Source organism: Flavobacterium gelatinilyticum (assembly GCF_027111295.1).
Lineage (GTDB): Bacteria > Bacteroidota > Bacteroidia > Flavobacteriales > Flavobacteriaceae > Flavobacterium > Flavobacterium gelatinilyticum.
In genome coordinates, this window is sequence record NZ_CP114287.1 from 4266907 (window position 1) to 4324577 (window position 57671).

The 57671-nt window shown below is 34.5% G+C and carries 54 protein-coding genes (2 of these 54 only partly in view); 25 read left to right on the forward strand and 29 right to left on the reverse strand.

Annotated features, from left to right (window positions below; genetic code table 11):
• A protein-coding gene (locus tag OZP11_RS18300) for a RagB/SusD family nutrient uptake outer membrane protein (protein WP_281231952.1) crosses the window boundary here: on the forward strand, nucleotides 1-772 show its 3' portion. It extends 668 nt beyond the left edge of the window; the window shows 772 of its 1440 coding nt (coding positions 669-1440); its start codon lies off the left edge, out of view; it ends in the stop codon at nucleotides 770-772.
• A gap of 193 nt (nucleotides 773-965) precedes the next feature.
• On the opposite strand, the gene OZP11_RS18305 is transcribed toward OZP11_RS18300, so the two are convergent.
• The gene (locus OZP11_RS18305) at nucleotides 966-1868 is read right to left on the reverse strand and encodes a DUF6607 family protein (RefSeq protein WP_281231953.1); all 903 of its coding nucleotides are present in this window, start codon (nucleotides 1866-1868) and stop codon (nucleotides 966-968) included.
• A gap of 104 nt (nucleotides 1869-1972) precedes the next feature.
• On the opposite strand from OZP11_RS18305, the gene OZP11_RS18310 reads away from it, so the two are divergent.
• The 13 genes from OZP11_RS18310 to OZP11_RS18370 all read left to right on the forward strand — a co-directional run bounded on the left by OZP11_RS18310 (nucleotide 1973) and on the right by OZP11_RS18370 (nucleotide 20788).
• Nucleotides 1973-4039 (forward strand): TonB-dependent receptor plug domain-containing protein, encoded by a 2067-nt coding sequence (locus OZP11_RS18310; RefSeq protein WP_281231954.1) that lies wholly within the window; start codon nucleotides 1973-1975, stop codon nucleotides 4037-4039.
• Nucleotides 4040-4066: 27 nt separating this feature from the next.
• On the forward strand, nucleotides 4067-4702 hold the full coding sequence (locus OZP11_RS18315) for an HmuY family protein (protein ID WP_281231955.1): 636 nt from the start codon (nucleotides 4067-4069) through the stop codon (nucleotides 4700-4702).
• A gap of 194 nt (nucleotides 4703-4896) precedes the next feature.
• Complete coding sequence (locus OZP11_RS18320) at nucleotides 4897-6417, forward strand: DUF8696 domain-containing protein (protein ID WP_281231956.1); 1521 nt, start codon at nucleotides 4897-4899, stop codon at nucleotides 6415-6417.
• 224 nt (nucleotides 6418-6641) lie between these two features.
• On the forward strand, nucleotides 6642-8123 hold the full coding sequence (locus OZP11_RS18325; RefSeq protein ID WP_281231957.1) for an SGNH/GDSL hydrolase family protein: 1482 nt from the start codon (nucleotides 6642-6644) through the stop codon (nucleotides 8121-8123).
• 82 nt (nucleotides 8124-8205) lie between these two features.
• Nucleotides 8206-9534 (forward strand): GDSL-type esterase/lipase family protein, encoded by a 1329-nt coding sequence (locus OZP11_RS18330; protein WP_281231958.1) that lies wholly within the window; start codon nucleotides 8206-8208, stop codon nucleotides 9532-9534.
• Nucleotide 9535: 1 nt separating this feature from the next.
• Nucleotides 9536-11215, forward strand: coding sequence for an MBOAT family O-acyltransferase (locus OZP11_RS18335; RefSeq protein ID WP_281231959.1), 1680 nt, complete (start codon nucleotides 9536-9538; stop codon nucleotides 11213-11215).
• Between the two features lie 283 nt (nucleotides 11216-11498).
• A complete protein-coding gene (gene ffh / locus OZP11_RS18340) occupies nucleotides 11499-12851 on the forward strand; it encodes a signal recognition particle protein (protein WP_026727748.1) in 1353 nt (450 codons plus the stop codon).
• Between the two features lie 152 nt (nucleotides 12852-13003).
• The gene (locus tag OZP11_RS18345) at nucleotides 13004-13891 is read left to right on the forward strand and encodes a bifunctional 5,10-methylenetetrahydrofolate dehydrogenase/5,10-methenyltetrahydrofolate cyclohydrolase (RefSeq protein WP_091496404.1); all 888 of its coding nucleotides are present in this window, start codon (nucleotides 13004-13006) and stop codon (nucleotides 13889-13891) included.
• A 249-nt stretch (nucleotides 13892-14140) separates the two neighbouring features.
• Nucleotides 14141-15067: a magnesium transporter CorA family protein gene (locus OZP11_RS18350; RefSeq protein ID WP_281231960.1), complete on the forward strand. Its 927-nt coding sequence runs from the start codon at nucleotides 14141-14143 to the stop codon at nucleotides 15065-15067.
• A gap of 495 nt (nucleotides 15068-15562) precedes the next feature.
• Nucleotides 15563-18271, forward strand: a complete 2709-nt coding sequence (locus tag OZP11_RS18355; RefSeq protein ID WP_281235547.1) for a TonB-dependent receptor — start codon at nucleotides 15563-15565, stop codon at nucleotides 18269-18271.
• A gap of 87 nt (nucleotides 18272-18358) precedes the next feature.
• Entirely contained in the window at nucleotides 18359-18973 is a 615-nt protein-coding gene (locus tag OZP11_RS18360) for a hypothetical protein (protein WP_281231961.1), read from the forward strand.
• A 4-nt stretch (nucleotides 18974-18977) separates the two neighbouring features.
• Nucleotides 18978-19268 carry a winged helix-turn-helix domain-containing protein gene (locus OZP11_RS18365; protein ID WP_281231962.1) on the forward strand — a complete coding sequence of 97 codons (291 nt, stop codon included), beginning with the start codon at nucleotides 18978-18980 and terminating at the stop codon, nucleotides 19266-19268.
• Nucleotides 19269-19387: 119 nt separating this feature from the next.
• Nucleotides 19388-20788 carry a DUF4153 domain-containing protein gene (locus tag OZP11_RS18370; RefSeq protein WP_281231963.1) on the forward strand — a complete coding sequence of 467 codons (1401 nt, stop codon included), beginning with the start codon at nucleotides 19388-19390 and terminating at the stop codon, nucleotides 20786-20788.
• Between the two features lie 146 nt (nucleotides 20789-20934).
• Here OZP11_RS18370 and rluF read toward each other — a convergent pair whose 3' ends face one another.
• From rluF to OZP11_RS18385, 3 genes are all read right to left on the reverse strand, one after another.
• Nucleotides 20935-21747: a 23S rRNA pseudouridine(2604) synthase RluF gene (rluF, locus tag OZP11_RS18375; protein WP_281231964.1), complete on the reverse strand. Its 813-nt coding sequence runs from the start codon at nucleotides 21745-21747 to the stop codon at nucleotides 20935-20937.
• A gap of 92 nt (nucleotides 21748-21839) precedes the next feature.
• Nucleotides 21840-22187 carry an antibiotic biosynthesis monooxygenase family protein gene (locus tag OZP11_RS18380; protein ID WP_281231965.1) on the reverse strand — a complete coding sequence of 116 codons (348 nt, stop codon included), beginning with the start codon at nucleotides 22185-22187 and terminating at the stop codon, nucleotides 21840-21842.
• Between the two features lie 11 nt (nucleotides 22188-22198).
• Nucleotides 22199-23347, reverse strand: coding sequence for a cytochrome P450 (locus OZP11_RS18385; protein WP_281231966.1), 1149 nt, complete (start codon nucleotides 23345-23347; stop codon nucleotides 22199-22201).
• Between the two features lie 77 nt (nucleotides 23348-23424).
• Here OZP11_RS18385 and OZP11_RS18390 point away from each other — a divergent pair, with 77 nt between their 5' ends.
• Nucleotides 23425-24102 (forward strand): ArsR/SmtB family transcription factor, encoded by a 678-nt coding sequence (locus OZP11_RS18390; RefSeq protein WP_281231967.1) that lies wholly within the window; start codon nucleotides 23425-23427, stop codon nucleotides 24100-24102.
• A 49-nt stretch (nucleotides 24103-24151) separates the two neighbouring features.
• On the opposite strand, the gene OZP11_RS18395 is transcribed toward OZP11_RS18390, so the two are convergent.
• The 3 genes from OZP11_RS18395 to OZP11_RS18405 all read right to left on the reverse strand — a co-directional run bounded on the left by OZP11_RS18395 (nucleotide 24152) and on the right by OZP11_RS18405 (nucleotide 27052).
• Nucleotides 24152-25012: an alpha/beta fold hydrolase gene (locus OZP11_RS18395; RefSeq protein WP_281231968.1), complete on the reverse strand. Its 861-nt coding sequence runs from the start codon at nucleotides 25010-25012 to the stop codon at nucleotides 24152-24154.
• 162 nt (nucleotides 25013-25174) lie between these two features.
• Complete coding sequence (locus OZP11_RS18400) at nucleotides 25175-25954, reverse strand: zinc ribbon domain-containing protein (RefSeq protein ID WP_281231969.1); 780 nt, start codon at nucleotides 25952-25954, stop codon at nucleotides 25175-25177.
• 3 nt (nucleotides 25955-25957) lie between these two features.
• Entirely contained in the window at nucleotides 25958-27052 is a 1095-nt protein-coding gene (locus tag OZP11_RS18405) for a Nif3-like dinuclear metal center hexameric protein (RefSeq protein WP_281231970.1), read from the reverse strand.
• A 189-nt stretch (nucleotides 27053-27241) separates the two neighbouring features.
• On the opposite strand from OZP11_RS18405, the gene OZP11_RS18410 reads away from it, so the two are divergent.
• The 3 genes from OZP11_RS18410 to lpxK all read left to right on the forward strand — a co-directional run bounded on the left by OZP11_RS18410 (nucleotide 27242) and on the right by lpxK (nucleotide 28766).
• Nucleotides 27242-27481, forward strand: coding sequence for a DUF2683 family protein (locus OZP11_RS18410; RefSeq protein ID WP_281231971.1), 240 nt, complete (start codon nucleotides 27242-27244; stop codon nucleotides 27479-27481).
• Nucleotides 27482-27556: 75 nt separating this feature from the next.
• Nucleotides 27557-27739 carry a Txe/YoeB family addiction module toxin gene (locus tag OZP11_RS18415; RefSeq protein ID WP_281235548.1) on the forward strand — a complete coding sequence of 61 codons (183 nt, stop codon included), beginning with the start codon at nucleotides 27557-27559 and terminating at the stop codon, nucleotides 27737-27739.
• Nucleotides 27740-27743: 4 nt separating this feature from the next.
• On the forward strand, nucleotides 27744-28766 hold the full coding sequence (gene lpxK / locus OZP11_RS18420) for a tetraacyldisaccharide 4'-kinase (protein WP_281231972.1): 1023 nt from the start codon (nucleotides 27744-27746) through the stop codon (nucleotides 28764-28766).
• 28 nt (nucleotides 28767-28794) lie between these two features.
• Here lpxK and OZP11_RS18425 read toward each other — a convergent pair whose 3' ends face one another.
• The 3 genes from OZP11_RS18425 to lipA all read right to left on the reverse strand — a co-directional run bounded on the left by OZP11_RS18425 (nucleotide 28795) and on the right by lipA (nucleotide 32956).
• Nucleotides 28795-30963, reverse strand: a complete 2169-nt coding sequence (locus tag OZP11_RS18425; protein ID WP_281231973.1) for a tetratricopeptide repeat-containing hybrid sensor histidine kinase/response regulator — start codon at nucleotides 30961-30963, stop codon at nucleotides 28795-28797.
• A 25-nt stretch (nucleotides 30964-30988) separates the two neighbouring features.
• Entirely contained in the window at nucleotides 30989-31987 is a 999-nt protein-coding gene (gene gap / locus OZP11_RS18430; RefSeq protein ID WP_281231974.1) for a type I glyceraldehyde-3-phosphate dehydrogenase, read from the reverse strand.
• A 102-nt stretch (nucleotides 31988-32089) separates the two neighbouring features.
• Nucleotides 32090-32956 (reverse strand): lipoyl synthase, encoded by an 867-nt coding sequence (lipA, locus tag OZP11_RS18435; RefSeq protein ID WP_281231975.1) that lies wholly within the window; start codon nucleotides 32954-32956, stop codon nucleotides 32090-32092.
• A 332-nt stretch (nucleotides 32957-33288) separates the two neighbouring features.
• Between lipA and OZP11_RS18440 the strand changes: the two genes are divergently transcribed.
• Entirely contained in the window at nucleotides 33289-34173 is an 885-nt protein-coding gene (locus OZP11_RS18440) for a M48 family metalloprotease (RefSeq protein ID WP_281231976.1), read from the forward strand.
• 54 nt (nucleotides 34174-34227) lie between these two features.
• On the opposite strand, the gene OZP11_RS18445 is transcribed toward OZP11_RS18440, so the two are convergent.
• The 11 genes from OZP11_RS18445 to recF form a co-directional block, all read right to left on the reverse strand.
• Nucleotides 34228-34608 carry a PH domain-containing protein gene (locus tag OZP11_RS18445; RefSeq protein ID WP_281231977.1) on the reverse strand — a complete coding sequence of 127 codons (381 nt, stop codon included), beginning with the start codon at nucleotides 34606-34608 and terminating at the stop codon, nucleotides 34228-34230.
• A 177-nt stretch (nucleotides 34609-34785) separates the two neighbouring features.
• A complete protein-coding gene (locus tag OZP11_RS18450) occupies nucleotides 34786-35616 on the reverse strand; it encodes an energy transducer TonB (RefSeq protein WP_281231978.1) in 831 nt (276 codons plus the stop codon).
• A 155-nt stretch (nucleotides 35617-35771) separates the two neighbouring features.
• Nucleotides 35772-36323, reverse strand: coding sequence for an RNA polymerase sigma factor (locus OZP11_RS18455; protein ID WP_281231979.1), 552 nt, complete (start codon nucleotides 36321-36323; stop codon nucleotides 35772-35774).
• Nucleotides 36314-37420 carry a glycosyltransferase gene (locus OZP11_RS18460; protein ID WP_281231980.1) on the reverse strand — a complete coding sequence of 369 codons (1107 nt, stop codon included), beginning with the start codon at nucleotides 37418-37420 and terminating at the stop codon, nucleotides 36314-36316. The genes OZP11_RS18455 and OZP11_RS18460 overlap by 10 nt, the downstream gene beginning before the upstream one ends.
• Nucleotides 37421-37504: 84 nt before the next feature.
• On the reverse strand, nucleotides 37505-38119 hold the full coding sequence (locus OZP11_RS18465) for an FMN-binding negative transcriptional regulator (protein ID WP_281231981.1): 615 nt from the start codon (nucleotides 38117-38119) through the stop codon (nucleotides 37505-37507).
• Between the two features lie 12 nt (nucleotides 38120-38131).
• Entirely contained in the window at nucleotides 38132-38590 is a 459-nt protein-coding gene (locus OZP11_RS18470; protein WP_281231982.1) for a GNAT family N-acetyltransferase, read from the reverse strand.
• Complete coding sequence (locus tag OZP11_RS18475; RefSeq protein ID WP_281231983.1) at nucleotides 38590-39099, reverse strand: OPA3 family protein; 510 nt, start codon at nucleotides 39097-39099, stop codon at nucleotides 38590-38592. The genes OZP11_RS18470 and OZP11_RS18475 overlap by 1 nt, the downstream gene beginning before the upstream one ends.
• A 30-nt stretch (nucleotides 39100-39129) precedes the next feature.
• Nucleotides 39130-40143 (reverse strand): UDP-N-acetylmuramate dehydrogenase, encoded by a 1014-nt coding sequence (murB, locus tag OZP11_RS18480; protein WP_281231984.1) that lies wholly within the window; start codon nucleotides 40141-40143, stop codon nucleotides 39130-39132.
• 718 nt (nucleotides 40144-40861) lie between these two features.
• On the reverse strand, nucleotides 40862-41914 hold the full coding sequence (locus OZP11_RS18485) for a glycosyltransferase (protein WP_281231985.1): 1053 nt from the start codon (nucleotides 41912-41914) through the stop codon (nucleotides 40862-40864).
• A gap of 74 nt (nucleotides 41915-41988) precedes the next feature.
• Nucleotides 41989-42666, reverse strand: coding sequence for a DUF2461 domain-containing protein (locus tag OZP11_RS18490; protein ID WP_281231986.1), 678 nt, complete (start codon nucleotides 42664-42666; stop codon nucleotides 41989-41991).
• A gap of 125 nt (nucleotides 42667-42791) precedes the next feature.
• Nucleotides 42792-43871, reverse strand: a complete 1080-nt coding sequence (gene recF, locus OZP11_RS18495; RefSeq protein WP_281231987.1) for a DNA replication/repair protein RecF — start codon at nucleotides 43869-43871, stop codon at nucleotides 42792-42794.
• 242 nt (nucleotides 43872-44113) lie between these two features.
• On the opposite strand from recF, the gene OZP11_RS18500 reads away from it, so the two are divergent.
• The 6 genes from OZP11_RS18500 to OZP11_RS18525 all read left to right on the forward strand — a co-directional run bounded on the left by OZP11_RS18500 (nucleotide 44114) and on the right by OZP11_RS18525 (nucleotide 50368).
• Nucleotides 44114-44893, forward strand: a complete 780-nt coding sequence (locus OZP11_RS18500) for a tetratricopeptide repeat protein (protein WP_281231988.1) — start codon at nucleotides 44114-44116, stop codon at nucleotides 44891-44893.
• A gap of 82 nt (nucleotides 44894-44975) precedes the next feature.
• Nucleotides 44976-45548, forward strand: a complete 573-nt coding sequence (gene ribH / locus OZP11_RS18505) for a 6,7-dimethyl-8-ribityllumazine synthase (protein ID WP_281231989.1) — start codon at nucleotides 44976-44978, stop codon at nucleotides 45546-45548.
• A 164-nt stretch (nucleotides 45549-45712) separates the two neighbouring features.
• Nucleotides 45713-47650 (forward strand): DNA mismatch repair endonuclease MutL, encoded by a 1938-nt coding sequence (gene mutL, locus OZP11_RS18510; protein ID WP_281231990.1) that lies wholly within the window; start codon nucleotides 45713-45715, stop codon nucleotides 47648-47650.
• Nucleotides 47647-48396, forward strand: a complete 750-nt coding sequence (locus OZP11_RS18515) for a rhomboid family intramembrane serine protease (RefSeq protein WP_281231991.1) — start codon at nucleotides 47647-47649, stop codon at nucleotides 48394-48396. Before mutL ends, OZP11_RS18515 begins: the two co-directional genes overlap by 4 nt.
• Before the next feature lie 45 nt (nucleotides 48397-48441).
• Complete coding sequence (locus tag OZP11_RS18520; protein WP_281231992.1) at nucleotides 48442-49305, forward strand: rhomboid family intramembrane serine protease; 864 nt, start codon at nucleotides 48442-48444, stop codon at nucleotides 49303-49305.
• 16 nt (nucleotides 49306-49321) lie between these two features.
• Nucleotides 49322-50368: an endonuclease/exonuclease/phosphatase family protein gene (locus OZP11_RS18525; RefSeq protein ID WP_281231993.1), complete on the forward strand. Its 1047-nt coding sequence runs from the start codon at nucleotides 49322-49324 to the stop codon at nucleotides 50366-50368.
• 3 nt (nucleotides 50369-50371) lie between these two features.
• Here OZP11_RS18525 and OZP11_RS18530 read toward each other — a convergent pair whose 3' ends face one another.
• From OZP11_RS18530 to OZP11_RS18565, 8 genes are all read right to left on the reverse strand, one after another.
• Nucleotides 50372-50986: a WbqC family protein gene (locus OZP11_RS18530; RefSeq protein WP_281231994.1), complete on the reverse strand. Its 615-nt coding sequence runs from the start codon at nucleotides 50984-50986 to the stop codon at nucleotides 50372-50374.
• Between the two features lie 89 nt (nucleotides 50987-51075).
• Complete coding sequence (gene lepB, locus OZP11_RS18535) at nucleotides 51076-52629, reverse strand: signal peptidase I (protein WP_281231995.1); 1554 nt, start codon at nucleotides 52627-52629, stop codon at nucleotides 51076-51078.
• A 54-nt stretch (nucleotides 52630-52683) separates the two neighbouring features.
• Nucleotides 52684-53385, reverse strand: a complete 702-nt coding sequence (dapB, locus tag OZP11_RS18540) for a 4-hydroxy-tetrahydrodipicolinate reductase (RefSeq protein ID WP_281231996.1) — start codon at nucleotides 53383-53385, stop codon at nucleotides 52684-52686.
• Nucleotides 53386-53432: 47 nt separating this feature from the next.
• Nucleotides 53433-53993 (reverse strand): DUF5683 domain-containing protein, encoded by a 561-nt coding sequence (locus tag OZP11_RS18545; protein WP_281231997.1) that lies wholly within the window; start codon nucleotides 53991-53993, stop codon nucleotides 53433-53435.
• On the reverse strand, nucleotides 53993-54895 hold the full coding sequence (locus tag OZP11_RS18550; protein ID WP_281231998.1) for a ParB/RepB/Spo0J family partition protein: 903 nt from the start codon (nucleotides 54893-54895) through the stop codon (nucleotides 53993-53995). Before OZP11_RS18550 ends, OZP11_RS18545 begins: the two co-directional genes overlap by 1 nt.
• Before the next feature lie 5 nt (nucleotides 54896-54900).
• Entirely contained in the window at nucleotides 54901-55668 is a 768-nt protein-coding gene (locus OZP11_RS18555; RefSeq protein WP_281231999.1) for a ParA family protein, read from the reverse strand.
• Between the two features lie 244 nt (nucleotides 55669-55912).
• Nucleotides 55913-57139 (reverse strand): DUF3999 family protein, encoded by a 1227-nt coding sequence (locus OZP11_RS18560; RefSeq protein ID WP_281232000.1) that lies wholly within the window; start codon nucleotides 57137-57139, stop codon nucleotides 55913-55915.
• On the reverse strand, nucleotides 57126-57671 hold the 3' end of the coding sequence (locus OZP11_RS18565; RefSeq protein WP_281232001.1) for a DUF2339 domain-containing protein. It continues 1941 nt past the right edge of the window; 546 of the gene's 2487 nt are visible here — the last part of the coding sequence; its start codon lies beyond the right edge, outside the window; the stop codon is at nucleotides 57126-57128. The genes OZP11_RS18560 and OZP11_RS18565 overlap by 14 nt, the downstream gene beginning before the upstream one ends.

Here is a 57671-nt window from a genome sequence, read left to right on the forward strand (position 1 = left end):
ATTTTTAGCAGATGTTTATTTGGAAACAGGTAAATATTCTCAGGCTGCGAAATTAGCCAGTGAAGCTAGAGCAGCTTATCCGTTATTAACAGAAGCAGAGTGGAATAATGGCTTTTATGATGTGTCAAATAAAGACACTATGTGGGGCGCTTCTATTACATCGGCACAAAGTAGTTTTGTAGCTAACTTTTTTGGACATTTTGATAATACAAATGATTCAGGATACGCTGGAGGACTTGGTGTTTTTAAAAATATAGATAAAAGATTGTATAATAATATCTCCAATACGGATTACAGAAAAAAAGCATTTGTTGGAAATGGAGGTAATTCAACATATCCATCATTACCAGTTTATGCAAATATTAAATTTAGAGACCCTACAATTGATGCTGGTGATTATATTTATTTAAGGGCAGCTTCAATGTATTATATAGAAGCCGAGGCACTTGCAAGATCCGGAAATGAAACTGCGGCACAAAAGGTTTTATACGATATAACTATCACAAGAGACCCATCGTATGTTTTATCTACCAATACAGGTAAAACATTAATAGATGAAATCATTTTGCAAAAAAGAATTGAATTATGGGGAGAAGGTTATGCTTGGTTTGATATGAAACGATTAGGTGTTGCCCTTACGAGAGATTATGATGGTTCTAATCATCCTGCGTTTGGTAAGTTTAATATTCCTGCCGGAGATAACAAATTCATCTTTCAGATTCCACAAGCAGAAATAGATGCCAATCCGTTAATTAAACAAAATGAATTATAATTTCTAATATCCTGGAAATAACTATATGAAAAATATTTCCTTATATTCATTTTTAACTATTTTGAATTAGTAACCCTTTTAGTGAAAATAATACTAGGATAAACCGTCTAAAATATTAGACGGTTTTTATAAAATAGAAAAAGCCGGTAACCTTTTAAAGATTACCGGCTTTTATCGTAATTAACACAACTAATTATTTTACAAATTTGTCGATAATAGCATCAGATTCTGCTTTTGTTGCTGTTGGTTTTAAGTCAAACAAAAGAGAATAAAGTGCTTTTCTATCTACTTTAGCTTCTAAGTTAAGATCTTTATGTCTGTCAAAAAGAGTCTGCCATTTGTCGCGGACATTTTTCCAAAGAGCATTGTTTGCAGCCCACCATTTTTGACCTGCGATACATTTGCTGTCAGCAACTTTAGTGTAAACATCAAAACCTTTTTCCTGAGCTAAAAGTACATCTTTACCGCTGTCATCTCTGATTAGCTTATCATTATCCTGCTCATGATTCCATCCAGAAGCTGTAATCTCGTGAATGTTTCTTCTTTTTAAAACATTGTAATCATTACGTTTTGTCTGCTCTCTTCTTGGCAGTGGAGCATCAGCAACGTTTGCCCAGTAATCTTGTCCGTCAACGTGTACCCATGTCGAAGAACCTTCATAGCGCGGACTATCATCTACCTGATATACTTTTTGAGTCCACTGACCTTTAACAGCTTTCTTGTCCAGTTTTTTATATTTCCAGGAATTTCCTTTATCAAATGTATATAAGTCTGTGTTTTCAAATAACCAATCTTGTCTCCAGTGTTTGATAATCATATCGTCACTTACAATTAATAAGTGCTGCATAACAATCTTGTTAGGTGTATCCTCTAACAATTCTACCCATTCCAACGCAGATTCGTGTTTTGTCTGAGAAGGTTTGTACGATGCTGAATCTTTTGCATACTGAAAAGTTTCAGCAAAATTGAATTTTACTTCATAACAACCACACATAGATTTAATAGATTTTATGTCTTGTTGTTTTTTGTCCTGACTATAACCAAGACTACAGCTTAAAGCCACAACGGCCGAAAATAAAAGACTTTTTGAAATCATAACTTAATTGGTTTTTTAAAATTTTTTGCAAATATATAAATTTAATTTAGAACAATTAAAAATAGTTATATATTTGCCATGATTATTAAGATTGAATAAAAATAATGAAATTTAAAATTACTCTTTTTGCAGTTGTGCTTTTTTGTCAGATTTCTGTTTCTCAGGAGATTCAAAAAGATAGTGTTGAAACAAATGAATTATCGGAAGTTAAAGTTACCACTGGAACAAGAACAGAAAGAGTGCTTTCGTCATTGCCATTACCAATGACTATTGTAACCTCTGATGCGATTATAAAAACAGGAGTTACGAGATTAAATGAGATATTAAATGAGCAGACAGGAATTATTTTAATTCCGGATCAAAGTGGTTTCGAAGGTATTCAGATGCAGGGTTTAGATGCTGCGTATACCATGATTCTAATTGATGGACTTCCATTAGTAGGAAGGAGCTCTGGAGTTTTGGATTTGTCCAGAATATCTGTGGGAAATATAGAAAGAATTGAAATTGTAAAAGGAGCTTCATCAGCATTGTATGGTTCTGAAGCCATGGGTGGAGTCATTAATGTCATTACCAAAAGACCTAAAAAAGATATGTTTGCAGGTAACCTTTCATATAGATATGCTACATTCAATACCAATGATGTGAATGCTAATCTGCTGTGGAAGAAGAAAAAATTAGCGGCCAATATATTTACCAATTTTTATTCGACAGACGGTTATGATTTAGATAAAAGCACACCGCTGCAAAATGTTGAAAGATATTACAACACGACCATTCAGCCGAAAATATATTATGATTTTTCAGATGATTTAAAACTTATCGTAAGCAATCGTTTCTATAATCAGAATATGAATAATGTTGCTTTGATTAATTCTGAAAACTATAAAGGCGATGCAAAAGAAGACGAATGGAATTCGCAAATTAAATTAGAGCATCAATGGAATCCTAAATTGTATTGGGAATATGAGCTGTATGCGACCAATTATAAGAACAATGCATTCCTAAATGATCAGAATAATGTGCTTTTTGAAAAATCATATTACGATCAATGGCTTTTCAGACCTGAAGTAAGAACTACATGGTCATTAAAAAATGACAAGATAACAGCAGGAGCGGGACTGAATTATGAAAGTTTGGACAGAACGTATTTTGATAAAAATGTAAATTTCAATTCGCAGTATGTCTATCTGCAGTACGATTATAATCCAACATCAAAATTAAATATCCTTGCAGGATTTAGATACGATAATCACAGCGAATACGCATCGCAGTTGAGTCCAAAACTGGCAGCGAATTATAAGATACTTGAAAACTTTTCCTTAAAAGCTTCGGTTGGATATGGTTATAAAGCACCGGATTTCCGCCAGTTGTTTTTCGACTTCACAAACCCGCAGGTTGGTTATACTGTTTTGGGATATAATGTTGCTGAAGATCGTTTAAAACAATTCGAAGAACAGGGACAGCTTTCGTATAGAATTCCAAGTATAAGTTTCTCTGAACCACTGGAAGCAGAAAGTTCAGTGAATTTTAATTTCGGAACTTTTTATAAAAAGAATAAATTCAGAATGGATGTAAATGTGTTTTACAATTCAATAAAGAATTTGATTGAAACACAAATTGTAGCACAAAAAAATAACGGACAAAACGTTTTTAGTTATTTCAATATTGACAAAATTTTTACATACGGTCTTGAATATAATTCTACGTACGATTTTACAAAAGATTTTTCTGTATCGGTTGGGTATCAATATCTGATTGCTAAAAATAATGACGTTCTGGATAATTTTGAAGATTACCAATATATCCGTAATTCTGATTTGCAAACCATTAAGATTAATAAATCTGATTATTTTGGAGCCTATAACAGGTCTAAACATACTGCCAATATTAAGTTTGCTTACTCGATTCCAAAAATAAAAACAGACATTAATCTGCGTGTTTTTTACCGAAGCAAATATGGTATGTTTGATACTAACGGGAATACAATTCTGGACAAATACGATACGTTCATAAACGATTATTTTACGGCAAATCTTTCTATCTTAAAAAATATAGGCGACAAATTTACGCTTCAGGCTGGTGCCAACAATTTATTCGATTTTACAGACCCCGGACAAATAACAAATCTTGCAGGAAGACAGCTTTTTGCGCGAATTCAATATAATTTTTAATCAATATTTATTAAACACTTTTACACAATGAAAACAAAATTCTTAAAACTTTCCCTATTAGCGTTATTCGTTTTTACAGCATCTTGCAGCAGCGATGATGATAATAATACAGATGAAACTCCTGCAGTAGTTGTAACTACAAAAGCATCAAACATTTATGCTCCGCAAACAGGAGGACAAGGCCAGCCAGTAGGAGGTGATTATACAAGATTCAGCTTTTCTCAAAATAAAGTTGTGACTGATGACAGCTGGGATGTAGCTTTCCGTGGTACTACTGTTATTGTTAATGGTGGAGCAAAAGTAATTGCAGATGATGCAGGTGAGCCAGCAAGAAAAGGACAAGGAGCTTTAAGTATTGTTTCTGGTACATTTGCTGGTGTAACAGCTTTTCCAGCAGCCAATACTTTTGTTCAGGATGCCGCTAATGCTTTAGCACTTCCTACAGGTAGTGGAAATGGATGGTATAATTATGGTTCAAACAATATTATTTCTCCTCTTGCAGGAAAAGTGTTTGTTGTAAAAACTCATGATGGTAAGTATGCAAAATTTGAAATTTTAAGCTATTATAAAGATGCACCAGCAAATCCTGATCCTGCAACTGCAGTACCAAGATACTATACTTTTAATTTCGCATACCAGGCTAACAGCACCACAACTTTCTAAAAATATATATTTTAATAGCCTTGGATAATTATTTATTCAAGGTTATTTTTTAATCAAAAAATAATTTTAACATGAATAAATTCACTTTTAGTGTTTTGTAAATTTTGTTTTAAGTTTTAGTTGATAAATTGAAATCTAAAATAAATTTTGAACTAGACGAGAGTGTATTTTTCTTAACTAACCAATGATATATTATGAAAATAAAATTACTAGTATTGACTTTACTGTTTTTAGTAAAGTTTGGTTTTGCTCAAAATTATGTAACCTACACTTCTCTAAACAATACTTTAAATATTAATTCGGGTGTTGAAGGAACGGTCGATGTTTTAGTCAACTGTTATGGAGGAAGCAGTGATCCGGTTTTTCTGAATGCATTGCAATCTTGTGGAAATAACGATGGTATTACATCTCAAAGTTATACAAACGGAAGTATACTTACACCAGGACAAAATACGACTATTAGATACAAGTTTAAAAAAACGGTTGCTGCGGATACACAAATAATTTACAAGTTTAGTACCAACGGAAGTTGTTTTCAGGAAGAAAGCAAGATGATTAAAATTACGGTTAATTATAAAGCTGTAGTAGTACCTCCTCCAACTCCAATTTCTAATAACAATATTTACGGCACCCAAACAATTGTAGAAGGAGCATCAGCCAGCACAATTACAGGTTCGAGTCCGTCTGGAGGAAATGGTTCTTTTAGTTATATATGGCAGAAGAAGATAGGAACAGGTGCGTGGACTACTATTTCCGGAGCGACAGGAATTAATTATTCTCCGGGAAGTTTGACTGCAACATCATCATTTAGAAGAATTGTAAGTTCAAGTACGCTTTCAAGCACAAGTAATGAAGTAGTAGTAACTGTTAATGCAGCACCGCCTCTTCAAAATAATATAATTACACAGTCAGGTTCTCAACTTCAAGGAAGTCAGCCAAGCGGCGGGACTGGTACTTACGTTTATTATTGGTATGCATATGTATTGCAAGACGAAGATCCCTGGCTTATTGGTCAGTCAATTAATTGTACAATTCCTCAGAGTGTATATAACTTTGTTGATGGAGTGGGATATAATGGTTATATTACTCGTGTAGTTGTATCTGGAACGCAGCAGTTATATAGCAATTATATAATTATTCCTCCTTCTCAACCACTTACAAACAATACAATTACACAGTTAGGTTCTGAACTTCAAGGAAGTCAGCCAAGCGGCGGGACCGGTACTTACGTTTATTATTGGTATGCATATGTATTGCAAGACGAAGATCCCTGGCTTATTGGTCAATCTATAAATTGTACGATTCCTCAGAGTGTATATAATTTTGTTAACGGAGTGGGATATGATGGTTATATTACTCGAGTGGTTGTCTCTGGTAATAAACAGTCCTATAGTAATTACATAGTAATTTCTCCTGGTTCAGGTTTTGCAAAATCAGTATCAAGTACAAAAAGTTCATCTTTAGATGTAACAGTCTACCCAAACCCAACATCTGAATCATTAAATTTTGCAACCAATTTTGCAGAAGACAAAAACATTGAGATCGTTTTATATTCAGAAAAGTTAGGAAATGAAAAATCAGTTTATAAAGGAAAAGTAGCCCCAAATCAGGTTGTAAACTGGAGTATTCCTGCAGGGTATCAAAAAGGACTTTACTTTTATAAAATCCTTTCAGACAATAAAGAAGTGAAAACAGGTAAAGTTATTTTTCAATAAATAGTATCAAGAGTTTAGTTAATCATTAACTTTGTTTTTTTATTTTTTTTTGATTTAGAGGTTAGATTTATCTAACCTCTTTTTTTTGTTTTCTTTATTGTTAAATGATTAAAAAATGATTGTTTTAATTTTATCTTTGCGCATTATTTTTTTAAACTGAATTAACAGGAATTATAAAATGTTTTATCTTTTATTTTTCCATCCTTCAAATTTATAATTAGTTAGTGAATACAAAATCATATTTCTTTCAGTCTTTTGCTATAGTTGCATTAGCGTTAGTGGCTTTTATTGGATTTAAACAAATCCTGCCGGACAAGATATTTTCAGAAAGTAAAATCGATTCAAAAAATGTATTGATCGACAGTCTGCTTTTAGAATCGGTTGCCAAAGATTCGTTGTCGCCGGAAGGAGACAGCCTTGATGAAGCCGAGCGTAAAATGGACAAAGAAAAAATCGTTTACGATGCTTCGGAAGGAATTGAATTTCCTGCTGAAACTTTTGACGATTATAAAGGATTTCAGTATTTGATTTCTTTTTATGAAAAATTATATCAATTAGAACAAAATCCGCAGAGCAAAGTCAGAATTGCATATTACGGAGATTCTATGACCGATGGTGACTTAATCGTTCAGGATGTTCGTACCAATTATCAGGAACGATTTGGCGGAAACGGAGTTGGTTTTGTTTCCATTTCATCAGAATCTGCTGCTTCAAGAGGATCTGTAAAATCAGTTTATTCTAAAAACTGGAAAGCACAATCGTATTTAAATGTCAAAAAACCAACAAGTCCTTTTGGTGTAAACGGACATGTTTTTTTTGCCAATGATCAGACAAAACCAACCTGGGTTCAGTACGAAGCAGGACCTAATAAATATTCAACCACTTTAGATAACCCGACTTTATTTTACGGAAGATCATCTAAAAAAGGAAACGTAAACTTTATTATCGGAAAAGATACGCTTAGAAAAAATCTTAATCCTTCTAATTTAGTAAACAGCCTGAAAGTAACATCAGGAAGCATCAAAGCCTTCAAAGCTAATTTTGTTCACGCAGATTCTATCCCGATTTACGGATTTAACTTTGACAACGGAAGCGGTGTTCACGTAGACAACTTTTCGCAGCGAGGAAATTCAGGTCTGCCAATCTCTATGTTTGATGCCGGTGTTATGAGAGCCTTCAACAATAGTTTAAATTATGATTTGATCATTCTGCATTACGGAACCAATGTTCTGAATTACGGAACCAAAAACTATTCATGGTACGAAAAAGGAATGACAAAAACCGTAAACAAAATAAAAGAATCCTTCCCGGGCGTTTCCATCCTGATTGTTTCAACAGCCGATAAATCGACTAAATATGATTTGGAAATGAAAACCGACTCGGCAGTGGTTCCTTTAATGAAAGCCCAGAAACATTACGCCCTGGAAACCGAATCAGGATTTGTAAATTTATACACCTTGATGGGAGGAGACGGCTCGATGGTAAAATGGGTTGACGAATCTCCGGCAAGAGCCAATAAAGATTATACACACTTTAATCAAAGAGGAGCCAAAGCAATTGGAAATCTGCTTTACACTCAGTTAAATAAAGGATACGAGCAATACAAAACATTACGCGAAAAACGTGATACAAGTACAAGACCGCGTACAATTAAGAAAACCAGGACAGATTCCGTTTCTGTGAAAAACGACAGCGTAAATGAATAAACTTGCAATTTTCTTTTGTTGTCTTTTTCTTTATACAAATGGCAGGCAGCAAAAATCAGACTCACTTTCAATCAGGAAAAATATGATTAGAAAAATCGATACAACCGGAGACACATATGCCGGAAATCACATTTATAATCCGAAAGTATTAGAAAGTGTTTTTAAGAAATTAAGCGAAAATGAAAGCGAAAAGAATCAAAAAATCAATATTGTACATATTGGAGATTCGCACATTCAGGGCGACTTAATGACCAATAAAATCAGAAAGGTTTTGCAGCAGAGATTTGGAAACGCCGGCCGTGGTTTTGTTTTTCCCTATCAGCTTGCCAAAACAAACGGTTCTTATAACGAACGTTTCCGCTGCAACAGAATTTGGGACAGCTATCGAAACATTTATCCGGTAAGAAACTATCCGGTTGGGTTGAGCGGCATTGGGCTTTGGAGAGATACGGGAGGATTTGTGGTAGAAATGAGTGTGAAAGATCCAGCGTATAAATTCAATACGATTCAGATCATAACGCCAAAAAATGAAAACATGTTTGATCTGGCTTCATCGGCTCAAACCAAATTTATTGAAACAACAGAGCGAAAAGTCATCACCCATAAAATTAAAAAAGGCGAAGCGATTTCGATTATTGCAGATAAGTACAATGTTTCAATAAACGATATAAAAAAAGCAAATCAGCTGAAATCGAATAATATTCGTGCAGGAAGAATTTTAAGAATTCCAACCAACGAAACCCAGCCAAAGAATATAAAAACATCAGAATTTGTTCCTTTAAATCTTGAATCTGATCCTTTCTGTCATTATTACAAATCAGAAAAAGCGTTAGATAAAATTTATCTGGTTCCAAATAAAGAAGCAAAAGAGTATGAACTGAACGGACTGGTTCTCGAAAAAGATGCTCCCGGTGTAATTTACAGCGGTATTGGAGTAAACGGAGCCAAATTTTCAGATTACAATAAATACCCATTATTCTTTGAGCAGGTAAAAGCACTGCATCCCGATCTTTTGATTTTCTCATTGGGAACAAACGAAAGTTTCGATAAACTGGAACCTTCAGATTATATCCAGAGACTGCGGCAGTTTATTAAAAATCTGAAAGATCAGAATATAAATGTTCCGATAATCGTGATGACACCGCCGCCATCCTTATTTAGAGGCGGAAAACCAAACACTTTTGTGGGAGAATATGCGCAGCGTATAAATGATATAGCCGAAAAAGACGGTTTTGCCGTTTGGGATTTATATGATGAGTTTGGAGGCCTGAAAGGAATAGGAAACCTGAAAGCAGAAGGATTAATTGGCAAAGACTGGGTTCATTATTCTAAAAAAGGATACGAAAAACAAGGGAACTTGTTTACAGAAGCATTTATAAAAGCATACGATAATTTTAAATTAAAGAAGTAAGTTGACGACAATAGATAGCATTAATAATTGGTTCATTCAAAATTTTGGTGCAGTTACAGAAGAACAGGTAAAAGATTGGTTTACATACAATCCAGACGAGAAACTGTTATTTAATACCGGCTTGTTCCTGGGGATGTTCCTGGTTTTTTACTTTATTTACGGATTTTTGCGTAAAACATTTTATTTAAGATTAACTTACGTTATTCTCTTCTCGCTTTTCTTTTACTATAAGTCAAGCGGTATTTACTTTTTGCTTTTACTATTATCATCTGTAGTTGATTATGGTTTAAGCCAGATTATTTATAAAGAAACAAAAGATACCACTAAGAAAATATATCTTGTAATAAGTGTTATCCTGAATTTAGGACTGCTGGGTTATTTCAAGTACATGAATTTCATGATTGGAACTTATAATGATATGTTCAGCGGGAATTTAAAATTTCATGATATTTTTCTTCCTGTTGGGATTTCCTTCTACACTTTCCAGTCGATGAGTTATATTATCGAAATCTATCGGGAAGAAATCAAGCCGACAAAAAACTATATCGAATATTTATTTTTCGTGTCGTTCTTCCCGCAGTTAGTTGCCGGACCAATCGTGCGAGCCAAAGATTTCCTGCCGCAGATTTATCAAAAATTAAACCTGACCAAACAAGATGTAAACAATGCTTTATTCTTGATTATTGGAGGTTTGATAAAAAAAACGGTAATATCAAATTACATATCAGTAAACTTTGTAGACCGCGTTTTCGATACACCCTTAACGTATACTTCTTTTGAGAATTTGATGGCCTCTTACGGATACGCAATTCAGATTTATTGCGACTTTTCCGGATACTCAGATATGGCAATTGGTATTGCGTTGTTGTTAGGATTCAAATTACCGGTCAATTTTAGAACACCGTACAAATCAGATTCGATTACGGATTTCTGGAGAAGATGGCATATTTCGCTTTCAACCTGGTTAAAAGATTTCTTGTATATCTCAATGGGAGGAAACCGCGAAGGATCTTTTGCAGGATATTTATTCCCGAGTTTATTCTTCTTCGGATTATTGATTTGGGGAATAACCAATTATACCGTAAGCATTATACCGCTTATAATTGCGGTTAGTTCAATTGCGCTTTTTTGTCTGTCATTTTTGCTTTCAGGAAAAAAGAAACAAACATTAGTAACCAATCTAAACCTGTTTACCACAATGCTTCTTGGCGGATTGTGGCACGGGGCAGGAGCGCAGTTTATCGTTTGGGGAGCATTACACGGACTTGCACTGGCAGTGCATAAAATTTTCATGGAATTATTTCCGTCCAAAAAAGAGGGATCCGGCTTTTTATGGAATTTCTTTTCAGTTGTTATAACCTTTCATTTTGTGGTTTTCTGCTGGATCTTTTTCCGCGCCAGAGATTTCGAAACAGCCTTACAGGTAATCAACAATATTGGTCAGCTGACTTTTGAGCCGGAACTTTGGAAAACCATAATAATCGGTTATAAAAATGTATTCTTACTAATGTTGTTCGGTTATGTATGGCATTTCTTGCCGGAATTTTTTACAGACAAAATGAAACTGGTTTTCGATAAAACACCATTATTAATCAAAGCAATCATCTTAGGATTTGTTTATTGGATTGTTTATGCAACGGCAGTTGCAGGTTCGCAGCCGTTTATTTACTTTCAGTTCTAAATTTTAAGAAACAAAGAGACATAGTTACAAAAGCGCAGAGGAATTTTTCTTTTGCGCTTTTTTGGTTTCACGCAGATTTATAAAAAGATTAAAGCTGATGATGCAGATTTCTAAAAAAAATAATCTGTCAAAATCTGAAAGATCTGCGTGAGACAAAAAACGTCACGTTTGTAACCTTAAAATCGATAAAAAACCTTTGTTCTTTTGTATTAAACCTTAAAAAATAAAAATTGCCTGAAATATCTAATTAGATTATCTTTGCACTTCAAATAAAGAAAATGATATGTTTGATAATTTAAGTGATAAGTTAGATAAAGCGTTCCATATATTAAAAGGACACGGTAAAATTACAGAAGTAAACGTAGCCGATACCTTAAAAGAAGTTCGTCGTGCCTTACTTGATGCCGACGTTAACTTTAAAATTGCCAAAGATTTTACGGCCAGAGTAAAAGACAAAGCAATTGGTCAGGATGTATTAACAACATTACAGCCGGGACAATTATTGGTTAAGTTAGTAAAAGACGAACTTACCGAATTAATGGGAGGCGATGTAGCAGGTGTAAACCTTTCAGGAAACCCTACAGTTATTTTAATGTCAGGACTTCAGGGATCTGGTAAAACAACTTTCTCAGGGAAATTAGCAAACTTCTTAAAAACAAAGAAAAACAAGAAACCACTTCTTGTAGCCTGTGATATCTACCGTCCTGCGGCGATTAATCAGCTTCATGTTGTGGGAGACCAAATAGGTGTTGAGGTTTACTCAGAACCGGAAAATAAAAATCCTGTAGAAATTGCTCAAAACGCAATTAAACACGCCAAAGCAAACGGATTTAATGTTGTAATCGTCGATACAGCAGGACGTTTGGCAGTAGATCAGGAAATGATGGATGAAATTGCACGTGTACACAAAGCAATTCAGCCTCAGGAAACCTTGTTCGTTGTCGACTCTATGACAGGACAAGATGCTGTAAACACAGCAAAAGCTTTCAACGATATCCTAAACTTTGATGGAGTTATCTTAACGAAATTAGACGGTGATACTCGTGGCGGAGCAGCACTTTCGATCAAATCGATTGTAAACAAACCAATCAAATTTGTTGGTACCGGAGAGAAAATGGAAGCAATTGATGTTTTCTATCCGGAACGTATGGCTGAGCGTATCTTAGGAATGGGAGACGTTGTGTCTCTTGTTGAAAGAGCTCAGGAACAATTTGACGAAGAAGAGGCAAGGAAACTTCAAAAGAAAATCGCTAAAAACGAATTTGGTTTTGACGATTTCTTAACGCAGATTCAACAGGTGAAAAAAATGGGTAATATGAAAGACTTGGTTGGAATGATACCGGGAGCTTCAAAAGCCATGAAAGATGTTGAAATCGAAGATGACGCCTTCAAACATATCGAAGCGATCATTTATTCGATGACCCCGGGAGAAAGAAGTAAACCTGCCATTATAGATGTAAAAAGAAAAGCCAGAATCGCAAAAGGTTCGGGGACCAAAGTCGAGCAGGTAAACCAACTAATGAAACAGTTTGACCAAATGAGCAAGATGATGAAGATGATGCAGGGGCCAGGCGGAAAAAATCTGATGAAAATGATGGGAGGCATGAAAGGAATGCCGGGAGGAATGCCGAGATAAAAAAATAAAAGTTTCAAGTTTCAGGTTTCAAGTTTGAAATCGAAATTTGAAACTTTTTTAATTACATAAATATTTGAGTTTCGTTTTTAACTTGAAATGTTGAACCTGAAACTTTAAACAAATAAAAACCTGAAACAAAACAACAAACAACAATGCAGCTACTAGACGGTAAAAAAACATCTAACGACATTAAAAACGAAATTGCAGCCGAAGTTCAATCTATAAAAGCAGCCGGAGGAAAAGTGCCTCATTTAGCTGCGGTTTTAGTGGGAAACAACGGAGCAAGTTTAACTTACGTAGGAAGTAAAGTAAAATCATGCCAGGAAATTGGCTTCGATTCAACTTTAGTTTCGTTACCTGAAACCATTACCGAAGACGAACTGCTTGCAAAAATTAAAGAGCTAAACGAAGATGATAATCTGGACGGATACATCGTACAGTTACCTTTGCCAAAACACATCGACGAGCAGAAAATCTTGTTAGCAATCGATCCTGATAAAGATGTAGACGGTTTTCACCCAACTAACTTTGGCAGAATGGCTCTTGAAATGGAAAGTTTTATTCCGGCAACTCCATTTGGAATTATGGAATTATTAGAGCGATACAAAGTAGAAACTGCAGGAAAACATACCGTTGTAATTGGAAGAAGCCACATCGTAGGACGACCAATGAGTATCTTAATGAGCCGTAAAGGAAATCCGGGAGATTCAACAGTTACCTTAACTCACAGCCGAACTAAAGATTTAGCAGAATTCACTAAAAACGCCGATATCATTATTACAGCTTTAGGAGTTCCGGAATTCTTAAAAGCAGATATGGTAAAAGAAGGAGTAACTGTTATCGACGTTGGAATTACACGTGTAGAAGATGCATCAAATGCAAAAGGATATGTGATCAAGGGCGATGTTGATTTTGATGGAGTAAGTAAAAAAGCATCTTTCATTACACCAGTTCCAGGAGGAGTAGGGCCAATGACTATTGCAATGTTACTTAAAAATACTCTTTTAGCAAGAAAAATGAGAAGCGCAAGAAACCAATAATATTGCGTCAAAATAGTATAAAGCCTGTTCCAACGAACAGGCTTTTTTTGTATTTTTTAATAAACGCCTTATAAATAGCTGTTTTAATATATAATTAATAGTTTAAAGTTTTAGTTCTTGAAAATAAAGGATACTTTTGCACCACTTAAAAAACAAACTTCTCCAAATGGACGATTATTATCATTCGTTAGTATTAAATTAAGCAGCTTTTGAAATTTCAAAATGCTGCAATAAAAACTGTATTTTGAAATGAAAGCCTTTTACACAAACAACAACGGATTGGTGGAAATCCAAAAATGGACTTCAGATTGCTGGATTCACATCGAATCTCCAACAGAAACAGATAAAAAATATTTACTGGAAGAACTTCAAATTCCCGAAGCATTCTACAATGATATCGAGGATATCGACGAGAGACCCCGTATCGAAATTGAAGACGGATGGACATTGATTATCATGCGCATTCCTATAAAAAGCGGCGATGTCAAAATTCCTTTTCATACCGTGCCGCTCGGAATCATTTTTAAAGATGATATCTGCGTGACAATGAGTTTTTATAAAACAGAAATCATTGCCGATTTTGTGCAATATTCACAACGAAAAAACATCGAAATCGAAGATAATTTCAATTTAGTACTGAGACTGCTTTTATCATCCAGCGTTTGGTACTTAAAATATCTGAAACAAATCAATCAAAAAATAAAGCTGGCCGAAGATAATTTAGAGAAATCGATCAAAAATGAAGAATTGCAGGCCCTGCTTCAAATCGAAAAATGTTTTGTATTCTTCATCACCTCTTTAAAAGCAAATGATGTCTTATTCCAAAGAATAAAAAATCTAAAAGCACACAAAGCCAGTTACGATCCGGAATTATTAGAAGATGTCGAAATCGAATTAAATCAGGCGCAGGACACAGCCAATATTTACAACAACATCTTAACCGGAATGATGGATGCATACGCTTCTGTAATCTCCAATAATATGAACAATATTATGAAACAGATGACCTCGATTTCCATCATATTAATGATCCCGACATTAATCGCCAGTTTGTACGGAATGAACGTCCCAAACGGTCTCGAAGAAAGCCAATACGGAATCTGGATTCTGCTTTTAGTTTCAATAGTATTATCAACTTTAGGAGTATTTTTATTCAAAAGAAGAAGATGGTTCTAAAAAAACAAAATTATCAAAGCCTGTTCATCTCGAATAGGCTTTTTCATTTTTATGCTTTGGGCGTGACCCTATTACTGCAAAAGGGCTGATATGCTTTGTGGTTATACGCCCTTTTGCAGCGATAGGGTCGGGCTATCCATGCTGCTCCGGCAGCTTATTCCTATCCCTCACGCAGATCCTTGGTTACTAAAACCATTCGTTTTTACAAAGTTCAAAGTCATGCAGCCGTTTGTAAAAAAAAAAGTGATTTTTCAATCAACCGAAAAATTAACGATTATTGGATTTGATTTTCTAATTTTTTTAACAATTAGTTAGGATTTGTTAAAATTTATAAAGTAAGTTTGCCCCTAATAAAACAAAACAATTTAAGCCCTTACTAGAATATCTGTTACCATGTTTAAAAACCTGCTGTCTCCCCTATGTTTTTTTCAGAATTTAGTTCTTTTAAATAATTTTTTTCCAATACAAAGCCCAATAAAAACGCTTACTTTTTTGGTGTTTTTCTTGTGTACTCTTTCTTCTTCTGCACAAAAAAATCCCGTTATCAGCGGTAAAATTGCTGCCGAAAAAGATTCGCCTATCGAAGCCGCAACCATTTATTTGATTCATCCAAAAGATTCGTCGGTAGAAGCCTATACACTTTCGGATAAAAATGGTCTCTTTAAATTAGAAATCAAAGCCGGGTCTCAAAACAGTATTTTAAAAATTGCGGCAGAAGGTTATCTGGAATTTTCAGATACGATAGAAAAACGCACTCAAAATATGGATTTAGGTATTATCAGGCTTATGAAATATGATATTGAACTGAATGAAGTTATTATAAAAAACGAAGCTCCTATCCGGATAAAAAAAGACACCATAGAATTTAATGCTTCATCATTTAAATTACGTCCAGATTCCAATGTAGAAGCTTTGTTAAAAGAATTACCCGGTGTAACTGTAGATTCGGACAAAAAAATAACAGTAAACGGAAAAAAGGTAAGTCAGGTCTTAGTTAACGGAAGACCTTTTTTTGACGCAGATGGAAAAATAGCGCTTCAAAACCTTCCGGCTGAGCTGATAAATAAAGTACAGGTTTCGGACTTTAAAACCAAGGAGCAGGAATTCACCAAACAGGCTTCAACATCCGAAGATGTTTCACTCAACCTAACGATAGACAAAGAGAAAAACAAAGGTCTTTTCGGTAAAGTAATGGGCGGCTATGGAAGCTCGGAACGTTATGAAAGCAGTGCTTTAGTGAGTTATTTTAATGATAAAAAGCGTGTTAGTTTTTTAGCTTCTTCTAATAATATTAATGCATCGGGTTTTTCTGTAAGTGAAATTTTTGATGCTATGGGAGGCGGAAGGAACAATGGTTCGGGTGGTGTTTCACGCAGCGGCGGCGGAATAATGAAATCGAATATGATTGGGGTAAATTATAATGATGAATGGTTTAAAGGAGCAAATACTGATTTGAATTATAATTTTACCAATTCTAATTTAAACAATACGAATAAAACATCAGAGCTTACTTTGCTTCCAACAGGTTCTTTACTGGCTGAATCCAGTTCAAAAAATGACCAGGATACTAATAAGCATAATGCATATTTTTATCTTGACTATATTATTTCCCCTTCAATAAAAATTGTTATTTCCCCAGTCATTGATGCCGGAAAAAGTAAAGCAGCAAATAATTTTGACAGCAAAACCTGGGATGAGAATAATCAGTTAATCAATTCAAGTAATTCTTTTAATACAACTGAAACAAATAATACTAATTTCAGAAATGATATAAGGTTTTTGTTAGATACTAAGAAAGAGGGGCGCTACTTTACTCTCTCACTTCAAAACGATAATTCACGAAACGATTCAGATTCAAGAGTAAATTCAGCAACAGTTTTTGCGCAGGGAACAAATCCTGACGATCTGCGTAATCAAAATGTTGTCCAGAAAAATGAGAGAGATAAATATACAGGGGATTTTCAATATAGAGAACCTGTAAGTAAGTCACTCAACCTGGCTTTCTCTGTAAGTACGGATCTTGAAAAGAGAACAGATGATAAGAAAACATTTGACCGTAATGGTAACAATCCTGAGTATGATATTTTTAATGAATCACTTAGTAATTTTAGTTCTTTTACTAGTTTTCAGGTGAATCCTAAAGTTGGATTTAGTGCCGAGGGAAAGAAATTTGAATTAATGGTTTATACAGGAACTTCTGTTATAAAGACCGAAAATCATGCGTTGTATTTAAAGGAAACTACAGATTTGGATAAAAACTATTTTATTCCAAACGGGACAATCCATTTTAATTACAAATTAACAAAGTCGAAAAATTTAAGGATGGCATATGAGCGTAAATTTACGATTCCAGCAGAAAATCAGGTTTTGGCAGTTGCTAATTTAGATAATCCCCTGATTGTTATAACTGGTAACCCTAATCTAAAAGCTTCGACTTTTCATTATTTACAAGGAACGCTTATGGATTTTAATTTTCAGACAAATTCGGGGTATCATATCCGTTTTAATTCAACATACTTTGACAGCCAGATCGTGAGAGCTTCTGCCTATAACAATTCTGGAAAGCAGATTTCAACTTTTGATAATGTAGAGGGTACATACAATATATTATTGGGAGGAGAATGGAATAAGACCATAAAGAAAGAAGCAAATAGTTTTAAATTTCGGTTTAATATAAATGGCAATTATAATTTTGATAAAGGTTTTACAAATGGGCAGCCGTATGAGGCAAAAGCATTTAGATTTACTCCCGGGTTATTATTTGCCTATGGCTACGGAGAATTAGTTGATATCAAACCGTCGTATAATTTCTCGTATAATGACATTAGGTATAACAATATTTCTTTAAGTTCAACATCAAACACAATTCATAACTTTAATATCGAAATGACAAGCTTTTGGCCTAAGGACTGGGTTTTTGGGAATGACTTTGGGTATACCTATAATTCGAATATTTCCGGACCTTATAAAAAAGATTTTTACTTGTGGAATACCAGTTTATCCTATAAATTTAGTAAGCAGTTTGCACTCAAAATTAAAGTGTATGATTTGCTGAATCAAAATCAGAGTGCTTCAAGAACAATTACGCCAACTTCTGTTATTGATTCAGAAAGTAATGTTTTAAAGCGTTACGCAATGTTTTCTTTATTGTATAAATTTCAAAATTTTAAAACAGACGAGAATAGTATTTATGGAGTGTATTAATTATAAATCACTTTTCTGAAAAAAGCGTTCTTTTTTTATTGTCGTTTCAAAATAAATAATAACTTTGTAACGCAAAGTACTTTAATTATGAATCAAAAGCACCAAGAAGATTTAGCACATATTCGTTCCATGATGGAGCGTTCTTCAAGATTTATATCATTGAGCGGACTTTCCGGAGTTTTCGCGGGTCTTTCGGCTTTAATTGGGGGTATTTATGTGTACCAGCTTTTTAAAGCGAACGGAATGGATTATCTAAACGATGAGCACAGATTATATTCTGCAAATCTTGTTTCAGAATTATTCTGGATTGGAGTTACCATTTTAATTTTTGCCTTTGCATTCGGAATCTTTTTTACCATTAGAAAAAGCCGAAAATACAACCTGCCAATCTGGACATCGGTAACAAAAAAAATGCTGTTTAATCTTGCTGTTCCGCTTATGGCGGGAGGAGTGTTTTGTCTGGCAATGATGCATCACGGTTATTTTGGATTAGTAGCACCGTCGACTTTAATATTTTACGGATTAGCAGTTTTAAACGCCGAAAAGTATACATTTTCAGATATAAAATACCTGGGATTTTCCGAACTGATTCTAGGATGTATTGCACTTTTTAATATAGGATATGGTTTGATTTTCTGGATTTTAGGATTCGGAATCCTTCATATCGTATACGGATTAGTGATGTTCAAAAAATACAAATAACCCTATGGGAATTATTGATAAACTAAATAAAGATTTTGAAAGCCGTGTCAGATTGGGTATTATGTCCATTCTGATGGTTAACGACTGGGTAGATTTTACCGAGATGAAAACCCTTTTAAATATAACCGATGGTAATTTAGCAAGTCATTCCTCTGCACTTGAAAAGGCCGGTTATATTGAAGTAAAAAAAGAATTTGTGGGCAAAAAGCCTAAAACCTCTTATCAGGTTACGGATTTAGGACGTGCAGCCTTTAAAGAGCACTTATCGTATCTTGAAAAATTGATGAAATCTTAATAACTCTATTTTTTTATCCTAAAACTTTGAAATACAAAGTACTTTTAAATTAAAACTTAAAAATAATACTGACAAAAGAGCGAATTATAGTTTAACCAACAACAAATACATCTATAAAAATGAAAAAACATCAAATTATTTTAGCCTGCAGTTTAATTTTTACACTGCTGTTTTACAATCAGGGACCCGGAATTAATATTTCAATTTTTGGCGTGGCACTGACACTTTTAATTAGTTATTTCTTTCAGGAAAAATTTGTCGACAGATCACATCTTATTTTGGTAATAACCTCTATTTTATCCTGTTTTGCCTTTGCGTGGTACGGAGACGCTGCATCGCTTTTTGCTTTAGCCTTGTCCATATTATTTTTACAGTTTAAAACCCAGAGCGGTGAATTGAAAATGTTACAAATTTTTCCGCTCATCGTTTTAAACGGATTTGCTTCTGTAGGACGTATTTTTATGTTTAATCAATGGCTTCCCGAAAGAAAAATTCACAATGATTTTGCGAAAAAAATAGTAGCCTTTGTTGTCATTCCGCTGGTATTTTTAGGATTGTTCTTTATTGTTTATTCTTTCGGGAGTAATCATTTTTCTTCCTTATTTACAGATTACGAATTAGACATTGATATACCTGAATTGATCTTAGTAGTTATTCTGGGATTCTATATTTCGTTTAGTTTCTGGAATTATTGGGTTCCTGACACCTGTTATGAATACAATCCAAAATTGAATAATAGTTTTACAAATGTTTCAGAAGTAAAAAACCAGAGTACATTTTCATTTCTGGATCTTGATTTTGAAAGAAAAAGCGGTGAGATCACTTTGGTTTTATTAAACATCATGCTTTTGATTTTCATAGGAACCTATAATTACGAACAGTTTTTTGAAGTGGTCGAAAAAGCCAATTTAAGTTCTGATACACACGAACGTGTAAATGCCGTAATTTTTTCTATTCTGATGGCTGTGGGTGTAATTCTGTTTTATTTTAAAGGAGGGTTTAATTTTGATGAAAAAGCAGGAACTTTAAAAAAGCTTGCCAAAGTATGGATTACATTAAATGCAGTTTTGATAATAAGTACCATCATCAAAAATACCGAATATGTTTCTTTTTACGGATTAACATATAAGAGATTAGGAGTTTATGCATTTTTAATTCTGGCTGTAATTGGTTTGGTGGTTTCATTACAAAAAATACGCAGACAGAAAACCAACGCATATCTTTTCAACCAAATGATCTGGTATTTCTACGGAACCCTGCTTTTGTGCAGCTATATAAACTGGGGAAACCTGATTACAAATTACAATATTTCGGTTAATAAAGGAGTAGAGCCGGTATTTTTAAGCGGCTTAAATTTTAATGATGATGCCCGAAGAGAATATTTCTTAAAAAATAATCTGGATGGAAATTACGCTGAAATTAACAGAGAGAGACTCATTGAGAATTATCAGAATGCAGGTTTTTTATCTAAAGCTTTGTATTATGATTTCTTAGAGCCTAAAAAACAAACACAAGATTAATTTAATAGATGCAATAAGAAAAAAGATTCAAATAGTGTACTATGTGTATTTCAACTAGTGAAACGCCTTATTTAAGTTTACAAAATCTATGTCTCTATGTGTTAGAAATATTGTATCAAAATGTGTTGTATAAAAAAAGAAGAGGATTATTGTCCTCTTCTTTTTTTAAATCTCGGATCATCTTTCGAAATAAATGTTCTTCTTCGGGATGGAGCTTCAACTTTAGGAAGACTCGCTTCTTCTGTTTTGCTCGAAGGCTCAATTAACTGATTGAGTTCTTTTATCTCAGCATCAGATAAATCGCGGTAACGTCCAACCGGAACGTCCAGCGAAATATTGATAATCCGGATACGTTTAAGCGCCGTAACTTCGTAACCCAGATATTCAGACATTCTTCGAATCTGGCGGTTTAAACCCTGCGTTAAAATAATTTTGAAAGTATATTTACTAATTTGCTCTACTTTACACTTTTTGGTAACGGTATCCAGAATTGGAACACCATTTCCCATACGCTGAATAAAACGCTCTGTAATAGGTTTGTTTACCGTAACCGTATATTCTTTTTCGTGATTGTTTCTAGCACGAAGAATCTTGTTTACAATATCACCATCATTCGTCATAAAAATTAACCCTTCACTGGCTTTATCCAGCCTTCCAATAGGGAAAATACGTTTAGGATAATTGATATAATCAACAATGTTATTTTGAACTTCTAAATTAGTAGTACATTCAATCCCTACCGGTTTGTTAAATGCCAGATAAACTAGTTTTTCGTTTTTCTCCACGATTAGTTTTCCGTCAATTCGCACTTCATCATTAGCTGAAACTTTAGTTCCCATTTCTGCCACAGCACCATTTACCGTTACACGTTTTTCGTCAATTAACTTGTCCGCTTCACGACGTGAACAATAACCTGTTTCTCCTATAAATTTATTGAGACGTTTAAGATTTTCTTCCATACTGCAAAAGTAGGCAAAAAAAGAATTTAGATTTCAGAATTTAGAATTTAGATTTTTTTTGAAAAACTCTGCCTCTTTGTTACTTTGAACCTTTAAGAATGATGGAACTCTCGACTGTCTTCGGGAGTTTCATTTCTTTCAAACATTCCGTAATCACGTACTACGGCGGCAATTCGCAAATGATAATCTTTAAAGATTCCGTTTCGGCCTTTTTCCTGAGCGTGGCGGTGCATTTCAAGATTTCGCCATTGATGAATACTTTCTTCATCTTTCCAAAAAGACAAAGACAAAATTTTTCCGGAATCGCTCAGACTCTGAAAACGTTCAATAGAAATAAAACCTTCAATATGACTTAATTCGGGTTTCAGGCTTTCGGCAATATCCAGATATTCTTCTTTTTTTCCTTCGTTTGGGATTACTTCAAAAATTACAGCTGTCATGTCGTATGGTTTTAATTATAAATTGAAATCCAGATTGCTTTTGGCAGCCTGGCATTAATAAGAGATTCATATTCTATTTCATGATCTAAAATAGATATATTTTTAAAATTACAGAATAAATAATGTAGAGCCTCCGTCGCAAGATTAATAGAAAAGTACTTCGCGAGACACATATGTCCGCCGATTCCAAAAGTTAAATGTTCCTGATTATTTGTTCTTTCAGTATCAAAAATCGTAGGGTTTTCAAATTGTCTATCATCTCTGTTTGCAGCAGCGAGAACAACAAGTATTGTTTCATTCTGTTTAATGGTACTATTATTAAGCTGAATATCCTCTGCAGCTATTCTTCGAGTGTTATGAATTGGCGGATCAAACCGCAGCGTTTCAACAACTAGTTTCTGAATCTGGGTTTTGTCAGTTTTCTTAAAACTATTTTCTTTAGAAAAACATTGCAGTAAGGCATTACTCAATAATCCTCTTCCGGCATCATAACTTTGAATAAAAAGGCCGATTAAATTACTTACAAATACTGATTTTGTTTCCTGATAAGAAATGCCATATTTTGTTGAAATAGCTGTGATTGCATTTTCATAAAATGAAATCGAACTGATATGCTTTTCAATAATTACATACATTTTTTCAGAAATAGCATTAATCGCTTCTATATCCTCCGATTTTTTATTAGGCTGCATTATTTTTATTAGCGGTTCTATATTTTTTGAAATGAAAAAGGAATCGTCATCAGTAAAACCCAAACTTTTTAAAACAGTCAAAACCGGCAGTTTTTTGCAGACTAATTCAACCCAGTTTATCTCAGTATTGTTATTGTTTTGAAATAATTCAGAAAGTATTGAATCTATTCCGATGTTTTTCATGTATGAAAAAACGATAAAAGCACTTTCTTTTGCTATTTCATGCTGAACTCCGTTTGAAAGCCTTGCCAGATTACGACTGATTTTTAATGCGTATTCGTTAAAACTATTTTCCGAAACCGCTGGAATGTATGCCTTTTTATGATTGAGTATTTCGGTACAATATTTATAAGAATAAACAGCCCATATTTTATGCGATTCATCCCAATACATGGGACTTTCTTCAAGCATTTTATGATATAACGAATACGGATTTTTAATTTCAGATTGTAGAAACAGGGTTGACATAGTATATATTTTTCAGCAAAGTTATTTACCTTTAAGTTTCAATACTTCAGTTTATCCTTAACTATGGTTGTCTTAAAATGGAAAATCAGTTTATAAAAATAGCCGCGCTGCTTGGCGATCCAACCCGTGCAGTTGTAATGTGGACACTACTCGACGGAAAAGCATTTACGGCTACGGAATTGGCAATAGCAGCCAATACATCACCGCAAAACATGAGCATGCATTTGACGAAATTGCTGGATGCGGGATTACTATGCGTTGAAAAACAAGGACGACATAAGTATTATAGATTTTCGAATAAAGAAACCGCCTATGCAATTGAAGCTATGGCAAGTTTAATACCGCCTGCAACTTCTGAAAAAAAGGAAAAAGATCAGAATTCACCAATAAAACACTGTAGAACTTGTTATGATCATTTAGCAGGAAAAATTGGTGTGGCTCTTGCCGAAAGTCTGCTTGAGCAGGGAATTATCCTGGATATTGATACTAAATTCGAGGTAAGCCCTAAAGGTGAAAAATGGTTTTCTGATTTTGGAATTCATCTTGACGATCTTAAAAAACAAAGGCGTATATTCTTAAAGCCGTGTTTAGACTGGAGCGAAAGAAAAAATCATATTGCCGGATCACTCGGTTCATCTTTACTCGATAAAATGATTACTGACGATTGGCTTCGAAAAACCGAAAATTCCCGCGCAGTACAAATTACCGGAAAAGGTGAAAAAGAATTATTCAGACTTTTTAAAATAATTGTTTAAAAGTTCTATTGAAAATCCTTTGTTTCTTTGAGCCTTCGAAGCTCTGTTCCTAAGAGCTTTGCTCGTTAAAAAGAAACTCAATCACTTTATCATACAAATCATTGTCATGCATTCCGTGGCCTAAACCGCTCGTTTCGATAAATTGGCTGTTTTTCCAGTTACTGGCGATTTTTTGTCCTTCGGCAAAAGCGACGATATTATCTGCAGTATCATGAGCAATAAATCCCGGAATCGTAAAACCTGATGCGAATTTCTTTCCTGAAAAATCTTCCAGTTTAAAGTTGAATCGGTTTATGAATTTACTTTCTAAAAGAGGCAGCATTTTATTGTTCAAACTCAGCATTGCAATGTAATTGTCAATCAAAGTTTTCAAATCAGACGGCGCTCCTAAAATTACCATTTTAGTAATACTCGTATTCGGAAACAAATATTGATGATACACACAGGCTGCACCGCCAATAGAATGACCAATAATAATTGCTGGCTGGTATTTTTCTACAGCTTTGTTTATAAATTCGGCATAAAGCGGGATGTTAAATTCTTTTCCGCTGCTTTGTCCGTGCGCAGGAGCATCTATTGCAATAATGGTACTTCCTGATTTTTGAAGATGAGGCAGCGTTTTTTTCCAGCGTGCGGCATTGCTTTCCCAACCGTGAACCAATAAGATTTTAGTCTCATTTCCTTTCCATATATAGGTTTGAAAATGATGTTCGTTATGGTGGAATATTTCTGTTTCGGTGTTTTTTAAAACTTTTGGAAGTTTTTCTTTTTTTAATCTGCCTACTCTTGGCTGGCTGAAAAGTGCGTAAGAGAGTTCCATTGCTTTCTGCGGGCGTACATAACTCAAAAAATTTATATAAGACCCAACCGATTTTAATGTAATGAAACGGATTCCTTTTTTAATTCTCAAAACTTATTTTTTTTCTAAAGGTAAAAAAAGGTCTGCCACGAATTGCACGAATTAACACGATTTTTTAATTCTCATTAGGCAAAATATAATTAGTGAAAAATTTGTGCGATTTGCGGCAAAAAAAGAGCAAAAAAAAGTCCCGATTTAATCGGGACTTTGTATTTAGAATTTTGCGAACAATTGTTCCATTTTTTCTTTTTCTTCTTCAGCTAACTGCGTGTCAACTAAAATTCTTCCAGAGTGCTCATCAGTGATGATTTTCTTTCTTGAAGCAATTTCAACCTGAGTTTGCGGCGGAATTGTAAAGAAAGATCCGGCAGAAGCTCCTCTTTCGATAGAAACAACAGCCAAACCGTTACGAACACTGCTTCTGATTCTGTTGTAAGCTGCTAATAATCTGTCTTCGATTTGTGAAGCATATTCAGCAGACTTCTCAGTTAAGAAAGCTTCTTCTTTCTGAGTTTCAGCCATAATAGCGTCTAATTCAGATTTTTTATGTTTTAAATGAGAGCTTTTAGCATCAAGTTTTTCTTTTAAATTAGAAATAACTTCTTTTTTATGCTCGATAGAAGCTTTCATTTCTTTTATTTGCTTTTCAGCCAATTGAATTTCTAATTCCTGAAATTCAACTTCTTTTGTCAAAGAATTAAATTCTCTGTTGTTACGTACTGATTCTTGTTGTTTTGTGTACTTTTTGATAACCTCTTTATGCTCCTCAATAGCAATTTTCTTTGCTTTGATTTGCTCCTCAATCACTTCAAGTTCACCTTTCAGTTTCTCTGAACGAGTGCTCAAACCTGCAACTTCATCTTCTAAATCTTCAACCTCTAAAGGAAGTTCTCCTCTAACGTTTCTGATTTCGTCAATTCTAGAGTCAATAAGCTGTAAATCGTATATTGCTCTTAACTTGTCCTCAACACTTAATTCTTTCGTATTCGTCATATTCTATAAGTACTTAACTGGATTTGTATTTTCTTCCGATAAAATGATCGCAAAATTAAGAATTTTTTTTCGAAGATAATCAACAATATAGTTTTTTGTATAGCGTTCGCTCTCAAAATGACCAATATCTGCCAAAAGTAACTTATTTTCTGCTTCATAGAACTGATGATACTTCAAATCAGCGGTTAAAAAAGCATCGGCGCCGGCCTGAATTGCGTTTTTAATGGCAAAACTTCCTGAACCTCCAAGAACCGCGACTTTCTTTATTTGTTTTCCTGTAAAAGCAGAATGACGAATACCGCGGGCAATCATCATTTCTTTTACATACAAAAGAAACTCTTTTTCATCCATTTCATTTTCGAGTTCGCCAATCATTCCCAAACCAATATTCTGATGCGAGTTTTGAAGATCGTAGATTTCATAAGCCACTTCTTCGTAAATATGATTCGTTAAAAGTGCTTTTAGAACTCGGGATTGTAAGTGTTTTTCAAAAATAACTTCGATTTTGATTTCGGTTCCGGTATGCAGTTTTCCTTTCTCTCCAATAACCGGATTGCTTTTTTCGTTTCCTTTAAAAGTGAAAAAACCTTCAGAATTAAAACTGCAGTTGTCATAATTTCCAATTGTTCCGGCTCCGGCTTCAAACATCGCATTTCGTACTTTTTCTGAATTATCAGGAACGGTATAAGTAACTAATTTTTGAATGAACTGCTGTTTTGGAACTAATATTTTGGTATTGATTAAACCCAAAGCATTGCTGAAAATTTTGTTTACGCCATGAGAATGATTGTCCAGTGCGGTATGAACGGCATAAATAGCAATATCATTTTTTATCGCTTTAAGAATGGCACGTTCGACATAATTTTTACCCGTAATTTTTTTTATTCCGGAAAATAAAATGGGGTGAAAACAAACAATTAAATTACACTTTTTAGTCTTTGCTTCATCGATTACATTTTCTAGTGCATCGTGACAAACCAAAACCCCGGAACATTTTCCTTCCGGATTTCCAACTAAAAGTCCAACATTGTCAAAATCTTCTGCATAGGCAAGAGGTGCCATTTCTTCGAGTACGGATATGATATCTTTGATTTTCATTTGAATTTTTGTTTCAAGTTTAATGTTTCAGGTTTTGATATTGGGTGAAATTAAAAACCTAAAAACAAATTAACGAAAAAAAATATACTTTGGATTAATCTATATGCTGCATCAATTTGTTTTAACTTTTAAGGTCAATTATTTTCATGAATTTCATTTCGTATATTTGTAATCTTAAATGATAAAGTCATGGTTACAATAAAAATTGACGAGAAAACGAAGAAAGGAAAAGCATTTATGGAGATGTTCGAGGTTTTTTTTAAAAATGTTGAAGGTATTGAAATCGTTCAGCCGGATTATGGACAGGTTAATGAGGAAGAAAGTACTTATAATCCTGAATTTGTCGATATGGTTTTGAAATCTGCTAAGGATAAAAAAAGTACAGAAATTAATCCTAATGATGTATGGGGAAGTTTAGGATTGAAATAAAAGAATTAGCTAAAAAACAAATAATTCAACATTAATAAATCAGGAGATAAAAAGAGCATCAAAAATATTGAAAAAATTCTTTTAGAACTTTCTGAAACTCCTTTTGAGGGAATTGGAAATCCTGAACCTTTAAAATATGAACTTGCTGGATTCTGGTCCAGACGGATAAATCAAAAAGACAGAATGATATATTATCTGGAAGATGATACTGTTACAATTTTTATCGTTTCAGCAAAAGGTCATTACTCAGATAAATAATTATATGAATCTACTTCGAAAAATACTTTTCCCATTTGCCATTTTATACGGTTTTATAACTTCAATCCGTAATTTTTTGTTTGATAAAGGCATTCTTAAATCGACTTCATTTGATGTTCCGGTAATTGCTGTTGGAAACTTAAGTGTGGGCGGAACAGGAAAAACACCTCAAATTGAATACCTGATCAGATTATTGTCTGATAAATATAAAGTGGCGGCATTAAGCCGCGGTTATAAAAGAAAATCCGAAGGTTATGTTTTGGCAAGCGAAAACTCGAATGCCGAAATTTTGGGTGATGAACCGTTTCAGTTTTATCAAAAATTCCCAAATATTAAAGTAGCTGTAGATGCCAATCGTACAAACGGAATTATGCAATTGCTTTTACATCCTGATAAGCCCGAAGTTATTTTGCTGGATGATGCCTTTCAGCATCGAAAAGTAAAAGCCGGATTTTATATTCTGCTGACTTCGTATGATGATTTGTATGCAGATGACTTTATGCTTCCAACGGGGAATTTAAGAGAGAGCAGGAGCGGAGCAGATAGAGCTAATATTGTTGTAGTTACAAAATGTCCAAATAATTTATCAGAAGAAAAGCAAGCTGAAATCCGTTTGAAGCTAAAACTGAATTGTTCGCAGCAGATCTTTTTTACTTTTATAGATTATGATACAATTATTTATAACAAAGATCAAAGTGTTGAGGTAAGCGAAATTAAATCAGAACCCAAAATTCTTTTGGCCGGAATTGCAAAACCAAAACCTTTTTTTGACTATTTAAAAACAGAAAACGACGAATGTCTGATTTTTCCGGATCATCATCATTTTTCTGATGCTGATTTAGATTCGATTCAGAGTAAAGCCAATGGCAGAAAAATTATTACAACCGAAAAAGATTATGTTCGTTTAAAAGATTCTAAATTGGTTTCGCAATTGTATTATCTGCCCATAAAAAGTACTTTCCTAAATCATCAGCAAAACTTTGATGCATCAATTCTGGAGTATGTAAAAAACAACTTGAGTTTTTAGCAGCTAGAATCTCGGTATCAAGAAAAAATTAAAGAAACTTTGCAATGATGCTGTAAAATTCGTCAGGTGCAAAAGGTTTTGTAATAACATCATTCATTCCGTAAGATAAAAGCATGTCTCTGTTTTCATCAAGCGAAATGGCTGTCAGTGCAATAATCGGCGTTGTTTTGTCAAAATCCCTGATTTGCTGTGTTGCCGTTGTGCCGTTAATTCCAGGCAGGTGGACATCCATTAAAATCAGATCAAAATGCTTGGTTTTTAGGAGTTCGACAGCTTCTTCGCCATTGTCCAGAATGTCGCAGGAAATAGATTTGTTTTCCAGCATTTTGCGGGTAATCATCTGGTTGATTTTGTTGTCTTCAATTAGTAAAATAGATTTATTTTCTAATTGTTTGTCGTTGTACGGTTTTTCTTCGGGAGCTGCTTCCAATGGTTCGTTGTTGATTTTAAAATTTAATTTGAAAGTAAAGGTCGATCCTTTGCCCACTTCACTTTTTAATTTGATTTCGCCGCCTAAAAGCTCAATTAGTTTTTTTACAATCGTAAGACCTAATCCGGTTCCGCCATATTTTCGGTTTACTTCTACAGAACCCTGGGCAAAACTTTCAAAAACGGTTTGCAGTTTATCTTCGGGAATACCAATTCCGGTATCTACAATTTCGAAGTAAATAGTGACATGATCGTCTTCCTGTTCAAACAATTTAGCAATAACATTTACATGGCCGTTTTCTGTAAATTTCAGTGCATTGTTAATCAGGTTTAAAACAATCTGCGATAATTTTGTGGGATCGCCAATTAAATTATCAGGAATAGTATCGTCGATTTCGAGATTGAAATAATTTTTATTTGCTGTGGCCAATTCTTTTAAAGAACTCTGAATATTGAAAAGCAGTTCTTTTAAATTAAAGCTGATATATTCAATTTCCACTTTTGTAGAATCTATCCGGTTGATTTCAAGGATCTCGTTGATGAAAGTGGTCAGATAATTTCCTGAAAACTTTAGTGATTCCAAATATTTTAATTGTGTCTTTTTAGGATGATCTTCAAGCAGCAAATGCGTAATTCCGTTAATAGCATTAAGCGGTGTTCGCAGTTCATGGCTCACAGTCGATAAAAACTCAGACCGTGCTTTCGAAGCTTGTTCTGCCTTGTTTTTTGCCAGAATTAATTCTTTGTTTTTTTCTTTTAAAAGTAAATTGTTCTGATTTCTGATAATATTATTTTTATACAAAGCCAGACTTAAAAGAGATAAAATAGAAATTAAAGCAATTGCCAAAATACTTACCAGCTTAGAATACCGATAGGTTTTGAGTTGTATTTTTTCTTCGCTTTCTTTTTTGATTGTATCGTTTGAAGCCTTGTTTTTTTTGAATTTTTCAAATTCTTTAGAATCAATTTTAGTGTTTTTTAGCTTTAGGATATAATTTTCTAATTGATAATGCTCTTCGAGATAGGAATAGGCAAGGTCAAAATTTCTGTTTTGCTTGTAAAACTTACTGATAGCCAGTGTAATTTTTGATTTCTGCGAGAGATCATTTATTTTATCATTGTATTCTAATGCCTTGTCGAAATAAAGTACAGCAGAATCATTATGTTTAAGTTCTGCTTCAATTAATCCAAGCTGATAAAAGGCATCGCTTTTGGTTTTTAAAAGCGGATAATTATCTGTTTTTTTTATTATTCTATGGAGTATTTGAGAAGCTAAAGACAGATTTTGATTGTTTTTGAAGGCTATGGCTTTTTGATATTCTAAAATTTCAGAACGATCAACAGCTCCAATTACTTTTAAAAGATCCTGTGCTTTGGCGTAATAAAACTCGGCGGTTTTATAATTTCCTCTTATCGTATTGACAGCGCCAATATAGTGCAGTGCCAAAACTTTGGTGCAGGTTGGTTTTATATTATCAAAAGAAGCAATGCTTTTATGAAAGTTTACCAGCGCTTCATCGTATTTTTGCTGATTGTAATAAATTTTGCCCAGTTTGAAGGTCTGGTTTCCCAGACTTTCCGGCATATTATGGCTTTCACAAAAATCAATCGATTTAAGGGTATAAAAAACGGCTTCGTTGTATTGTTTGCTGCTTATCTTTTTATTTGCCAGTTTGTTGTAATAAGCAATACTGTCTGTATTCTGTTTGGTTTGAGAATACAAAAACGAGTTTAATAAACAACCAGCAATGAAAAGATAGTATTTCATGAATGACACGCATTAACAATGAATCTTATGTTTTTCTGAGCAGGAGAATCAAATCGATTAATCGTGATGAATAGCCTATTTCGTTGTCGTACCAGCCTACAACTTTAACCATTTTGTCTATAACAGAGGTTAGCTGCGCATCAAACAAACACGAATGGGTATTGCCAATTATATCAACAGAAACGATAGGATCTTCTGTGTAATCTAATATTCCTTTTAAATTTGTTTTTGAGGCTTTTTGAAATGCGATGTTAATTTCTTCGATAGTAACAGCACGTTTAACATTGAACGTAATATCTGTCAGCGAACCATCAGGAACAGGTACACGAATACCGCACCCCCCGATCTTTTCATGCAATTTAGGAAAAATTTTCGTTAATGCCTTCGCTGCACCGGTTGTTGTTGGAACGATTGACTGACTTGCGCCTCTGGCCCTGCGTAAATCCTTATGAGGCTGGTCATGAAGACTTTGGTCTGTCGTAAATGAATGTATTGTGGTAATGTAAGCCTGCTCAATACCGCACAATTCTTCGATGATTTTTATCATCGGAGCTGCGTTGTTTGTGGTACAGCTTGCATTGGAAACAATATTTTCTGTTCCGTCTAAAATATTTTCGTTAACACCAAGAACTACTGTTTTAATCGTATCTACTTCTGATGGGGCAGAAAGAATCACCTTTTTTGCTCCTGCTTCAATGTGTGCGTTTAATTCCTCATGCGTTTTGTATTTCCCTGTTGATTCTATTACAAAATCTATAGAATGACTTTTCCAGTCTAAATTTGAAATACTTTTTTCGTGAAAAAATAAATAATGTCTGTCGTCAACAATAATCCCGTTTTCATCATGACCCACTTCAAGAGGAAGAACTCCATGAATACTGTCGTATTTTATTAAATGCGACATGGTTTTATTATCTGCAATGTCATTAATTGCAACAACTTCTATTTCAGGATGGTTTATAAGAAGACGAAATAAGTTTCTTCCAATTCTTCCAAAACCATTAATGGCAATTCTTGTTTTCAATTATCTGGTTTATTCGTTTAATTATTAAAATCGTTTAACTAATTTAAACCGTTAAACGCAAGTACGAATAAACGATTAATCAGTTAAACGATTAAACTTAATTTATAAAATATGCTTTTGTGCTTTGTATGAAGAACGAACAAGCGGTCCGCTTTCGACATGACGGAAACCTAATTCCTGACCGTATTTTTCATATTTGGCAAATAATTCAGGAGTGATGAATTCTTTTACAGGCAGATGTTTTTTAGTTGGCTGCAGGTATTGCCCGATAGTGACAACATCAACATTTGCATCACGTAAATCTCTCATGGTTTGAAAAACTTCTTCCTCAGTTTCTCCAAGACCCAGCATGATTCCGGATTTGGTTCTGTTAATTCCTTTTTCTTTCAAATAACGCAAAACTTCTAAACTTCGGTCATATTTTGCCTGGATTCGTACTTCACGTGTTAAGCGTCGAACCGTTTCCATGTTGTGAGAAACTACCTCGGGATTTGCTTCGACAATTCGGTCCAGATTTCTTTCCATTCCCTGAAAATCCGGAATCAAAGTTTCAAGAGTAGTTTGCGGATTCATTCTGCGTACAGCTTTTACAGTTTCCATCCAGATAATAGAACCGCCGTCTTTTAAGTCGTCTCGGTCAACACTGGTAATAACAGCGTGTTTAATATTCATGATTTTAATAGAACGCGCCACTTTTTCAGGTTCGTCCCAGTCTACTGTTTCGGGTCTTCCGGTTTTAACACCGCAAAAACCGCATGAGCGGGTGCAGGTATTACCTAAAATCATAAAAGTAGCTGTTCCTTCTCCCCAGCATTCACCCATGTTAGGGCAGCTTCCGGAGGTGCAGATTGTGTTTAAGCTGTATTTATCTACCAAACCGCGAAGTTCAGTATATTTTTGTCCAATTGGGAGTTTTACCTTTAACCATTTCGGTTTTGCAGGCGGTATGTTTTCAATGGCTGTTTCCATATATCTTTAATCAAAAGACAAAGATACGGAATGTAGTTTATTTGATGATTTGTTTAAGACTTATTTTGGATATCAGAAGAATTAACAACCGGAAGCCTAAAATTGAATATTATCTGACACAGCGTTAAAATGCTGCGTTTTATGATGAAAATTTGGTTTTAGCTATTTGTTTCTGCTGTTTATTGAAAAATAAATTGATAATATTGATAGTCAATTGATTATTACTTGTTTAAAATTTATACCTTTAATTGTTAAAAAATAAACGTAAAGCAGCTGATTTAGAATGTCTGATTGTAATACATTTGATGTTAAATTGAAAATTTTAATTAAAGATGAAAAAGAAAATTATCGTATTGGGGATTTTGTTTGCCTCGTTTGGTTTTACAAAGATAAATGCACAGATTAATTTAGGAGATAAAGCGATAGGAGCTCTTCAAAAAGGTGTAACAGCTTTTACTTTAACAAATGCTGATGCTGCCACTTTGTCTAAAGAAGCAGTACGCAAATTAGATTCGACTAATGAAGTAGCTGGACCAAATGATGGGTATACGTTAAGATTAAACAGAGTATTTGGCAAACATACTGCAGGTGATGGTTTTACATTAAATTATAAAGTTTACAAAGTTAAAGAAGTAAATGCTTTTGCAACTGCAGACGGAAGTGTGCGTGTATATTCTGGCTTAATGGATATTATGGATGATAACGAATTATTAGCAGTAATTGGTCACGAGATTGGACACGTTGCCAATAATGATTCAAGAGATGCTATGCGTGCCGCTTACCAAAAAGAAGCTTTAATTGACGGAGTATCTTCTCAATCGACTAAAATATCTGCTGTAACAGACAGTCAGCTGGGAAAAATAGGAAGTGCTTTAATTGATAGTAAACACAGCCGTAAACAAGAAACTGAAGCGGATTTGTATTCCTATGAATTCTTAAAAAAGAACGGGTATAATGTAAATGCCGAAGAATCTGCTTTTAGAATTCTGGCTAAAATGAGTGAAGGTGCCGAGTCTTCTTTTATTACCCGAATGATGAGTTCGCATCCCGATTCTAAAAAAAGAGCGGATGATGCAAAAGCAAGAGCAGAAAAAGATGGTCTTTACAAAGCATATGTACAGCAAAAAATTGTAAATACAGTGCCGGCAGCAACCAAAACGACAAAAACAACTGCGAAGAAAACCACCACAAAGAAAACGACAACTAAAAAGAAATAATTCTTTCTTGATATAAAAGAAAACGGCAGCCTGAAAAGACTGCCGTTTTTATTTTTATCCTAAAACGTGATAAGCTAAAACTTTCTGTACTTCGTAAACATTTACAGATTTGTTGAACTGTTTTACAATGCTTGGATTTAATTCACTTGAAACCCAGATTTTCAATTCGGCATCAAGATCAAAAGTTCCGGCTGTTTCTACACTGAAACGTGTGATACTTTTGTATGCAATTGATTTGTATTCTGTTTTGCTTCCGGTTAAACCTTGTACAATGATCAGGATTAATCTCTTGTTGGTGAAGATAAAAGTGTCCCGGATAAGTTTAAAACCCATTTCGATTTGTTCATTCTCTGTTAAAAGCTGTCCGTATTTTTTAAGTAATTCCTCCTGGCTTACAGCGCCTGCATTACCCATTAAAGCTGAAAATATTCCCATTTTTATTGTTTTAAATTTTGATTGAATTTTCCTTTTAAATTGTAAAAGTACTAAAAAGGGAATATGAGATTTTATTAGTTATGAAGAAATTAACGCACAGAAAATTCAGGGGTTGCTTAGAAGGATTTAACTTGTTTTCATAAAAAAAGCAGAACCTAAATTCTGCTTTTTTAATTTTTATTCTGCTTGTGTTTGTATTGTTATTGGAAGGTTGTAGGCCGTTCTTACCGGCTGCCCGTTTAAGATGCCCGGTGTCCATTTTGTTTTTAATGATTTTAAAACTCGTACAGCTTCTTTTCCTAGTCCGTAGCCAGGATCGTTTTTAACTACGATATCAGTCATTGATCCGTCTCTTTCGATTACAAATGAAACGTAAACACGCAATACTCTGTCTTCATCCAGTTCTGGTCTGGTAAAATTTTTCCCCACAAAAGTGTAGAAACTTTTAATTCCGCCCGGGAATTCCGGCATTTTGTCCAGAATGGCAGGAACAACCGGATCGTTGATCACTGGTGCCACAATTGCCGGACCTTCACCTCCTCCTCCTCCTCCAGGGATTGTGTTAATTCCATTTCCACCTCCGCCAGAATTATTGTCAACTGCGGGAGCGTTTTGAGTGTTTTTAGCAATATTGTCTACTGCTTCATCAGGAGAGACAATTATAGGATGACTTAATTGGCTTAGATCGACTGCTGGTTTAGCAGTACTTTGTTGTGCAGGAACAATTGGTTCAGGATCTTTAGGTTTAACAATTGGCTTGTACTCAAAAGGTTTTACAACATAATCAGGGATTACAGTTGGTCCACTATCTACAGTGGTGTCCATTTTAAGTTTACTAATCAGCATCGACGCACTTCCAAGGCCAGTTATTAATAACAGCCCTGCAAATAATGCGGTGATAGATGTTTTTGAATATTCCTGACGTAACTGGTACGCGCCATATTCTTTGTTTTTGTTTTCGAATACAATATTGGTCCAATTGTTTTCGTAGATGCTAGATTTAGACATAGTTTTGGATTTTAAGGTTAAGTAACTTTAAATCATACGCGGATAAGGTTTGGGTTTAGCAGACAACGTAAAAGTTGTTGTTTTTAGTATGTGAATAAATAATTTTTTTAAGACAAAATGTGATTATATTTTAATCTTTTCTTAAAGATAGTAAATTATCTATTACGCTCAATGATTTCGGCTAACAATTTTTTAGCTCGTAGTAATTTTACCTTAACACTGCTTAAGGGTTCGTCTATTTTTGCGGCGATTTCCTGATAAGACATTTCCTGAAAGTATCGCAGCTGGATTACTTCCTGATAATGGGGTTTTAATTCTTTGATGCATTGAAGCAGACGGGAGAGGTTCTGTTCCTTAATTAATGCATCTTCTGCAGATGGAGTGGGATCGGCAATATTGTACGCCTGCTGGTCTTCGGCGTCTGTGATTTCTATAAAAAGATTGCTTCTCTTTTTACGCAGTAAATCAATATGCACATTTTTAGCAATAGCAATAAGCCAGGTGTTGAATTGAAATTCGGGATTATAAGAAGCTATTTTGTCAAAAGCTTTAGAAAACGTTTCGATGGTAATGTCCTCGGCAACTGTTTCGTTTTCTGTACGTTTCAGCATAAAGCTGTACACTTCATTCCAGAAATAATCTAATAAAAAAGTAAAGGCGATCTGATCGCCTTTTTTTGCCTTTTCTATTTTAGAATTTATTTCCAATATACGGGTTTTGAAAAAATATTGGTTATAAAGATATTAATTTGTGTGAGAATAAGCATGATTTCTAAGATAGGAAACCATATTTTAACGTCATTTTCCTTTAATTTTCCGGCAGAAAACCCAATAACGGTCCAAACAATAGTATAACGTGTTGCCACAATTGCAGCTACTGCGATCCACTGAAACTGAAATATCAGTAAAATAACAGCAGTTATAAAGAAGAATAACTGAGAAGTAAAGAATAAGCCTAACTGCATTTTATCGAAAAACTTATAATATTCGGCAGTAGAAATGTGTCTTCTTTTTTGTGTAAACCAGTCTTTAAAAGATTCTTTTGGGTTTGAGTATGTAAAGCTTTCCGGAATATACGATATTGTAGTGTTTAGTTTATTTGAAGCCTGATTGATAAACAAATCATCATCGCCGGAACGAACCTGAATATGATCTATAAAACCATTTACGTTAAAAAACTCTTCTTTTTTATAAGCCAGATTTCTACCTACTCCCATATATGGCAGTCCTGCTTTTGCCCATGAAAAATACTGAAGTGCAGTAAGAACGGTTTCAAAACGGATTAATTTATTCAAAAACGAACGTTCTCTTTTTTCGTAACCGCCATAACCCAGGACAATTGTTTTTTCGGTACTAAACTGCGAAGTCATAGTCGAAATCCAGTCTTTAGAAGTTGGATAACAGTCAGCGTCTGTAAATAAAAGATATTCTTTTTTTGCAGCTTTAATCCCTAATGTTAAAGCGTATTTTTTATTTCCCCAAAAAGCTTCGTTGTTTTCAACTTTTACTAATCGGATGTTTGGATATTGTTTTTCAAATTCTTCAAAGACTTCCAGTGTTTCATCGCTTGAGGCATCATCAATTAAGACAACTTCAAAATCAGGGTAATTCTGCTCTGCTAATAACGGAACAAATTTCTTAACATTTTCTTCCTCGTTTTTCGCGCATACAATTACAGAAACCGGAATGTTCTTAGGCGTGCTGTCCTGAGGTCTGGCAAAGGCAAACTTTCCAAAAATTCCTAAATAATAAAACAGCTGTATGAAGACAATAGCAATAAAAAAGTAAAATATGTATATAAGCATCTGGATTTAGTTAACTTTTAATTTCTAAATTTTGCGAGAACAAATGTAGCTATGAAATACTAATTTTCAATGGTTAAAGCCAATTTACTTTCGGCATTTTGACATTTCTTTCGCAACAGCAATAGACTGAGGGTTTTCGGTTTTTTCTAATTCCGAAATTATGTTTTTATAATTATGATCGTCACGGTTTTGAGAGAGTTTTTTTGTCGCCTGAATCTCTTCGATTTCAATTTCAAAACCAAAAATTCCTCTGGCTTCACGCATTGTTTTTACCGACAAGTTTTCGACTCTTACCGGGTTTTCAGAATTTGCTTCATATTTATCTACCAGTTTCTTAAGCTGCTCTATCGAAGTTTGTTCATCTACAATTCTGATTTTTCCATAAACATGCACGGCTATATAATTCCATGTAGGCACATTTTCATGATCGTACCATGAAGAGGAAATATAACTGTGCGGACCTGTAAAAACGGCCAAAACCTGATCGTTCTCTCTAAAGCCATCTGCCTGCGGATTGAGTTTTGAAATATGTCCCTGTAAGATTTCTTTTCCTTCTGCATTAATCTCAAGTTCAATTGGGATATGCGTGGCACATAGTTTTCCGTTAGTCTGATTAATTAGGATTCCGAAACTATTTTCTTTTAAAAAAGATCGTATTTCTTCGGGATTTTCGTTTTTGTATAAGTCGGGTGTATACATTATAGGTTGATTTTAGGTCAGAGATTTTCCAAAGCACACTGCTTCCATACGTCCAATATATTTTCCGTAATTCGGGATTTGGCTGTATCCTTGTTTTTGATAGAACAGTACGGCTTCTTTATTATTCACACGGGTTTCCAAAATCAGATTGGTATAGCCGATGATTTTTGCTTTTTCTTCGAGCACAGCTAAAATAGTCTGTCCGATTTTCTTTCGAGGCAGCTTCGAATACATGCGTTTTACTTCTCCCGTATTTTTATCAATTGGCCTTATTGCACCGCATCCTACAATTTCGGTATTTATTTTGGCAATAACAAATACAAAATCAGGATTGTCAGCCTGCCATCCGGTAAACGAATTTTTACCATCGCTTCCAAAACGAAGAAGTAAATGAGCTGACAGTTCTTCAATAATTGCCTGAACTTTCTCGTCATTCGGATCAACTGGCAGTATGCAGATTACGTCACTCATTAATGATCGTTTATGTCATTTTTGGAATGCAGGTATTTTGAATTAACGCTGTAGTATAAAACACAAAGTCCAATAACGGTAAAAATAATACCTTCTATTAAACACTGTGTTCCGAAATCATCAGACAGTGCTTCTCTGATAGGACGGAAAAAATGTGAAAAGATTTCTTTTCTAAAAAACTTCAGTCTCAAAAGCAGATAAAGTGCAATGGCAACCAGGATGGTATTGCCTGATGAAAGTTTTCTTTTCCAGTTTAAAAAACCAACAAAAAAAATCCCGATTAATAAACCGAAAAATATCCATATAAATACACTGGGCCAAAAATCTAAGACAGCTTCTCTGGTTGGAAATAAGGTGCTGCAGTAATGTGGTTTTTGGTTTTGAAAAGGATTTCGAATACAAATAACTTTTTCGGAAACCGTATACAGTTTCAGCTGCAAAATGCCATTAATAAGGATAATCATCCCCAAGAACTGAACAATAATAACCCCTGCATTAAGCTTTTTCATTTAAAAAAAATAGATTAGTGAAACTGTATGTTAGATAACGTTCACTTCAGCTTCAATTTGAATGCCAAAAATCTCCAAAACGGTTTTTTGTACTTCTCTTGAAACGGCAAGAATTTCCTGCCCTGTAGCATTTCCGTAATTAACTAAAACCAAAGCCTGATTTTTGTGGACTCCGGCATCGCCAAAACGTTTTCCTTTAAACCCGGCCTGCTCGATCAGCCAGCCTGCGGGAACTTTTACTTCGGTTTCTGAAATTTCGTAATATTTCATATCAGGAAATTTCTGGTGGATTTTTTCGAAATCAGATTTTAATACAATCGGATTTTTAAAGAAACTGCCGCTGTTTCCTAATTCTTTTGGGTCAGGTAATTTACTTTGTCTAATGGCAATTACGGCATTGCTCACCTCTTTTAAAGTCGGTTCTGTAATGTTGTTTTTTGCCAGTTCGGCCAGAATATCTCCGTACGAAGTATTGATTTTGTGATTGCGTTTCGTCAATTTAAAAATAACCGAAGTAATGATATATTGGTTTTTTACTTCATGTTTGAAAATGCTTTCACGATAACCAAAATTACATTCAGTGTTCGTAAAAGTTCTCATTTCCTGAGTTTCAATGTTCATGGCTTCGCAGGAAACAAAAGTATCTTTAATCTCGGTTCCGTAAGCTCCAATATTCTGAACCGGAGTGGTGCCGACATTTCCGGGAATCAGTGACATATTTTCTAATCCGCCAAAATTATTATCGATTGTCCAGAGAACAAAATCATGCCATACCTCACCGGCCTGACTTTCTACCCAGACAAAATCATCGTCTTCTTTGATGATTTTCCTGCCTTTTAAATCGATGTGAATCACCAAAGCTTCAATGTCTTTTGTAAGGAGCATATTACTGCCGCCTCCCAAAATAAATTTTTTCTCGTTTTTGTTTTCTTCTAAAATGGTTTTCAGTTCAGTAATAGAATGAACTGCAGCGAATTGTTTAGCATTGGCTTCTATACCAAAAGTGTTGTATTTTTTTAAAGAGAAATTAGATTGGATTTCCATTAATAACAGGCTTTTTATATGGCTCAAAAGTATGAATTATACCTTTTGGTTTAACGCAGAGGTACAAAGTTTGTGCAAAGTTTGCAAAGTTTATTGCTTATAGAGCAGGTTAGAAGGAAGATTTCAGAATTTTGCGGTTAAATAATGTGTATTTGTACAACAGCGATTGTTATTCTACATTGTGTCCGATTTTAATAAAAAAATCTTTTAATAGATCATACGTTGATTCGTCGGCATTAATGTGATTATAGTTTGTTGTTTGCAAATGCTGGCAGCTAAGACATACGTTTAAACTGGATATCACTTTTCCTTCTTTAGTTATAGAAGATGACAGCATCTCTATATTTCGGACCACACATCCATTGAGGTATGCTGACGACTTCAGTATTTAGAATTTTTTTTAATTCTACTGCTTTTGGAGTATCAAATTTAAAAGTATTCGTTTTGACAGATGACGAATGAAGTTTTCCTTCGTTATCTAATATTTATATATTGTGTGCAGTAATTTTTTTAATTCTGTAATTCTCAATTCTTGTGAATGATTCAGATCATTTTTTTTGGTTTTTCTTTGTTTTAATTTGTCGTATTCCTTTCGGTTCAATGAATTGGTTTCTTCAAATTGTTTTCCACGCTAAAATGAATAAGTTTCAAAATGCTCAAAATCGAAGTTATTGATGAAATCAACAGATGTCTGATATGTATTTGTTGTTGTTTCTAATTAGTTAAGATCCAACAACTCATGATATCGATCCGCAATAATGTTCATGTTACTATCATAATTGGCATTTTCCTCTACAAATGTTCTGTTCTTAGTAATTGCCTGATTTCGTAATTCCGGATTTTCAAAAGACCAGATTAATTCGTCTGCCAGCATTTCGATATTGTCGATTTCGATTAACTGTCCGTTTTCACGATGCGTGATCCAGCTTTGATTTCCGGGAATATCAGAAACAACCGGAAAGCAATTGCAGGCCATAGCTTCAAACAACGAAGCCGAAACGCCTTCGGTAATCGGCATGCTGATGTAAATATTAGATTGTTGTAATAGTTTAGGAAGCTCTGTGTTTGGGATTCTTCCTGTAAAAATCACTTTGTTTTCAATTTGAAGTGCTGCAGCTAAATCTTTCAAAAACTGCAATCTAGTTCCATCGCCGACAATTGTCAGCGAAAAATCTATTCCTTTTTGATTCAGGATTCCGAAAGCTTTTAATATAGAATCATGTCTATATTCAGGCTGCAGCGAACGTGTTACAATTGCTTCAATTTTATTTGAATGATTTGTTGAAGGTGTAAAAAGCGATAAATCAATTCCTTTTGGGAGAACCAAAACTTTGCTCATATCAACTCCAATTTCTCGCATTGAAATGGTCATAACCGGTCCCCAGGCATGAATTAAATGTGCTTTTTTAAAGGCGTATTTCTGAATAAACTTTTTAAAAGGATATAAAACGGAACCTTCCGGCCATAAATCCGTTCGGCCTTGTTGCGCAATGGCAATAGTTTTTGAGCCGGATAATGCAGCGAGAAAACCATAACTGGTTGTTCGCTCGGCAATAACCATATCCGGTTTTTCTTTTTTAATTATTCTCCGAATAGAAACAGGTGATAAGAAATATTCTAAAATACGTTTAAATCTATTGAGTTTAGAATTGTTAGGGGTTTGAAGTTCCCAGGTGATGATTTCAAAATCGCCAAACTCTTTCAGGCCTTTCATCCAGGTGATGGCATCGGCTCGATAAGATTCTCCAAGAAAAAGTATTTTTCTTTTCATTTATAAAGTTTTTTCGTCGTGAATTCATTAATTAATTTTGAATAATTCGTGGATTCACGTCGATTTTTTTATCTCTAAAATTCGTCAGTATCCAATGCGCGGTTGATGAATTCGTTTAAAGGTTTTAATGCAATTAGTTTCTGGCTCATTTTCTTTACGAAATCTTTCTGTGTAACTTCAGAAACATTGTATACCTGAGTTGCGGTGAAACTTTTCAGTTTTAAAAACTCAATCGCCGGATGGTCTTTTTCGTAACCGCGGGGCATGCTTTTTAATGAATTGTTTTCGTTTACATCTAAACTGCCAAACTCTTTCTTGAATTCTTTCTCGTTTAAAATTTCCTGCAAATCATCGTAAAAGAAAGCAATTTCTTTACGAACTTTCTTTAAATCTTCTGCTTCCGGCGAATAAAATCCTCCCGCAATAAAACTGGCGCCTTTTTCGATATGTACATAATATCCGGCACGGTTTAGACCTTTTGTTCCGCCGGACATCCAGATTCCCAAATGTGCTTTATACGGAGATTTGTCTTTAGAAAAACGAATATCGCGATTGATTCTGAAAGTACAGTTTTTAACTTCTAATAGTTCTAACGATGGATCAAGCGGTTTCATGACATCCAGAAAATCACTTACCAGTTGATGGTAATCTTTCTTGAAAACTTCGTATCGTTTTTTATTTTCCTGAAACCATTCACGATTGTTGTTGTTTCTTAAATCGTCTAAAAATTGCAATGATTCTTTCGTTAGCATATTCTTAATATATTTTATTGCAGTTGTTTCTCTAAGTTTTTTATTCAGGCTAATTTAAGGATTTCTATTTTGGAACAGAATGTAAAAACTGATATAAATTGTATCAATTTTTTAAATCTCAAAAATTACAAATTAAAGATCTTGTAACTCTGATGTGTCGATTTCACGATAGCCTCAGTACGTTCCGGATGAGTATCTGATATAAAAAGCTGTCCAAAAGTTTCGCTGTTTACCATTTCTATGATTTTGGCAACGCGGGTTTCGTCCAGTTTGTCAAAAATATCATCGAACAAAAGGATTGGTTTTACGCCGCTTTGTTTCTTCAAAAATTCAAATTGTGCCAGTTTTAAAGCAATCAGAAAAGACTTCTGCTGTCCCTGCGATCCGAATTTTTTTATAGGGTGCGAATCAATTTCAAAAGATAAGTCATCTTTATGGATTCCGACAGATGTATAATTAAGAATCCTGTCTTTGTTTATATTTTCCTGTAAAAGCGTCAGTAAATCTTTTTCGAATAAATGACTTTCATAAACCAGCTGTACGCTTTCTTCAGATCCTGTTATAGCCTGATGATGCACATTAAATATAGGTATAAATTGTTCCAGAAAATCTTTTCGTTTTTCAAAAATAGATTTTCCGTAAACTGTCAGCTGTTCGTTGTATATAGATAAAGTGTCGTTGTCGAAAACATGATTTAAGGCAAAATATTTTAAAAGGGCATTTCGCTGCGTAATTACTTTTTGATATTGAATTAATTCGTGCAGATATGTCGAATCTAACTGCGAAATTACGCTGTCCATAAACTTACGACGGGTTTCGCTTCCTTCTACAATTAAATCGCGATCGGCGGGAGAAATAATCACCAGCGGAATAAGTCCAATATGGTCCGAGAATTTATCGTAAGCCTTTCCGTTTCGTTTTAAAACCTTTTTCTGTCCTTTTTTTAAACTGCAGACAACCTGTTCTGTTCTTTCGTTTTTCTCTAATTCGGCATCAATTACAAAAAACTCTTCACCATGTTTGATATTCTGAACCGCAAGCGGATTAAAATAGCTTTTTCCGTAAGCCAAATGATAAATTGCATCCAGAACATTGGTTTTTCCAATACCATTTTTACCTACAAAACAGTTGATCTTGACGTCGAAATCAAAGCTTGCTTCGGAGAAATTTTTATAATTGAATAAAGAAATTTTGTTTAAATGCATTTTTAAGAAGCTCTAAAAGGAAAAATTACAGTTTTTGAAACGGTAAAATTGAGGATGCAAAATTATCGAAAATTATCGATATAAAAGGCTTTTGGCGAGTTCTGAGCGGAATTATTTTGATGCTGGCAGTAAAGAAGTCAGGTTTTCTGAAAATATTTTTTTTAATATAGTGATAATTTTGATTTTTTATGCCTCAGTTTCAAGAAAAATTTTATTTTTGCCGTTCACTAAATTAATTTTAAATGGCTACTTACAATAAAAGAGGATATAAAGCACCGAAAGAGAAGGAAGTTAAAGAAGTAAATGAAGAACAACAGGTGATAATTGATGAAAAAGACAGCACAACAGCTGGTGTTTTTTCTAAATTAGACGAGACTGCTTCAAGAACTGAGGATTGGGTTGCTAAAAATCAAAAAATCATTATTGGTTTAGTTGCTGGTATTGCTGTTGCTACTATTGGATATTTAGCATACCAGAAATTTATTAATAACCCAAAACAAGATGAGGCGGCAAACGAAATGTTTGTGGCGCAGCAAAACTTTCAAAAAGCGGTTGATGGTGTGGCTAGCGATTCATTATATAAATTAGCTCTTAATGGTTCTGAAGGTAAATTTGGATTCGTGAAAATTGCTGATGAGTATTCTGGAACAGATGCTGGAAATTTAGCAAACTACTATGCTGGTATGGCATATTTAAATACAGGTAAATTTGATGATGCTATTAAGTATTTAGGAAACTTTAAATCAGATGATTTAATTTTAAGTGCTTTGGCAACTGGAGCTATTGGTGATGCTTACTCTCAAAAAAATAACCAAAAAGAAGCTTTAGATCATTATGTAAAAGCAGCTCAGTCTAACAAAAACGATTTTACAACACCTCGTTTCTTATTAAAAGCAGCTAAAACAGCTTTAGCTTTAGGACAAAAAGAAGATGCTTTGAAATATTTAAATGATATTAAAGACAACTTTGATGCGACTCCGGAAGCAGCTTCTATTGATGCGTTAATCGGATTAGCGCAATAAAAATTTTAGACTTTAGATTTAAGATTGTAGATTTGTATTTAAGAATCTAAATTCGAAAATCAAAAAAACTAAAATATTACAGATGGCTACTGAAAATAAAAATTTATCAGAATACGATAAAAGTACAATCCCAAATGCGAAAGACTTTCGATTTGGGATTGTTGTTTCTGAGTGGAATGATACTATAACAGAAGGACTTTATAACGGGGCTTTTGAAGCCTTAACAGATTGTGAAGTTCCTGCCCAGCAGATTATCCGCTGGAATGTTCCGGGAAGTTTTGAGCTTATTTACGGAGCAAAAAAAATGCTTCAGACTCAAAATGTAGACGCCGTTATCGTTATTGGATGTGTAATCCAGGGACAGACGAAACATTTTGATTTTGTATGTGAAGGCGTTACACAGGGTATTAAAGATTTGAATGTTCAAACCGATATTCCGGTGATATTTTGTGTTTTAACCGATAACAATATCCAGCAGTCAATTGACAGAAGCGGCGGTGTTCATGGAAACAAAGGAACCGAAGCGGCTATTGCTGCAATAAAAATGGCTTACATTCGTCAGCAGGCGTCAATATCGCACGTTTACAATCAGCCGTTATTATCTTCCGGTGCACTTCAAATCGAAGAAACACCAATAAAAATCGAAAAGGAATAAAACACATTTGTTTTAAAATACTAAAACCTATACTGTGTCATAATAGTATAGGTTTTTTTGTTTTTTTTATGATTGCTGTTGTTCTGAAAGCAAATCAAAATTCACTAAATTTGTAATTCTTGGTTTGTAAAATTTAACCTAAACTTTTAAATTATTTTTGCTTAATGTCGAGTATCATTCAATTACTTCCTGATCACGTTGCCAACCAAATTGCCGCTGGAGAGGTGGTTCAAAGACCCGCTTCAGTTGTAAAAGAATTGCTGGAGAATGCTGTTGATGCCAAAGCGACTGATATTAAGCTGATTATAAAAGATGCCGGAAAATCATTGGTGCAGGTTATTGATAATGGAGTAGGAATGACTGTTACAGACGCCCGTTTGTGCTTTGCACGTCATGCGACATCAAAAATCCGTCAGGCCGAAGATTTATTTTCATTAGGAACGAAAGGTTTTCGCGGAGAAGCTTTGGCTTCTATCGCGGCGATTGCGCACATGGAGATGAAAACCAAGCAGGAACAGGACGAACTTGGGACACATATTGTAATTGAAGGAAGTAAATTTATTTCGCAGGAAGTGGCGGTTTTACCAAAGGGAACGTCTTTTGCGGTAAAAAATTTGTTTTTTAATATTCCCGCACGCCGAAACTTCCTAAAGTCAGATACAGTTGAATTTCGTCATGTTATGGATGAATTTCAGCGCGTAGCTATGGCGCATCCTAATATTCATTTTAGTTTTTATCATAACGGAAGCGAATTGTATAATCTTCCCGCGGCCGGATATCGCCAGCGAATTGTAGGGATTATGTCCGGAAAAACCAATGAAAAATTAGTTCCCGTTACCGAAGATACAGAGATTATTAATGTTCAGGGATTTGTATGCAAACCTGAATTTGCTAAAAAAACAAGAGGAGAGCAGTTCTTTTTTGTAAACGACCGTTTTATAAAAAGCGGTTATCTTCATCATGCTGTAATGGCAGCGTATGATGGATTGCTGAAAGATGGTCTCCAGCCAAGTTATTTCCTGTATCTGCAGGTGCCGCCCAATACAATCGATATTAACATTCATCCTACTAAAACTGAAATTAAGTTTGATGATGAGCAGGCTTTGTATGCCATTTTGAGAGCGTCTATAAAACATAGTTTAGGACAGTTTAATGTGGCTCCGGTTCTGGATTTTGACAGAGATTCAAATTTAGATACGCCTTATCATTATAAAGATATGGAGGCCGAAACGCCTACAATACAAGTTGATGGAACTTTTAACCCGTTTACAGATGATAAAACGAATCAGCATTATACAAAAGCAGCTTCGGGATCCGGTTACAGTTCAGGATCATCTTCGTCATCTTCCGGTTCTTCGTATTCGGGAGGTTCATCTTATTCCGGTTACTCAAAGAGAGTAGAGCCAACTGCAAGCTGGGAAAGTTTATATGTAGGATTGGATACCGAAAATCCTGAAACCATAGAAAGTTCGCCTTTTACATTTGAAAATGAAGAAGTAACATCTTCCTTGTTTAATGATGATGAGGTAGAACAGGCAAGTCAGAAAACGTATCAGATTCATAAAAAATATATAGTATCGCCAATTAAATCCGGAATGGTGATTGTAGATCAGCAGCGAGCACATCAGCGTATTTTATACGAACAGTTTTTACTGAATATGACCGTAAATCAGGCATCGAGCCAGCAATTGCTTTTTCCGCTTGATTTGTTTTATTCGGCTTCAGATATGGAATTGATCGAAGAGCTAAAACCTTCATTAGAAACTACAGGTTTTGTTTTTGATAATTCAAAGTCGGATCATGTTGTAATTTCAGGAATTCCGGTAAATATTACCGAAAGTGAAGTTTCTATTGTAATCGATCAGTTATTAAGTGATTTGCAGGACGGAATTCCGGCCAGCAGTTACAGTCAGAATGATACAATTGCCAAATCGATGGCGAAAAGTTTAGCGGTTAAAACCGGATCGTATTTAACCGAAAAAGAGCAGGATAATTTAGTAAATGGCTTATTTGCCTGTAAAGATCCAAATATTTCACCTTTTCAAAAACCAACTTTCATTACCATGCGTGTGGAAGATATAGATAAAAAGTTTGCCTTATGATGAATATGACTCCGGTTGTTAAACAACTGCTTATTATTAATATTATCTTTTTTATCGGCTCTCAGTTAGTGCCGGTTTCTTATGATTACCTAGCTATGTTTTTTCCTGAAAACCCAAATTTCAGAGCGTGGCAGCCTATTACACACATGTTTATGCATGGCGGTATTTTGCATATTGCTTTTAATATGTTTGCATTGGTTTCTTTCGGATCTGCTTTGGAACACTTTTGGGGAGGCAAGAAGTTTTTGTTTTTTTACATTTCCTGTGGTTTAGGATCTGCATTACTTCACACAGCGGTTAATTATTACTTTTTCGAAGATACCATAAGTACCTTAACTGCAAATGGTTTTCATAAAGCAGATGTATTAAATCTTTTAAGCGAAGGGAAAATTGATACCAGATGGCAGAATTTGGTAAGTCCGGCTCAGTTTGACGGATTTACAGGTGCTTATATCGGGACAGTTGTAGGGGCATCGGGAGCTATTTACGGTCTGCTTACGGCTTTTGCCTTTATGTTTCCAAATGCCGAACTGGCTATGTTGTTTATTCCCATTCCAATTAAAGCAAAATATTTCGTTCCTGGAATTTTAGTAATGGATTTGGTTTTGGGCGTTAAAGGAACTTCTTTGTTTGGCGGCGGCGGAACAGGAATAGCACATTTTGCACACATTGGAGGTGCTATAGCCGGATTTTTAATGATGTTGTACTGGAAAAAAAATCAGTTTAATAATAATCGTTGGAATTAATCTTTAACTTTAAATAATTAAATTTAGAAACTAAAAGAAGACTTTATGAACATTCTTGATGATTTGAAATTGCAATATAGGTTAGGTGGGATCGCTATGCGTGTTATTTATTGGAATATTGCCTGTTTCCTTATTTCATTAATTTTTTTCTATCAATTTTCAACCGGACAGTTTGTGTATCCAAACTGGGTCGCACTGTCTTCTGACCCTCAGGTTTTTTTGTTTAAACCGTGGACTTTCTTAACGTACGCTTTTTTTCATTTTGGATTTCTGCATCTGTTGTTCAATATGATGGTTTTAAATTTTGCCAGTAATTTGTTCCTGACATTCTTTACTCAAAAACAATATTTAGGATTGTATCTTTTGGGAGGCATTTTTGCTGGAATTGTGTTTGCGTTAAGCTTTTATGTTCTAGGAAATTCGGCTTCAATGGTTGGAGCTTCTGCTGCTATTATGTCAATTTTGGTTGCTGTTACAACGTATCAGCCTTTAATGAATGTTAGATTGTTTTTGTTTGGAAACGTAAAACTCTGGCATATTACAGGCGTGATTTTGGTTTTGGACCTGTTGCAATTCCGTTTAGAAAATATGGGAGGTCATATTTCGCATTTGGCCGGAGCATTTTTTGGTTTTGTTTTTATTAAACTGCTTCAAAACGGAACAGATTTAAGCCGTATCGTTTCTAAAATTTTAGACTTCTTTGCTAATTTGTTTAGAAAATCTCCAACGACCCCATTTACAAAAGTTCATAAAAATTACCATAAACCTGCGGAAAAAACCTCGTCAAGAATTGTTACAAAAGATAAAACACAGCAGCAGATAGATGAAATTTTGGATAAAATCAGCCAGTCCGGTTATGACTGTCTGACCAAAGAAGAAAAAGAGTTTTTGTTTAAAGCTGGAAAATAATCCTTAGCAAGATGTTATGAAAAACCTTTCGTGGTTTAATAAAATAATGTTCTTTTTGAATATAGTGCTGACTGTGCTTACTTTTAGTGTCTATGTTCTTCCTTTTTTGGCACCTAAAAGTTTTCCGCTTTTATCGGTGCTAACGCTGTTTATGCCGGCTTTTTTTGTTGCAAACGGATTGTTCTTTATTTATTGGGGAATTCAGTTTAAAAAACGTCTTATTTTGTCCGGTTTGGTTTTGCTTACCGGAATTACTTTTATCAGTAAATTTTATAAGTTTTCGGCAAAAGAATATGTCAAAGGCGAAAAAGATTTCTCGGTAATGAGTTATAATGTCCGTTTGTTTAATGTTTTTAAATGGCTGGACCGCGATGATATTCCGGAAAATATTAAAAAATTCATCGATGAAAACGATCCTGATATTTTGTGTATTCAGGAATATTCAAATTCAGCTCATCTGGATTTAAAAGTGTATCCGCACCGATATATTTTTATTGAGGGCAAACAGGTTAAAACAGGTCAGGCTATCTTTTCAAAATTCCCGATTATTGAACAAGGAAATATCGTTTTTCCTAAATCGGATAATAATGTTATTTATGCTGATATTAAGCGTGGAAAAGATATTATACGTGTATACAATATGCACCTGCAGTCAATTAAAATTTCCCCTGATGTAACCGAGATTTCGGATGATATTGATAATGTCAACCAAAAAAAGTCACAAATTATCTATAACCGAATCAGTAAAGGATTCAGGCAGCAGCAGGAACAGGCGGAAATCTTCAAGGAAAATATAAAAAAGTGCAAGAACCCGATTATTATCTGCGGGGATATGAACAACAGTCCGTTTTCGTATGTTTACCGAAGTATTAAAGGAAAACTAAAAGATGCTTTTGAAGAAGCAGGAGAGGGGTTTGGAGCAACTTATAAATTTAAATATTATCCGGCAAGAATAGATTACATTTTTACAGACACTAAAATGAAAGTAAAGCAGTTTGAAAATTTTCCGGATTTCGAAAACTCAGATCATTATCCTATAATGACCCGTCTTTCATTAGAATAAAAATTAAATTACTTTTTGGGATTTTAAGTAATCCATTGCAAATTTACCTTCGTTAAAAAGCAGGTCTAAAACACTTAAATTGTTGATAAAGCCATGCTTATCATCAAAAACCTGAGTGTATTTTTCGAATGAATTCTGGTCTTTTTTTCCGTTTGCCAAATATCTGAAATCAGAAATATTTTCAACTTCATGAAAGTATTCTTCAGTTTTTCCGAATTCTAATTTCATTCTTAGGCATTTGGTTACTGTGTCCAGTACTTCCATGTTTAGATCCATTAGAAAAGTGTGTTTTTTCTCGAATATAGGCACGATATCGTCTTCAAAGTACTCGAAAAACGGAGAGCTCCTATAAGCGGCTTCAAGAGATTTAAAATGCTGTTTCTGCCAGTCAAAATCATTCTCGATCAAAATATCTTTTGTTTTTTGATGTACTGCTTTTGAATGCTTAACAGGAATGTTTAATAACTGAATTCCGTTTGGACTATAGATATATGTACGATTTCTGTTCGTCTGCTTCTGAAAATTATCTTCCATTTCAAATGTTATGCTGTCAGACTGTGCCATTACAGCAAAGTGACTAATTGATGGGAAATAAGTAGGAAGTAGTAAGGAATTCATGATTGTTTGTTTAAAAGTTTCAGGTTTCAGGTTTCAAGCCGGTGTGAACTTGAAACCTGAAACCTGAGACAAAAATAACTTAAATTTTATTATGCTTTGTTTTCTTTTCTTTTTCTCCAGAAGAATTCTCCAACGAAATAAAGTGCAAGAACAATCAGGAAGTATTTGAAATACGATTGCGGCTGTCCTTCACCGTCAACTGTAGTAAATACTCTGTCCCAGCGGATTTTGTTGATGCCTTTTCCATTGGTATCCCAGCTCATCCAGATGAAAACCGGTTTTCCTACAATGTGGTTTTCCGGAACATAACCCCAGTAACGGCTGTCCTCTGAGTTGTGGCGGTTGTCTCCCATCATCCAGTAGTAATTCTGTTTGAAGGTGTATGTATTGGTTTCTTGTCCGTTGATGATAAATTTAGAACCTTTTAATTCTAAAGTATTGCCTTCGTAATTGGTGATGATTTCTTTGTAAAACGGAATAGATTCGTTTGTCAACGATACTGTTTTTCCTGCTTCCGGAATATAAATTGGTCCAAAATTATCCTGACTCCATCTGTTGATGTGAGGAAAAATAGCATTATCATCTCTTGTGTCAATTTCTCTTTTTACAGCAGTTACACCCGGAGTATTTTTCAAGCGTTCAGCACCTGCTTCTGTTAAAGCTCGAAAATAAAGTGTATCTCTTTTTTCTGTTCTAAAACCTGCAGGATCAGTAATGTCTAATTCTTTAAATAAAGATTCGAAATCAATAGAAGTTTTTCCGTCTAATGCCACAGAATAAGAGTATTGCGGTTTTGCTCTTTCCGGTAAAACTAGTTTTTTGCCATTAATGAAAACAAAGCCGTCTTTAATTGATAAGCTGTCGCCGGGAATACCAACACATCTTTTTACGTAGTTTGATTTCTTATCGATTGGTTTTATTACGCCCGGTCTTCCTTTTGGCTCGTAGAAATAATGAACTGTATCGACCGGCCAGTTGAAAACTACAATATCATTTCGTTTGATTTTTTCGAAAGCAGGAAGCCTGAAATAAGGCAGCTGCGGCCAGCTTAAGTACGACTTCTTTTTTGTCATCGGGATAGAATCGTGAACCATTGGCAGTGCAACAGTAGTCATAGGGACTCTTGGACCGTAGTTTACTTTACTTACGAATAAGAAATCTCCAATTAATAACGATTTTTCTAACGATGATGTTGGAATTGTATAAGGCTGAATTACATAGGTGTGTACTAAAGTAGCCACGATAACAGCAAAAAGTAAAGAACTTACAGTATCTGCCGTTTTGTTTTCAGGTTTTAGTTCTCTGTTGGCGTTGTGTTCTAATTTCTGTGTGTAGTTTACATAATAGATATAAAAGCCTAGAGTGAAAATTCCTAAAATTGTATCTAAAGTCGATTTTTTTCCAAAGGTTCTTAGTGTTTCAACCCATACAACAGGAAACATGATTAAGTTGATAATCGGGATGAAAAGTAATAAAGTCCACCAAGTTGGGCGGCTGATGATTTTCATTAAAACAATTGCGTTATAAATCGGAATTGCCGCTTCCCAGCTTTTTCTCCCCGCTGCCTGATATAATTTCCAGGTTCCTAAGAAGTGGACAACTTGTACTGCTAAGAAAAATACGAACCAAAGATATAGTGTCATGATTTTTTATTTAATGTTGGGCCTTTAATTGTAAAATCATCAGGCTTTATATTTTTATTTTAAGTTTAATACGTCTTTCATAGTGAAAATTCCCTGTTTGCCGGCAAGCCATTCGGCTGCAATTACAGCACCAAGTGCAAAACCTTCGCGGTTATGTGCGGTGTGTTTTATTTCGATACTGTCAATAGCAGAATCGTAATTTACAGTATGAGTACCCGGAACTTCGCCAATTCGTTTTGCTTCGATATGGATCTCGTTGTTTTGGGCTTCCTCTAAAGTCCAGTTTGCGTAACTGCTGTTTTGTATCACACCTTGTGCCAGAGAAATTGCCGTACCGCTTGGTGCATCCAGTTTATGAATGTGGTGGATTTCTTCCATCGAAACTTTGTAAGTGTCGAACTGGCTCATGATTTTGGCTAAATATTCATTTAATCCAAAGAAAATGTTTACACCTAAACTGAAATTTGAACTGGAAATAAAACCTCCTTTTTTTTCATTGCAAAGCGCAATCATTTCGTCGTAATGTTCCAGCCATCCTGTTGTTCCTGAAACTACCGGGACATTGGAATTAAAGCAGGCAGAAATGTTGCTTACAGCTGCAGTAGGAACGCTGAAATCAATGGCGACATCGGCTGTAGAAAGCCCGTCATAGGTATTGAATTCGTCTTTTTTTAAAACAATTTCGTGACCTCTTTCTAAAGCAATTCTTTCGATTACTTTACCCATTTTTCCGTATCCTAAAAGCGCAATTTTCATTTTTGTGTGTGTTATTTTTGAGAGTTCTAAAACAGAAATATTCGGTTTTAAAAACGATAGTTAAAAGTTAGTCCAACGTTTGGTCTAAATGTTACATCAGCAGGATAAATTTCCGGACGCATCGATAATCTTTCGTTTACATTAAATTGTATTAAAGCGGCATCGACGTTGGCATCGATAATGTTTAAAACATAAAAACCAACAACAAATAGAGCAGATAAATCCCTGTTTCTCTGGTAGAATTTCTGACCTGCAATTAATCTGCTGTCATCAAGAAACTGGTAATTATCGTCATTGTATCCTTCAAGTCTTCGCTTGTAAGCATTACGATAATCATGGTATTTTTTATTGTTGTCAATGTAGAAATACAAACTTGTTCCAATTGCTCCGTAAACAAGCGGAATTTTCCAGTATTTTTTATTGTATGCCTGACCTAATCCGGGTAAAATGGCAGAGTAAAACGCTGCTTTTGCCGGTGTCAATGGGTCGATCTCCTGTAATGCAGTGGTGTCTTTTACGACTAAAACCGTGTCTTTTTTTACCTGGGCAAAAAGAGAAACGGTTCCTATGAGAAAGAACAATAAACTTATGGGGACAATTTTATTCACTATCCGTTAATTAATTTTATAATTCGATTAAAATCAGCTTCTGAGTTGAACGGAATTGTGATTTTTCCTTTTCCGTTGCCAGCGACTTTAATATCAACTTTCGCACCAAAATAATCATTAAAGCTGTTTTTTTGTGTTTCCCTAACCATGAAAGAAGAATCCGGTTTTTCTTTTCCTTCTGGTTTTGGCTTTAAACTTTCCTGATAATTTTTAACCAAAGCTTCTGTTTCGCGAACAGATAAATTCTGGCTTACGATTTTTTGATAGATGTCTGTCTGTACATCTAAATCTTCGATATTGATAATGGCACGACCATGTCCCATACTGATAAAACCGTCGCGAATACCGGTCTGGATAATCGGGTCAAGTTTTAAAAGACGTAAATAGTTCGCGATTGTAGAACGTTTTTTTCCAACGCGCTCACTCATTTGTTCCTGTGTTAACTGAATTTCGTCAATTAAACGCTGGTACGAAAGAGCAATCTCGATTGGATCTAAGTCATGACGCTGAATGTTTTCGACCAATGCCATAACCAGCGACTCATTGTCATTAGCAATACGAATGTATGCCGGAACATGAGTTAGGCCAACTAAAGTAGAAGCACGCAGACGACGCTCTCCTGAAATTAACTGGTATTTGTTGAAATCTAATTTTCGAACAGTAATAGGTTGAATTACACCAAGTTCTTTAATAGAAGTGGCTAATTCGCGTAATGATTCTTCGTTAAAATTGCTTCTAGGCTGAAACGGATTTATTTCGATAGCACTTATTTCAAGCTCAATAATATTTCCAACAACCTTATCAGCATTTTTGTCTTCAACAGACGTAATATCGTTGTCCGGATCTTTTAATAATGCAGATAATCCTCTTCCTAAGGCTTGTTTTTTAATTGCTTTTGTCATAAAAACTATTTACTGTTTTTCTTTATAATTTCCTGAGCTAAGTGAATATAGTTTACAGCACCTTTGCTTGTAGCGTCATAATTAATGATGCTTTCACCAAAACTCGGAGCTTCACTTAATTTTACATTTCGCTGGATAACCGTATCAAAAACCATATCGTTGAAGTGTTTCTGAACCTCTTCTACAACCTGATTAGATAAACGTAATCTTGAATCGTACATTGTTAATAATAAACCTTCGATGTCAAGATCCGGGTTATGGATTTTTTGAATACTTTTAATAGTGTTCAGTAATTTTCCTAATCCCTCAAGTGCAAAATATTCACACTGAATAGGAATAACTACAGAATCTGCAGCTGTTAAAGCATTCAGGGTTAACAAGCCAAGAGATGGTGCACAGTCGATAATGATATAATCATATTCTTGTTTTGCCTCTTCTAATGCTTTTTTAAGCATGTACTCACGGTTTTCTTTGTCAACCAATTCGATTTCGATCGCAACAAGGTCAATGTGAGCAGGAATCACGTCAACGTTTGGAGATGTACATTTTAAAATGGCTTCTTTTGGTGTTACTGTATGCTCGAGAATTTGATAAGTACCGGTTTCAACTGATTCTACGTCGATTCCAAGACCAGATGTTGCATTGGCCTGCGGATCAGCGTCGATCAATAATACTTTTTTCTCTAAAACACCTAATGAGGCTGCAAGATTTACTGATGTAGTAGTCTTTCCAACGCCTCCTTTTTGATTAGCAATAGCAATGATTTTGCCCATTTATTTTCTGAATTTTGAACCGTAAAAATACAATTATTTATGGTTTTTGAAAATCTATTTTGTTAACATTTAAGAAAGTTTGGCTAATCGTGGTTTCATGGGTGTTTCGGTGAATCTGATTTTAGTTATAAAATGAAATAATCCGGAAATTCTACGATGTTTATTTTGTTTTTTGTTCTAAAAAGAAGCAGAAACAAAATTTTCTGCAATAAAATTGATCATCGTAATTGTTCTATTTTTGAAATTAGTTTTGCTTTTTTAGATCTTTTACGAGACTTGCCGTAAAAAATAAAATGGTTATTCCTCCCAGAATTATGCAGATCCACATGAACCAGGCTTGCTGCCAAAAGGATTTTGCGTCGTTTTCGCTTTTCATTTCAGATGTGTGTTCGATGTCTGAAACAACGACCTGAGGCAAAGCAGCGTCTATCCTGTTTTTGAAATCAGAAAGATCATAACGGGGCTGTACAGCATTTTCACTGCCGGTTTTAAGGGTGTAATTTTCATTTACATTTAAATCGGCAATAATAGAAATCGGTTTCTGATTGAATTTTACAGATAATATATTCAAAGGCAGATTGTCTTCGTTTTCAATTTTAAGGAACAGTTCTTTTTCAAATATTTCGGGAATGGTAAAACTGTTTTTCGTATTTGAATTTAATTCGAAAGAAGCTATTTCCTCATCGTAAACTTCTGTTTTTCTTTTTATTTTATGTTCAGTTCTTTTATACAAAACAGCATGCCGGTTGTAATAAGTAGGTTTTGAAATTTCAAAAGCGATCTGATTTATAATCTGCGGATGGTCAAAAAGTACCTGAATGCGGGTTTCTTTTTTTGAAGAATCCTCACTAACCGTTGTTTTTTTTGGAGTGATTTCTTCTAAGCTTATTATTTGTGTATTAGTAGTGAAGTTTCCAACTTTTAGAACATTTACCGGAAGTGTTTTTTTGTCGTCAAACTCTATTTTTAAATATTTATATGTATTTAACGGATAGGTAATTGTTTTGGTAACAGTGGGTTCTGTGCCACTGTTCAAATCATATAAAGTTTGTGAATCGGAAATTCCGAACCATTCTTTTTGATCGTCGCTTCCTGAAACTGAATATTTTTTTACAGCATCAGAATTAGCTATAATAAGCGAAAGCTGTTTGTTGTTTTTAACAGCCGGAAGTTCAATAATAATTGCAGAGTTTTTCTTTGGCTCTGTTTTTTTTGAAATTATATGATATTCTATAAAACTGTCTGATGATATATTGGTACTGTTCTGAATAAAGTAAGGTACCTCGTTTTCTTTTGAGTCAAAAATTCTGATATCGCTCAAATCTTGTTTAGAGTAAGAACGGATTTCCGGCGACAGTCTGATTTCATGAAAACCATTCTGTAAAACTTTATTGAGTTTTCCGGTTGTCTGAAACTGCCCCAGACAAATATTGGTCAATAATAACAGCAGTAAAAATTTAGTTGGTTTCATTTGATTCAGGTTTGTTTTCGTCTATAACTAAGACTTTAATTTTTTGGTATACGAATGAAATAATCAGGATTAAAATTCCTAAAAGAATAAACGAGATTATTTTTCCGGTTTCAGAAATGTTGCTTATGTCGTATATAAATAATTTCAGGATGGTTAAACCTAATAACGATAAGGCAATAATTCGCAGTGATTTGTTTTGTTTTTTTATTCCGATAATTAAAAACACAAAAGCCAGGATTCCCCACAGTACCGGGAATCCGGTTTTGATTATTTTTATTCTTGCCATTTCGATATTGTCTTCTGCCAATGTCTCGCGAATGTAATTTGTATTGAGTTTGTCAATTTTAAACATATCCGTCTGCTGAATCTGAGCTGCTGTAACAGGTGAATTTAAAAACTTAAAACCATGAAGCATCAACTCACTGCTGGCAATATATACGATTATAAAAGAAGCTGCCCAGACAAAACTCTTTTTGCTGAAGAAGGAGAAAACGGTTTTTTTAGAATTTATCTTATACACTAAATACCCCAA

What these genes read in the sequence shown, in the direction of transcription:
- OZP11_RS18320 (WP_281231956.1), top strand. Translation starts at nt 4,897, where the DNA reads ATGAAAATAAAATTACTAGTATTGACTTTACTGTTTTTAGTAAAGTTT.
- lepB (WP_281231995.1), bottom strand. Translation starts at nt 52,629, where the DNA reads ATGACACTATATCTTTGGTTCGTATTTTTCTTAGCAGTACAAGTTGTC.
- OZP11_RS18390 (WP_281231967.1), top strand. Translation starts at nt 23,425, where the DNA reads ATGGAAAATCAGTTTATAAAAATAGCCGCGCTGCTTGGCGATCCAACC.
- OZP11_RS18410 (WP_281231971.1), top strand. Translation starts at nt 27,242, where the DNA reads ATGGTTACAATAAAAATTGACGAGAAAACGAAGAAAGGAAAAGCATTT.
- OZP11_RS18310 (WP_281231954.1), top strand. Translation starts at nt 1,973, where the DNA reads ATGAAATTTAAAATTACTCTTTTTGCAGTTGTGCTTTTTTGTCAGATT.
- mutL (WP_281231990.1), top strand. Translation starts at nt 45,713, where the DNA reads ATGTCGAGTATCATTCAATTACTTCCTGATCACGTTGCCAACCAAATT.
- OZP11_RS18370 (WP_281231963.1), top strand. Translation starts at nt 19,388, where the DNA reads ATGAAAAAACATCAAATTATTTTAGCCTGCAGTTTAATTTTTACACTG.
- OZP11_RS18555 (WP_281231999.1), bottom strand. Translation starts at nt 55,668, where the DNA reads ATGGGCAAAATCATTGCTATTGCTAATCAAAAAGGAGGCGTTGGAAAG.
- lpxK (WP_281231972.1), top strand. Translation starts at nt 27,744, where the DNA reads ATGAATCTACTTCGAAAAATACTTTTCCCATTTGCCATTTTATACGGT.
- OZP11_RS18550 (WP_281231998.1), bottom strand. Translation starts at nt 54,895, where the DNA reads ATGACAAAAGCAATTAAAAAACAAGCCTTAGGAAGAGGATTATCTGCA.
- OZP11_RS18560 (WP_281232000.1), bottom strand. Translation starts at nt 57,139, where the DNA reads ATGAAACCAACTAAATTTTTACTGCTGTTATTATTGACCAATATTTGT.
- ffh (WP_026727748.1), top strand. Translation starts at nt 11,499, where the DNA reads ATGTTTGATAATTTAAGTGATAAGTTAGATAAAGCGTTCCATATATTA.
- OZP11_RS18330 (WP_281231958.1), top strand. Translation starts at nt 8,206, where the DNA reads ATGATTAGAAAAATCGATACAACCGGAGACACATATGCCGGAAATCAC.
- ribH (WP_281231989.1), top strand. Translation starts at nt 44,976, where the DNA reads ATGGCTACTGAAAATAAAAATTTATCAGAATACGATAAAAGTACAATC.
- OZP11_RS18490 (WP_281231986.1), bottom strand. Translation starts at nt 42,666, where the DNA reads ATGCTAACGAAAGAATCATTGCAATTTTTAGACGATTTAAGAAACAAC.
- OZP11_RS18350 (WP_281231960.1), top strand. Translation starts at nt 14,141, where the DNA reads ATGAAAGCCTTTTACACAAACAACAACGGATTGGTGGAAATCCAAAAA.
- OZP11_RS18445 (WP_281231977.1), bottom strand. Translation starts at nt 34,608, where the DNA reads ATGGGAATATTTTCAGCTTTAATGGGTAATGCAGGCGCTGTAAGCCAG.
- murB (WP_281231984.1), bottom strand. Translation starts at nt 40,143, where the DNA reads ATGGAAATCCAATCTAATTTCTCTTTAAAAAAATACAACACTTTTGGT.
- OZP11_RS18315 (WP_281231955.1), top strand. Translation starts at nt 4,067, where the DNA reads ATGAAAACAAAATTCTTAAAACTTTCCCTATTAGCGTTATTCGTTTTT.
- dapB (WP_281231996.1), bottom strand. Translation starts at nt 53,385, where the DNA reads ATGAAAATTGCGCTTTTAGGATACGGAAAAATGGGTAAAGTAATCGAA.
- OZP11_RS18385 (WP_281231966.1), bottom strand. Translation starts at nt 23,347, where the DNA reads ATGTCAACCCTGTTTCTACAATCTGAAATTAAAAATCCGTATTCGTTA.
- OZP11_RS18400 (WP_281231969.1), bottom strand. Translation starts at nt 25,954, where the DNA reads ATGACGAATACGAAAGAATTAAGTGTTGAGGACAAGTTAAGAGCAATA.
- rluF (WP_281231964.1), bottom strand. Translation starts at nt 21,747, where the DNA reads ATGGAAGAAAATCTTAAACGTCTCAATAAATTTATAGGAGAAACAGGT.
- OZP11_RS18450 (WP_281231978.1), bottom strand. Translation starts at nt 35,616, where the DNA reads ATGTCTAAATCTAGCATCTACGAAAACAATTGGACCAATATTGTATTC.
- OZP11_RS18500 (WP_281231988.1), top strand. Translation starts at nt 44,114, where the DNA reads ATGGCTACTTACAATAAAAGAGGATATAAAGCACCGAAAGAGAAGGAA.
- OZP11_RS18470 (WP_281231982.1), bottom strand. Translation starts at nt 38,590, where the DNA reads ATGAGTGACGTAATCTGCATACTGCCAGTTGATCCGAATGACGAGAAA.
- recF (WP_281231987.1), bottom strand. Translation starts at nt 43,871, where the DNA reads ATGCATTTAAACAAAATTTCTTTATTCAATTATAAAAATTTCTCCGAA.
- OZP11_RS18360 (WP_281231961.1), top strand. Translation starts at nt 18,359, where the DNA reads ATGAATCAAAAGCACCAAGAAGATTTAGCACATATTCGTTCCATGATG.
- OZP11_RS18520 (WP_281231992.1), top strand. Translation starts at nt 48,442, where the DNA reads ATGAACATTCTTGATGATTTGAAATTGCAATATAGGTTAGGTGGGATC.
- OZP11_RS18460 (WP_281231980.1), bottom strand. Translation starts at nt 37,420, where the DNA reads ATGCTTATATACATATTTTACTTTTTTATTGCTATTGTCTTCATACAG.
- lipA (WP_281231975.1), bottom strand. Translation starts at nt 32,956, where the DNA reads ATGGAAACAGCCATTGAAAACATACCGCCTGCAAAACCGAAATGGTTA.
- OZP11_RS18405 (WP_281231970.1), bottom strand. Translation starts at nt 27,052, where the DNA reads ATGAAAATCAAAGATATCATATCCGTACTCGAAGAAATGGCACCTCTT.
- OZP11_RS18525 (WP_281231993.1), top strand. Translation starts at nt 49,322, where the DNA reads ATGAAAAACCTTTCGTGGTTTAATAAAATAATGTTCTTTTTGAATATA.
- OZP11_RS18515 (WP_281231991.1), top strand. Translation starts at nt 47,647, where the DNA reads ATGATGAATATGACTCCGGTTGTTAAACAACTGCTTATTATTAATATT.
- OZP11_RS18530 (WP_281231994.1), bottom strand. Translation starts at nt 50,986, where the DNA reads ATGAATTCCTTACTACTTCCTACTTATTTCCCATCAATTAGTCACTTT.
- OZP11_RS18485 (WP_281231985.1), bottom strand. Translation starts at nt 41,914, where the DNA reads ATGAAAAGAAAAATACTTTTTCTTGGAGAATCTTATCGAGCCGATGCC.
- OZP11_RS18305 (WP_281231953.1), bottom strand. Translation starts at nt 1,868, where the DNA reads ATGATTTCAAAAAGTCTTTTATTTTCGGCCGTTGTGGCTTTAAGCTGT.
- OZP11_RS18365 (WP_281231962.1), top strand. Translation starts at nt 18,978, where the DNA reads ATGGGAATTATTGATAAACTAAATAAAGATTTTGAAAGCCGTGTCAGA.
- OZP11_RS18425 (WP_281231973.1), bottom strand. Translation starts at nt 30,963, where the DNA reads ATGAAATACTATCTTTTCATTGCTGGTTGTTTATTAAACTCGTTTTTG.
- OZP11_RS18440 (WP_281231976.1), top strand. Translation starts at nt 33,289, where the DNA reads ATGAAAAAGAAAATTATCGTATTGGGGATTTTGTTTGCCTCGTTTGGT.
- OZP11_RS18475 (WP_281231983.1), bottom strand. Translation starts at nt 39,099, where the DNA reads ATGAAAAAGCTTAATGCAGGGGTTATTATTGTTCAGTTCTTGGGGATG.
- OZP11_RS18465 (WP_281231981.1), bottom strand. Translation starts at nt 38,119, where the DNA reads ATGTATACACCCGACTTATACAAAAACGAAAATCCCGAAGAAATACGA.
- OZP11_RS18345 (WP_091496404.1), top strand. Translation starts at nt 13,004, where the DNA reads ATGCAGCTACTAGACGGTAAAAAAACATCTAACGACATTAAAAACGAA.
- OZP11_RS18380 (WP_281231965.1), bottom strand. Translation starts at nt 22,187, where the DNA reads ATGACAGCTGTAATTTTTGAAGTAATCCCAAACGAAGGAAAAAAAGAA.